Genomic DNA, 57,671 nt, shown 5'->3' with positions numbered 1-57,671 from the left:
GTTGCACGGTGATTCCAGTGGGGTTCGCGGTGCGGCCTGGCTGTGGCCGCAGGGGTAATTTTGCTATGCCGGATGGCGCTTATCCGGCATACAATTTATGCCCGTAGGGCGGTTCAGACGTCCATACAGCAGCAGCGATGACATGGCGGAAAACGACAGCAGGGCCGCTGGGAGGGTTACGTAGTTGTAGGCAAAACCCAGCGTCAGCATCATGCCGCCGCAGTATGCGCCAACCGCGCTACCGAGGTTAAAGGCCATTTGCCCACCGGCGGCACCCAGCAGTTCGCCGCCTTTCGCATTTTGCAGCAGCAAAATTTGTAGCGGGGCCGACAGCGCAAACAGACCCGCGCAGCAAATAAACGCGAAGGTCAGCGACGCGGCTTTCATATCGCCGACGAAAAACAGCATCACCAGGGCCAGCACAATCACGAAGTCGGTCACCACCGCAATGCGCAGCGGCGTATAGCGGCCCGAAATCCGCCCACTCAGCAGATTGCCCAGCACCATGCCTAATCCAGCCAGCATCATGATGAAGGTCATCAGCGCTTCAGAAAAACCGGAGATATACATCATGTATGGCTTCACATAGCTAAACCAGGCGAACACGCCGGCGTTGCCAAACATCGTAGCGGAGAAAATAAGCCACGGTGCCGGGCTTTTCAGAAAGTGAAATTGCTCTCGCAGTTTGCCTTTTGCTTCGTCACTGATGTTGGGCACCCAGAAGGCAATCGACGCAATGACTGCAATGTTAAACACGGCGATCACCAAAAAGGTGTAGCGCCAGCTAAATGCCTGACTCAGCCAGGTACCGACGGGAATGCCAATCAGGTTGGCGACGGTCATCCCACTGACCATGCCAGCGACAGCGGCGGTGACTTTCCCCGGGCGTGCGAGTTTAGTCAGAATAATGGCCCCGACGCCAAAGAATGCGCCGTGCGGAAAACCGGAAACCAGCCTGCCGACCGCCAGCATAAAATAGGATGAGGAGAGGGTGAAGATGGCGTTACCTATTACACACAACGTGACCAGAAACAGCAGAATATGTTTCAGCGAAAAGCGGTTGGAAAAGATCGCAATAATCGGCGCACCCAGCACCACGCCGAAGGCGTAAAACGAAATCATGTGGCCCGCCGCAGGAATGGAAATTCCTACATCTCGCGCCAGCTCGGTTAACACACCCATGATGCCAAACTCGGCCATGCCCAGCCCAAACGTCCCGAGGGCTAAAGAGAAAATCACTTTTTTCATACGACCTGCCAGCAATATCAGCGCAGATGTGCGCCACAGCGGCGAACGTTCGCCGCCAATAAGAGCATAGCTTGCGGATAAGTGAAATGAAATGCCATTTCATATCCGTCTCTGAGTATGCAATATTATGCTACATATTGTGCCGGATGGCGCTAACGCTTATCCGGCCTGTGAAGCCGCACCCGTCTGTCGACTACTCCACCGCAAACATCTTGTCGAGTTTGCTATAACCCAGCCCGTTGATTTTCTTCACCTTGATTTGCACCGGAATGCGTTCTTTCATGGCCTCGACGTGGCTTATAACGCCAATGGTTTTGCCGGTGGCATTTAGCGCATCCAGCGCGTCCAACGCGGTATCCAGCGTTTCGCTGTCCAGCGTGCCAAAACCTTCATCAAGGAACAGGGAGTCAATGCGCGTTTTGTGGCTGACCAGATCGGACAGTGCCAGGGCCAGGGCCAGACTTACCAGGAAGCTTTCACCGCCGGACAGCGTGCGGGTATCGCGAACGGCGTCGGCTTGCCAGGTATCAACCACTTCCAGCTCCAGCGCTTCGCTGGCTTTTCGCTGTAGCAGATAGCGACCGTGCAGGCGGGTCAGTTGATTGTTAGCCAACCACACCAGGTTATCCAGCGTCAGACCTTGGGCAAATTTGCGGAATTTATCCCCTTCTTTCGAGCCAATTAGCGCATTCAGATAGCCCCAGTCTTCGACCTGGCTGGCCGCCTCTTTAATCTGCTGCATTAATGCCTGCTGACGCTGGCGGTTATCGCTGTCCTGCTTAAGCTGCTGGCGTAACTCCCCCTGTTGGGTGGTGTTCTCTCGAAGTTGTTGCGCCAGTTGTTGCAGCCGGGCTTGTAGGGTTTGTGCGTCGGCGTCCAGCCCCTCCGGGCGCAGCGCCTGATGCGTCTGCAGTTGTTGGCTGGCTTGCCCGGACAGCGCCGTTGCCTGCTGCGATTGATTTTCCAGCGTCTGTTTTAACTGCTCAAGGCGGCGGACGGTGTCGTCGTCCAGCAGCGCGGCAAGGAACGCCTCTTGATCGGCAAAGCAACTGGCCGCCAGGGCGGCGGTAAATTGCGCCTGCGACTGTTGCAAGCGTTCGCTTTCCAGCGTTTCCTGCTGTTGCTGTGCAGCAAGCTGGCTTTGCAGCGACACGCAGTCGTCGTGAATTTCGCGCCAGTTTTCAGGGATAACCGTTTCGGCTTCTGCGGTGTCCGTTGCCGGAAGCGTGTCGAGCAGCGGCTTCAGGGCGTGAATGCGTTCCTGAATCACGCCATGCTGCGTCTGTTTCTCCTGCCACTGCGCGAATTCGGTTTCGCGGGCGCTTAACCAGGCGGCCTCTGTGCCGTCTTCCGGTGCAGTCAGTAACAGCGCGGACAAGGCGCTTTCCAGCCCCTGATGCGTCGTCGCCAGTTGTTGTTGATACTGGCGTTCCTGTTGTTGCTGATCGTGTAACTGGTTTTCCAGCGTCAGGCGCTGGCTGAGCAGATAAAGCTGGCGCTCGTAGTGCTCCTGTTCGCCCATCCAGCCGGTAATATCCTCCTGAATATTCAGCGTAATATTCAGAGCGGTACAAACGTCCTGCCACTCTTTAGTGAGTGCTTGCTCTTCCTGAGAGAGCGTCTGTATCTCTTCTGTCTCACGCTGGATTTGCTGTGTCAGGGCATTGACCTGCCCCAGAACCAGCAGACCTTCCTCTTTCAGTGCTGCGACTTCTTTGGCTAACTGGTCGCGACGTTGCTGGTTTGCACTCAGTTCCAGCGCCTGATACTCCGAGACCGCAGGATGTGCAGTAGAGCCGCATAACGGGCAGGGCTGTCCGGCCTGCAAAAGCGCGCGCTCTGCCTCCAGACCTTTGATTTTTTCTTCCTGTTTGCAGAGCGTTTCAACGTCCAGGTAGTGCTGATTTTTTTCTTTATATTGCTGTCGGCGTAGCGTGAGCGTTTCATTGAGCGCGGCCTGCTGCGCCTGCGCTTTTTGCACGCTTTCACCGTTCTGACGCAGACGTTTTTGCAACGGCTGATAGCGAGCATGAAGTGAGGTCAGACGCTGACGGAAAGCCCGTGATTGCGCTTGCTGTTCCATCGCGACCGCAACCTCATCCGCGGTGAGCGTCAGGGCATTTTCCGGCAACGCCGCCAGTTTCTGGCGTAACTCAGCGATACGGGCAGCGAGCGCCGTAAGCTGATGCTTATCGCGACTACGCTGAGAAAAAAGTGCGCGCCAGCCCGCAATCTCCTGGCCCCATAAGCGGAATCGATCATGCTCCGCCAACCACTGCGCCAGTGCGGTAAGTTCGGTCTGAAGTTGCTCGTGGCTGCGCAGTGCACCGTTGCGGATGCGCGCGCGCAGCGAGGTTTTAGCGTGTAAGCGAGTATTTACTTCAATGATCCGCTGCTTTGTTTGCGCCAGGCGTGCAGTCTGCTCCTGCTGGCGATCCCACAGTGGACGAAGCTGGTTGGCAGGCTGAGCGAGCTGGAGTCTTGCCAGCTCAGGCGCGGCGTCCGCTAGCGCCTGTTGGGCCTGCTGCGCTAAGCTAGCCACGCGCTGCTGTTCACGAACCAGTTCGTCGCTGCGCGTAACCCATTGAAAATCTTTCTGCTGATGTTGCTGCTGCGCCAGCAAAATTTTTTCTTCGTCAGTAAGTACCTGCAAACTTTGCTGCAACTGCTGTTGCTGCTCTTCGCTTAACAGAACGACACCCGCCGCCTGCGCTTCGCATATTTCGAGCGTATTGCGTGCCGCTTTGTGTTTTTCAAACACCATTGCCGAAATTTGTCCGTAGATTTCGGTGCCGGTCAGCTCTTCCAGCAGCTCGGCGCGCTCCTTGGGTTTGGCGTTAAGGAAGGCGGCAAATTGCCCCTGCGACAGCAGCATCGAACGCGTAAACCGTCCGTAATCCAGGCCGGTGAGCGTGGCGGTCATGTCCAGTTTATCTTTGATTTTATCGGCGAGGATTTTTCCGTCGGCGCAGCGGGCAAGTTCCACGCGCGGGACCTGCAGATTGCCGTCAGGCTGATTGCGCGCCCGATTCTGGCTCCAGAACGCGCGGTAGGCTTCGCCTTTAACTTCGAACTCGACCTCTGCCAGACACTCGGCGGTGTCGCGGGTCATCAGGTCGTTTTGCGACTGTGATACGGTATTCAGGCGCGGTGTCTCGTGGTACAGCGCGAGACAAATCGCATCGAGCAAGGTGGTTTTTCCGGCCCCTGTAGGCCCGGTGATGGCAAACAGACCGTTGCTGGCAAAAGGCTCTGCCGTGAAGTCGACTTTCCATTCCCCTTTCAGGGAGTTGAGGTTTTTCAGGCGCAGGCTAAGAATTTTCATGCGTCAGCCTCCCCGGCAAGCGTCTGTAACGTGTCATTAAACAGCTGATTAAGACGTTCCCGCCTCGGCGCTTCCAGTTCCTCCAGCGCCAGACGGCGGTCAAAGACTTCCGTCACGCTCAGTTCGCTCAGCGTTTCACGCCGCTCATTGGCCATAATACGCTCGCGCTGCTCCCGACTGCGGCGAACCAGCAGAACCTCTACCGGCAGGTCTTCCGTCAACGCCTGAATTTTGCGCTGCATGTCGTGCAGGTAATCGTCGGTGGTGATTTCAATATCTAACCAGACGGGCGTTTGCAGCTCTACATCGCGCCATTGCTCAAGCTGGGCGGTAATGGCGGCTAAATCGCCTTTCAATACTGCCAGCGGCTGCGTGACCGGTACGGTGAGATTGTCGACGGTATGTAGCTTGCCGTCTTCGAAGCTCACCAGATGCACGCCTTTGCTTTTGCCACATTCGTCAAAACTGAGGGCAATCGGCGAGCCACAGTAGCGAATATGTTCTGTTCCGCCGATGACCTGCGCCCGGTGAATATGTCCCAACGCGATGTAATCTGCTGGCGGGAAATTCTGCGCCGGAAAGGCATCCAGTGTGCCAATATAAATGTCACGTACCGCGTCACTTTTGCTGGCACCGACGGTCGTCAGGTGCCCGGTTGCAATGATCGGCAGGTTGCGTTCACCGCGCAGTTCACAGGCGTCCAGGTACTGCTGCTGGTAATAGTCGGTAATTGCCCCCAGCAAATGCTGTTGTTTTTCGCTGCCGGTGAGTCCCGCCTGGCTGGTGATGATGTCGCGTGGGCGTAAAAAGGGAATCGGGCACAGCACGGCGCCTGGCGTGCCGTCGCGGCGTTTCAGTATTTGCGGTCCATGGCCTGCGCTGGCGACCACCGTGGTGTTCAGAAACGCCAAAATATCGCGTGATTCATTAAGCGTGGCGACCGAGTCATGGTTGCCTGCCAGCACCACCAGGTGGCAGCCTGTTTGCTGCAAATTGACGACAAAGCGGTTGTAAATCTCGCGGGCATAGCTCGGCGGTGAGCCGGTATCAAAAATATCGCCTGCCACAATAATGGCATCCACCTGATGGGATTGTGCGGTCTCCAGCAGCCAGTCAAGAAAGGCCTGATGCTCGGCGGCGCGGCTCTTGCTGTAGAAGTTTTGGCCCAGATGCCAGTCTGAGGTATGAAGGATGCGCATACGAGTTCCATGACGAAAAAGCAATGAGGGGGATTATACCCTTGCAATGGCGTGAATATCTTGTTTCCGGGCTGTCATAATTCAACAACATTGGTTAAGCCTGGACTATCTTTTTCATAAATCTGTCATAAATCTGACGCATAATGGCGGCGTATAGAGGGTATGAACGATTAAATTAAAACAGGGCAAATCATGGCGAGACGTATTCTGGTCGTAGAAGATGAAGCTCCAATTCGTGAAATGGTCTGCTTCGTGCTCGAGCAAAACGGGTTCCAACCTGTAGAAGCCGAAGACTATGACAGTGCGGTGAATCAACTCAATGAACCCTGGCCGGATCTTATCCTGCTTGACTGGATGCTTCCCGGCGGCTCGGGGTTACAGTTCATTAAACACCTCAAACGTGAAGCGATGACGCGGGACATCCCGGTGATGATGCTGACGGCAAGAGGTGATGAAGAAGATCGCGTACGTGGGCTGGAAACCGGTGCGGATGACTATATCACCAAGCCGTTTTCGCCGAAGGAGCTGGTGGCGCGCATTAAAGCCGTACTGCGTCGTATTTCACCAATGGCGGTTGAAGAAGTTATTGAGATGCAGGGGCTGAGCCTTGATCCCACCTCGCATCGTGTAATGACCGGCGAAGAACCGCTGGATATGGGGCCAACTGAGTTCAAACTGCTGCATTTCTTTATGACTCATCCTGAGCGCGTCTACAGCCGCGAACAACTACTTAATCATGTCTGGGGCACCAACGTGTACGTAGAAGACCGGACGGTTGACGTGCATATCCGCCGCTTGCGTAAGGCGCTGGAGCACAGCGGCCACGATCGCATGGTGCAGACGGTACGCGGAACGGGATACCGTTTTTCAACCCGCTTCTGACCGGCACGGAAAATAGCCCATTAGATCAAGTTGTATAGGGAGTGCGACGTTTGCTGGAACGATTGTCATGGAAAAGGCTGGTACTGGAGCTGATACTTTGCTGCATTCCGGCTTTTATCCTTAGTGCTTTTTTCGGTTATCTGCCGTGGTTTTTACTGGCATCGGTAACGGGTCTGCTTATCTGGCATTTCTGGAATTTACTGCGTTTGTCCTGGTGGCTGTGGGTCGACAGGAGTATGACGCCTCCGCCGGGGCGGGGCAGTTGGGAACCGCTGCTTTACGGCCTGCATCAAATGCAACTGCGTAACAAAAAACGCCGCCGCGAACTGGGTAATCTGATTAAACGTTTTCGCAGCGGGGCTGAATCGCTGCCTGATGCGGTGGTACTGACCACCGAAGAGGGTGGGATTTTCTGGTGTAACGGCCTGGCACAGCAGGTTCTGGGACTGCGTTGGCCGGACGATAGTGGGCAAAATATTCTTAACCTGCTTCGCTACCCGGAATTTACCTCATACCTGAAAACGCGCGACTTTAGTCGGCCAATTAATTTGGTACTTAATACCGGGCGGCATCTGGAAATTAGGGTGATGCCGTATACCGACAAGCAGTTGCTGATGGTAGCGCGCGATGTCACGCAGATGCACCAACTGGAAGGCGCGCGGCGTAATTTCTTTGCCAACGCCAGTCACGAGTTGCGTACGCCGCTGACGGTGCTGCAAGGTTATCTGGAGATGATGCAGGAGCATCCCCTGGAAGGGGCAACGCGAGAGAAAGCGCTGGATACCATGCGTGAGCAAACGCAGCGTATGGAAGGGCTGGTGAAGCAGCTGCTGACGCTATCGAAAATAGAAGCCGCACCGACACTGCCGCAGAATGAAAAAGTGGATGTGCCGATGATACTGCGCGTGGCTGAGCACGAAGCACAAACGCTGAGCCAGAATAAACACACGTTTACCTTCGACGTGGATAATCGCCTGAGCGTGATGGGTAACGAGGAGCAACTGCGTAGCGCAATCTCGAATCTTATCTATAACGCGGTGAACCACACGCCGGCGGGAACGCACATCACCGTGCGCTGGCAGCGGGCGACGGCGGGAGCCGAGTTCAGCGTCGAAGATAATGGGCCAGGAATTGCGCCTGAGCACATTCCTCGTTTGACCGAGCGTTTCTACCGCGTGGATAAAGCGCGATCGCGGCAAACGGGCGGTAGCGGGCTGGGGCTGGCTATTGTGAAGCATGCTTTAAATCATCACGACAGCCGATTGAATATCGAGAGTACGCCGGGCAAAGGGACGCGGTTTAGCTTTGTGCTGGCGGAACGTTTACTTGCCAAAAGTAACGATTGAGGCGTATCCGTAAGATTATCTTTCCAAAAGCCAGCGAAAGCTGGCTTTTTTACGCGGGTCAATACAGTCATCCTGAATTTTACGACGTCTGATTGTTTTTTGTTCGCATTATTACCCATACCTTTTTCCAGGAAATGGTGTTTTGTTCTAACTGGATTTTTCATATCGCTATATTGTTCTGGTTTTTAGATCCCACCTTGCTTTAAAACGTTATAAGCGTTTAAATTGCGCACCATGTGCTGTCATACCGACTGCATTTACGCGGTAAATCGAAAAACTATTCTTCGCCGCGCCCGGCTGGGAGAATTTCCCGCTGGAATTGATTAAAAATGCCGCTGTATCGTCCCAAAAGGGAAGGGCAAAAATTTAACCTTTACAACACCACATTCACATCCACAGGCTGTAAGACTTTATGACCCATCAGTTAAAATCGCGCGATATCATCGCACTGGGATTTATGACATTTGCACTGTTTGTAGGTGCAGGTAACATTATTTTCCCCCCAATGGTTGGTTTGCAGGCCGGCGAACACGTCTGGACTGCGGCTTTTGGCTTTCTGATTACCGCTGTTGGCCTGCCGGTGCTCACCGTTGTGGCGCTGGCAAAAGTCGGCGGTGGTGTAGACAGCCTCAGCACTCCGATCGGCAAAGTGGCCGGTTTAGTACTGGCTACCGTCTGTTATCTGGCCGTTGGGCCGTTATTTGCAACGCCGCGTACCGCAACGGTCTCCTTTGAAGTGGGGATTGCCCCGCTGACCGGTGACTCCGCGCTGCCGCTGTTTATCTACAGCGTGGTCTATTTCGCGATTGTCATCCTGGTGTCGCTCTATCCGGGCAAACTGCTGGATACCGTGGGGAATTTCCTCGCGCCGCTGAAAATTCTGGCGCTGGTTGTGCTGTCTGTTGCTGCGATTATCTGGCCTGCCGGTCCGATCAGCAATGCCATGGAAGCCTATCAAACTGCGGCGTTTTCCAACGGCTTCGTGAACGGCTATCTGACGATGGATACGCTGGGGGCGATGGTCTTTGGTATTGTTATCGTGAACGCCGCGCGTTCGCGTGGCGTTACTGAAGCACGTCTGCTGACACGTTATACCGTCTGGGCAGGATTGATGGCCGGTGTCGGCTTAACGCTGCTGTACCTCGCCTTGTTCCGTCTGGGTTCAGACAGCGCGATTCTGGTCGATCAGTCTGCTAACGGCGCGGCAATTCTGCATGCGTATGTTCAGCACACCTTCGGCGGTGCAGGTAGCCTGCTGCTGGCCGCGTTGATTTTCATCGCTTGCCTGGTGACGGCGGTTGGCCTGACTTGTGCGTGTGCTGAGTTCTTTGCGCAGTACATTCCACTGTCTTACCGTACGCTGGTGTTTATCCTTGGCGGCTTCTCGATGGTGGTGTCAAACCTCGGCTTGAGCCACCTGATTCAGATCTCGATTCCGGTCCTGACGGCTATCTATCCGCCCTGTATCGCACTGGTTGTATTAAGCTTTACCCGCTCATGGTGGCATAATTCTTCCCGCGTCATTGCACCTGCGATGTTTATCAGCCTGATTTTTGGTATCCTTGATGGCATTAAAGCTTCTGCAATTGGCGACGTGTTACCAGCCTGGACCCAGCGTTTACCGCTGGCAGAGCAAGGTCTGGCGTGGTTGATGCCAACAGTCGTGATGGTGGTCCTGGCCGTAATTTGGGACCGCGCAGCAGGTCGACAAGTGACCTCCAGCGCACACTAATATCACTGACAATAAGTTTTAACCACGGGGCTATTAATATGGCCCCGTGGTTTTTTTATTGTGTTAACAGGTTAGGAATCGATGGAAAGTAATAACAAGCTAAAGCGTGGGCTGAGCACCCGGCACATCCGCTTTATGGCATTAGGTTCGGCAATTGGTACCGGGCTGTTCTATGGCTCAGCCGATGCCATCAAAATGGCAGGGCCGAGCGTGTTGTTGGCCTATATTATCGGCGGCGCGGCGGCGTACATTATCATGCGCGCGCTGGGCGAAATGTCCGTTCATAACCCAGCAGCCAGCTCGTTTTCGCGCTATGCGCAGGAAAACCTCGGACCGTTGGCAGGCTACATTACCGGCTGGACCTACTGTTTTGAAATCCTGATTGTCGCTATTGCCGACGTGACCGCCTTCGGTATTTATATGGGCGTCTGGTTCCCGGCGGTGCCGCACTGGATTTGGGTTCTGAGCGTAGTGCTGATTATCTGCGCCATCAACCTGATGAGTGTGAAGGTGTTTGGCGAACTGGAGTTCTGGTTCTCATTCTTTAAGGTCGCCACCATCATCATTATGATTGTCGCCGGTTTTGGCATCATCATTTGGGGGATCGGCAACGGTGGGCAACCAACCGGCATCCATAACCTGTGGAGCAACGGTGGGTTCTTCAGTAACGGCTGGCTGGGCATGATTATGTCGCTGCAAATGGTGATGTTTGCCTATGGTGGCATTGAAATCATCGGCATTACTGCCGGTGAAGCGAAGAACCCGCAGGAGTCGATCCCGCGTGCAATTAACTCCGTGCCGATGCGAATCCTCGTGTTTTACGTGGGCACGCTGTTCGTCATTATGTCTATTTACCCATGGAATCAGGTGGGCACCGACGGGAGTCCTTTTGTTCTGACGTTCCAGCATATGGGCATTACCTTTGCGGCAGGTATCCTTAACTTTGTGGTGCTGACCGCCTCGCTGTCGGCGATCAACTCTGATGTCTTTGGCGTGGGCCGTATGCTGCACGGTATGGCGGAGCAGGGAAGTGCACCGAAAATGTTCGCCAAAACCTCGCGTCGCGGCGTGCCGTGGGTGACGGTGATGGTGATGACCATTGCCCTGCTGTTTGCGGTGTATCTCAACTACATCATGCCGGAGAACATCTTCCTGGTGATCGCCTCGTTGGCGACGTTTGCCACGGTGTGGGTATGGATCATGATCCTGCTGTCGCAGATTGCCTTCCGCCGTCGTCTGCCGCCGGAAGAGGTCAAAGCACTGACGTTTAAAGTACCGGGCGGTGTGGTTACGACGGTGATTGGCCTGATTTTCCTGGTCTTTATTATCGGGCTTATTGGCTACCATCCGGATACCCGTATTTCACTGTACGTTGGTTTTGCGTGGATTGCCCTGCTGCTGGTGGGGTGGGTGTTCAAACGCCGCCGTGAGCGTCAACCGGCTGAAGCACAGTAATTTTTTTGCCGGGTAAGGCTTGCGCCTCCCGGCATTTTCTCCTCCCCCGAACTCCTCCCCCAATAAACGTTAAGATGATGAGTGATCCTTAACTTTCCTATGGCAAGGTGACTTCATTTTCATCAAAGGGGATACGTGATGTTGAACGCCTGGCACCTTCCGGTTGCCCCATTTGTTAAGCAAAACAACGATAAACTGACGATTACGCTCTGGCTGGCAGGGGACAATCAACCCCAGCGGGTCACGTTACGCGCAGAAAATGATAACGAAGAGATCTCGCTCGGCATGCATAAGCAGCGCAGCCAGCCGCAGCCTGGCGTGACCGCGTGGCGCGCGGCAATCGATCTCTCCTGCGGCCAGCCTCGTCGACGCTATAGCTTTAAGCTGCTGTGGCTCGATCGCCAGCTGTGGTTTACCCCGCAAGGGTTCAGCCGATTTCCGCCCGCGCGGCTGGAACAGTTTGCTGTGGATGTGCCAGACAATGGTCCGCAATGGGTGGCCGACCAGGTTTTCTATCAGATTTTCCCGGACCGCTTTGCCCGCAGTCAGTCGCGCGATACAGAACAGGATAACGTCTATTACCACCACGCGGCCGGGCACGATATTGTGCAGCGCGACTGGGATGAACCGCTGAACGCACAGGCCGGAGGCTCGACGTTCTATGGTGGTGATTTGGACGGGATCAGCGAGAAGCTGCCGTACCTGAAAAGCTTAGGGGTAACAGCACTGTATCTGAACCCGGTGTTTACCGCACCGAGCGTGCATAAATACGATACCGAAGATTATCGCCATGTTGACCCCCGCTTTGGTGGCGACAGGGCGCTATTACGCCTGCGGCATAACACGCAGCAACAGGGAATGCGCCTGGTGTTGGACGGCGTATTCAATCACAGTGGCGATTCGCACGCCTGGTTCGACAGGCATCATCAGGGAACAGACGGGGCGTGCCATAACCCGGACTCGCCCTGGCGCGACTGGTACCATTTCTCTGACGACGGCGTCGCATTGGACTGGCTGGGTTACGCCAGCCTGCCGAAGCTGGATTTTGCCTCGGAAAGCCTGGTGAACGAAATTTATCGCGGCGAGGACAGCATTGTCCGTCACTGGTTAAAAGCGCCGTGGAGCATGGACGGCTGGCGGCTTGATGTTGTGCACATGTTGGGAGAAGCCGGTGGATCGCGCAACAATCTGCAGCATGTGGCCGGGATCACCCAGGCGGCGAAAGAAACGCAGCCAGAAGCCTATGTGGTCGGTGAACACTTTGGCGATGCGCGCCAGTGGTTACAGGCCGATGCCGAAGATGCCGCCATGAACTACCGTGGTTTTACCTTCCCGCTCTGGGGATTTCTCGCCAACACCGACATCTCTTACGATCCGCAATCTATTGATGCTCAAACGTGCATGGCGTGGATGGATAACTACCGTGCGGGATTGTCGCATGAGCAGCAGTTGCGTATGTTCAACCAGTTCGACAGCCACGATACCGCTCGTTTTAAATCTTTACTGGGCAAAGATGTTGCGCGCCTGCCACTGGCGGTGGTGTGGCTGTTTACGTGGCCTGGCGTGCCGTGTATTTACTACGGTGATGAAGTGGGGCTGGATGGAAATAACGATCCGTTCTGTCGTAAACCGTTCCCGTGGCAGAAGGATCAACAGGACGGCGAACTGTTGGCGCTGTACCAGCGGTTGGCGAAATTACGTCATCGTAGCAAGGCGCTACGCCACGGCGGCTGTCAGGTAATTTACGCCGAAGATAACGTGGTGGTATTTGTCCGGGTACTTAACCAGCAGCGCGTACTGGTGGCGATTAACCGGGGACACGCCTGTGAAGTGGTCCTGCCGTCGTCGCCGTTGCTCAATGTCGCGCAGTGGCGACATGAAGAGGGCAAAGGCCAGGTCATGGGTGATGTACTGACGTTGCCTGCAATCTCAGCGTCGGTGTGGTCGGGTCATTGAGATAAAAAAAGGCCCGCATTTGCGGGCCTTGTTCAATTCATGCCAATTACAGGCTGGAGACGTTTTCGGTCAGGTATTTTGCCACGCCGTCCGGAGACGCGTTCATACCTTCTTTACCTTTTTCCCACTGTGCAGGGCAAACGTCACCGTGCTCTTCGTGGAACTGCAGCGCGTCAACCATACGCAGCATTTCGTCGATGTTACGACCCAGCGGCAGATCGTTAACCACCTGGTGGCGAACAACGCCGTTCGCGTCGATCAGGAAAGAACCGCGCAGAGCAACGCCCGCTTCCGGGTGCTCGATGCCGTAAGCTTTCTGGATTTCGCGCTTGATGTCAGCAACCATTGCGTATTTCACTGCACCGATGCCGCCTTTGTCGACAGGGGTGTTACGCCATGCGTTATGGACAAATTCAGAGTCAAAAGAAACGCCAACCACTTCAACGCCGCGCTTCTGGAATTCTTCGTAACGTTTGTCGAACGCGATCAGTTCAGACGGGCAAACGAAGGTGAAGTCCATCGGCCAGAAGAACAGAACGGTGGTTTTACCGTTGGTATGCTGTTTGAAGTTGAAGTTATCAACAATCTCACCGCTACCCAGTACCGCAGCTGCTGTGAAATCCGGAGCCTGACGAGTTACCAGTACCATATAATTCTCCTGCAAAGTTAAGGGTTTTTTGGAACGCAACGCGGGCCAGTATAGAGAGTGTTCGGGAATAAGACAAAGAGGCGCTGACAATCAATGAGACAGGTTTTGGCTATCAATGTTTTTCCGGATGGTGGCGTCACCTTATTCGGCCCAGTGCTGTCGGGCGATCAAAGTGCTTTACGGCGGGCCTGTTCCATCATCTGCGGATAAAAACGCCAGAAGCGTTCTTCCAGCGCGTCGTAATGTCTGTCCAGGTCATACCACGAGTCGCGCAGGGCATCGAGACGCGGGCGGCGGCTGGCCATGCCATTGAGCACATCCTGGATAAAATCCATATCCTGATAGCGCTCCAGCCATTTCTCTGACCACATGTAATTGTTCAGATTGACAAAGCGCGGCGGCGATTCAGGCAAGATTGTGGCAACCTGAGTATGGGCGTAGCGGACAAAGGCTGCTAATGGGAAGTCGGGCGAGATTTCTGCCCAGTGGCGCGATAAAAAGTGATCCCACATCACGTCGAGCGTAATCGGCGCGACGCGGCGCGTTTCGCTGCGAAACCACTCTTTAGCTTCACGGACTTCCGGCAGGTTGTCGGTCATGACGTCGATTCGACGATGCATGAAAATGCCGTCCACCACCTCAGGCGCAAAACTGGATGCCGGGTTTCCGCGAACAAAATCCGCCAGCAGGTTGCCGGAGAGTGAACTGTCGGCTAAATGCGCCAGATGTAAATGTGCAAGAAAATTCATTATCGATTATCTGTCCAAAAGCGGGGTAAAGGTTGCAGGGAAAGCGCCCCGGCACTAGACTACCCGCCTCTTATTTTAGTCTGAGTCAGTGTCATGCGCGTTACCGATTTCACCTTTGAACTTCCTGAATCCCTGATTGCCCACTATCCGCAAGCAGAGCGCAGTAGCTGCCGTTTGCTGTCGCTGGATGGGCCAACGGGCGCGCTGACGCACGGTACTTTCACCGATTTGCTCGACAAGCTCAACCCCGGAGATCTTCTGGTCTTTAACAATACCCGCGTGATCCCGGCTCGCCTGTTTGGGCGTAAAGCCAGCGGCGGCAAGATTGAAGTGCTGGTTGAGCGCATGCTCGATGACAAACGTATTCTGGCTCATATTCGCGCATCCAAAGCGCCGAAGCCGGGTGCTGAGCTGTTGCTGGGCGATGATGAAAGCATTAAAGCGACGATGGTTGCGCGCCATGATGCGCTGTTTGAAGTGGCGTTTGACGACAAACGCAGCGTACTGGATATCCTCAACGCCATCGGCCATATGCCGCTGCCGCCGTATATCGACCGCCCGGATGAAGACGCCGACCGTGAACTGTACCAGACCGTATACAGCGAAAAACCTGGCGCCGTGGCGGCACCGACAGCGGGTCTGCACTTTGACGATCCGTTACTGGCAAAACTGCGTGAAAAGGGCATTGAGATGGCGTTTGTGACGCTGCACGTTGGGGCGGGGACGTTCCAGCCGGTGCGCGTAGACACCATTGAAGATCACATCATGCATTCCGAATATGCGGAAGTTCCGCAGGACGTGGTCGACGCGGTACTGGCGGCGAAAGCGCGCGGTAATCGCGTGATCGCGGTAGGGACGACCTCAGTTCGTTCGCTGGAAAGCGCGGCTCAGGCGGCGAAAAATGATCTGATCGAACCGTTCTTCGGGGATACGCAAATCTTTATCTACCCGGGCTATCAGTACAACGTCATCGATGCGCTGGTAACCAACTTCCATCTCCCTGAATCGACATTGATTATGTTGGTTTCGGCGTTTGCAGGTTATAAAAACACCATGAACGCCTATCATGAAGCGGTTATAGCGGAATATCGCTTTTTTAGTTACGGTGATGCGATGTTTATCACGTACAATCCGCAGGCTATTTCTGAGCGTGTCGGGGAGTAAGTTCCCGGCATGAGTATTTTACGTCGGACTGTTTTTCTGACGCAGGAGTTAAGATGAAATTTGAACTGGATACCACAGACGGTCGTGCTCGCCGCGGACGCCTTGTTTTTGATCGTGGCGTAGTGGAAACGCCTGCTTTTATGCCTGTCGGTACCTACGGTACGGTGAAAGGTATGACGCCGGAAGAAGTTGAAGCGACCGGCGCACAAATTATTCTCGGCAACACGTTCCACCTGTGGCTGCGCCCAGGGCAGGAAATCATGAAGCTGCATGGCGATTTGCATGACTTCATGCAGTGGAAAGGACCGATCCTCACCGATTCCGGCGGTTTCCAGGTATTCAGCCTGGGCGATATCCGTAAGATTACCGAGCAGGGTGTACATTTCCGCAACCCGATCAACGGCGATCCGATTTTCCTCGATCCTGAGAAATCGATGGAGATTCAATACGATCTCGGTTCCGATATCGTGATGATTTTCGACGAATGTACACCGTACCCGGCTGACTGGGACTATGCTAAACGCTCGATGGAGATGTCATTGCGTTGGGCACAGCGTAGCCGTGACCGTTTTGATAGCCTCGGCAACAAAAATGCGCTTTTTGGCATCATTCAGGGCAGCGTTTACGAAGATTTACGTGATATCTCTGTTAAAGGTCTGGTAGATATAGGCTTTGATGGCTACGCTGTCGGCGGTTTGGCTGTGGGTGAACCGAAAGAAGACATGCACCGTATTCTGGAACATGTTTGCCCACAAATTCCGGCAGATAAACCTCGTTACCTGATGGGCGTCGGCAAACCAGAAGATCTGGTTGAAGGCGTGCGTCGTGGTATCGATATGTTTGACTGTGTGATGCCAACGCGAAATGCCCGTAATGGCCATTTGTTTGTGACTGACGGCGTGGTAAAAATTCGTAACGCGAAACATAAAAGCGACACCAGTCCACTCGACGCTGAGTGCGATTGTTACACCTGTCGCAATTATTCACGCGCTTACTTGCATCATCTTGACCGTTGCAACGAAATATTGGGCGCGCGACTCAATACCATTCATAACCTTCGCTACTACCAGCGCTTGATGGCGGGTTTACGCAAGGCTATTGAAGAGGGTAAATTAGAGAGCTTCGTAACCGATTTTTACCAACGTCAGGGTCGACCTGTTCCACCTGTGAACGTTGATTAATTTTAATAATGAGGGAATTTGAATGAGCTTTTTTATTTCTGATGCGGTAGCGGCAACAGGTGCTCCGGCGCAGGGCAGCCCGATGTCTCTGATTCTGATGCTGGTGGTGTTTGGTCTGATTTTCTACTTCATGATCCTGCGTCCACAGCAAAAGCGTACCAAAGAGCATAAAAATCTGATGAGCTCCATTGCCAAAGGTGATGAAGTCCTGACGAACGGTGGCCTGGTCGGTCGTGTGACCAAAGTAGCGGAAACTGGCTACATCTCTATCGCACTGAACGACACCACTGAAGTGGTTATCAAACGTGACTTCGTAGCTGCCGTTCTGCCGAAAGGCACCATGAAGGCGCTGTAATATTCCGTTTTCCCAAAGGGAACTGCCGTGTTAAACCGTTATCCTTTGTGGAAGTACATCATGCTGGTCGTCGTGATTATCGTCGGCCTGCTTTACGCACTTCCCAACCTGTATGGTGAGGATCCGGCTGTTCAAATCACTGGCGTGCGCGGTGCCGCCGCCAGTGAGCAAACGCTGATCCAGGTCCAGAAAACGTTACAAGAAGAAAAAATCACACCTAAGTCTGTGGCTCTGGAAGAGGGCGCTATTCTTGCGCGCTTCGACTCCACCGATACCCAATTGCGCGCACGTGAAGTGCTGCTGGGCGTGCTGGGTGATCAATACGTCGTGGCGCTTAACCTTGCTCCGGCAACCCCTCGCTGGCTGGCTGCTATTCACGCGGAACCGATGAAACTCGGTCTTGATCTGCGTGGTGGCGTTCACTTCCTGATGGAAGTGGATATGGACACCGCGCTGGGTAAACTGCAGGAACAAAATATCGATAGCCTGCGCAGCGATCTGCGTGAAAAAGGCATTCCTTATACTACCGTTCGTAAAGAAGATAACTACGGTCTGAGCATCACCTTCCGTGATGGCAAGGCGCGTGACGACGCGATCTCTTATCTGAGCAAGCGTCATCAGGATCTGGTTATTTCCAGCCAGGGCAGCAATGCGCTGCGTGCAGTGATGACCGATGCACGTCTGAGTGAAGCCCGTGAGTACGCGGTACAGCAGAACATCAATATTCTGCGTAATCGTGTTAACCAGCTGGGTGTCGCTGAGCCGGTTGTTCAACGCCAGGGCGCCGACCGCATCGTGGTCGAACTGCCGGGTATTCAGGACACCGCGCGTGCGAAAGAGATTCTGGGCGCAACGGCGACGCTGGAGTTCCGTCTGGTAAACACCAACGTGGACCAGTCTGCGGCGGCATCCGGGCGCGTACCGGGTGACTCGGAAGTGAAACAGTCTCGTGAAGGACAGCCGGTTGTGCTGTATAAACGCGTGATCCTGACCGGTGACCATATCACCGATTCCACTTCCAGCCAGGACGAATACAATCAGCCGCAGGTTAACATCTCGCTGGATAGCGCGGGTGGTAACATCATGTCTAACTTCACCAAGGATAACATCGGTAAGCCGATGGCGACCCTGTTCGTGGAGTACAAAGACAGCGGTAAAAAAGATGCGAATGGCCGTTCAGTGCTGGTGAAACAGGAAGAGGTGATTAACATCGCCAACATCCAGTCTCGCTTGGGCAACAGCTTCCGTATCACCGGTATCAACAACCCGAATGAAGCGCGTCAGCTTTCACTGCTGTTACGTGCCGGTGCGTTGATTGCGCCGATTCAGATTGTTGAAGAACGCACCATCGGCCCGACTCTGGGTATGCAGAACATCAAGCAGGGTCTGGAAGCGTGTCTGGCTGGTCTGGCTGTTTCTATTCTGTTTATGATCTTCTTCTACAAGAAGTTTGGTCTGATTGCGACCAGCGCGCTGATTGCGAACCTGGTACTGATTGTCGGTATCATGTCGCTGCTGCCGGGCGCTACGCTAAGTATGCCGGGTATCGCGGGGATCGTCTTAACCCTTGCCGTAGCGGTCGATGCGAACGTACTGATCAACGAACGTATCAAAGAAGAGTTGAGTAACGGACGTTCGATTCAGCAGGCGATCAACGAAGGTTATGCGGGCGCATTCAGTTCCATCTTCGATGCGAACATCACGACGCTGATTAAAGTTCTGATCCTGTATGCAGTCGGTACCGGGGCAATTAAAGGGTTCGCGATTACTACCGGTATTGGTGTGGCGACGTCGATGTTTACCGCGATCGTCGGGACACGTGCCATCGTAAACCTGTTGTATGGCGGCAAGCGCGTCAAAAAGCTGTCAATCTGAGGAGTGCGAAGTGGCACAGGAATATACTGTTGAACAATTGAACCACGGCCGTAAAGTCATCGACTTTATGCGCTGGGACTACTGGGCTTTCGGCATCTCTGGTTTCCTGCTGATTGCGGCCATCGTGGTGATGGGCGTACGTGGGTTTAACTGGGGGCTCGATTTCACCGGTGGTACGGTAATTGAAATCACGCTGGAAAAACCGGCGGAAATGGACGTGATGCGCGATGCGCTGGAGAAAGCGGGCTTCGTTGAGCCGCTGCTGCAGAACTTCGGTAGCAGCCACGACATTATGGTACGTATGCCGCCAACCGAAGGTGAAAACGGTGGGCAAGTGCTGGGTAGCAAGGTGCTGAGCGTCATTAACGAAGCCACCAACCAGCATGCAGCGGTGAAGCGTATCGAATTCGTCGGGCCTAGCGTCGGTGCCGATCTGGCACAAAACGGTGCGATGGCGCTGATCGTGGCGCTGATCTCCATCCTCGTGTACGTCGGTTTCCGCTTTGAGTGGCGACTGGCGGCGGGCGTGGTTATCTCGCTGGCGCACGACGTGATCATCACGCTTGGGATCCTGTCGTTGTTCCATATCGAGATTGACCTGACTATCGTCGCATCGTTGATGTCGGTTATCGGTTACTCGCTGAACGACAGCATCGTGGTTTCTGACCGTATTCGTGAGAACTTCCGCAAAATCCGTCGCGGGACGCCTTATGAAATCTTTAACGTGTCGTTGACCCAAACGCTGCACCGTACGTTGATTACCTCCGGTACAACGTTAGTGGTTATTCTGATGCTGTACCTCTTTGGTGGTCCGGTACTGGAAGGCTTCTCGCTGACTATGCTTATCGGTGTGTCCATCGGTACCGCGTCGTCTATCTACGTGGCATCGGCACTGGCGCTGAAGCTGGGTATGAAGCGTGAGCACATGCTGCAGCAGAAAGTTGAGAAAGAAGGGGCGGATCAGCCGTCTATTCTGCCTTAACCGACGCAGGGCGTTACACTGGAATCCCGATCGCAAGGTCGGGATTTTTTTGCCTGTTGTACGCTGGCTTCACGTGGACCGGGCATAAAAAAGCCAGCAATTAAGCTGGCTTGTGTAGGACGAATGTTCAGGGCAGTGGCGCAACCTACATACTTACATATAGGTATGCCGGATAAGCATAGCGCCATCCGGCGACAACCAACCTCAATTTAGAAGTTGTAACCTACAACAAAGTAACCACCCCAACCGGTAGATTTCGCACTGAAGTCGCCTTCGCCCCAGTTCAGAGTATCTCCACCTTTCCACTGGCCGCCGTTATGGAAGTAACGAGCCACTACGGAGTAGTGCCAGTGATCGTAGTTCAGCGCCAGAACGTGGCTGGAGGCGATAGAGTTGCTGGTGCGGTTCGGATCATCGCCCAGATCTGAGCCCCAGTCGAAGTTGGTGAAGCCGATGTAGGTCAACTGACCGCCCCAAACCTGGGTGATCGGCACAAAATATTTCACTTTAAAACGGTAGCCATCCCATTCGTTTTCGTTGGATGCGCCATAGTTCTGCCACTGGTATTTGGCATAGACGTTCAGAGACAGGCCCATCGGCAGACCGGTGTCGATATCGGTACCCAGACCCATGTACCAGGTGCTCTGGCGACTGGCTTTGTTATCACCCATGTCGTAGATGTAGTTGTTGGCGAAGTACCACTCTTTGAACGGACCAAAGCTCAGGTCAGCACCGGTCAGTTTGTCGATGGAGAAACGCGGTTCGATTTCCATAAACAGCGGGGAACCGTCAGACCAGATACCTTTATCGTTGCCGTTACCCCAATCAAAGGTCTTAGGAATATCGATGTAGCCATAGAAATCAAACCAGTCTTTTTTGGCAAACGCTTCGTATTCCAGGTAAACGTCGTTGTTCAGTTTCGGAGAGAAACGGGTGTGGTAGCTGCCGACAACGTTAACGCTCTGGTGCCACCAGTCGGACAGGTATTCCGGTTTGTTGTTTTCTGCTGCATTAGCAGTGAAAGACGAGGAGAGCGCCAGCACTGCACCGGCTGCAAGTAATGTTTTTTTCATATGTATGCCACTGTTTGAAATCCCTTTCGGGAGTGAAAAAGGCGCAATTTGCGTTTCTAAATATTTCGTAATTCTTCGGAGCCTATTATAAAAATCATTGTTCACAAAAATATGTCTTGTTTCACAGTTCTATCATTTACGTAATCGATTGCGTTCACGTTTGCGTACTTTAGGCGGCGAATTGTACTGACTCCCATGAATGTTGCCAAGTTTTACTAAAAATATCGGTGATGTCAGCGGAGTAACAAAATGACGGGGATGGGTGTTGCGGAACGCACAAAACGCTCCGCAAAAAAGTTTATTGGGTCACAGGCTGGATGTCATGGATGCGTACAAAGCCGAGTTGATCAAGCGACAGGCCATTGAGCTGTAGCGGAATGTCTACGTCACTGGGGGCAAGAAGGCTTGCCGGAGCGTTGATCAATTCATTCTTAACGTTCATTTCCTGATAGTTGTCCGTGGTGCCCTGGATTTGCCCGTACTCTACGGTGGCGCTAAATGCCGGTAACGGTGTGTTGGATTCTCCCTGAATGCGCAGCGTCAGGCGCGTACCGTCCGCATTCGGTGCAATATTGACCAGTGACATGCGGAGCGTACCAATCTGGCTGTTCAGGCGGGCGGGGGTTTTCGAACCCGGTAATAAATAGACGCCGCGGGTGGATTTCGCATTCAACATATTTTGTTGCGTTATTTTTACCGTTTCCTGATTGAGCTGGGTCATCTCTTTGCTCAAGGTACTTACGCTTTGATGCATCTGTCGTACTTCAGCTTGCTGTGCGCAGGCATTAAGACTAAAGAGGCTTCCCACCAGGAGAATTCTTAGGTAACGTCTTGTCATTATGATTACTTCCTACATTGTCGCGATAGCATAATGGTAGTGTGCTCAGAGCACGAAGGCATCGATCCTTTGTCTCAAAAGCGCTCTGCCTTTGTTGTCGCGCCAGTTCAGGGTAAAATAGATCTCTATGAACCACTGAGGTACAGGACGCCGTATGCATTGCCCATTCTGTTTCGCCGTAGACACAAAGGTAATTGACTCTCGTCTTGTCGGCGAGGGCTCTTCAGTACGCCGCCGTCGGCAGTGTCTGGTCTGTAACGAACGTTTTACCACTTTTGAAGTGGCAGAACTGGTTATGCCACGCGTTGTAAAAAGCAACGACGTGCGCGAGCCTTTTAATGAAGAGAAGCTGCGCAGCGGCATGCTGAGAGCGCTTGAGAAACGGCCGGTCAGCGCAGATGACGTCGAAATGGCGTTAAACCATATAAAATCACAGCTGCGTGGGACGGGCGAGCGCGAGGTGCCGAGTAAAATGATCGGTAATCTGGTGATGGAGCAACTGAAAAAGCTCGATAAAGTGGCCTACATCCGTTTTGCTTCGGTTTACCGGAGCTTTGAAGATATCAAAGAATTTGGCGAAGAGATTGCTCGCCTACAGGATTAAGCCATGCAGGATGAGTTGTACATGGCGCGAGCGCTGAAGCTGGCCGCGCGTGGACGTTTCACGACCCACCCTAATCCCAACGTGGGCTGTGTCATTGTTAAAGACGGGGAAATCGTCGGTGAAGGATACCATCACCGCGCGGGCGAACCCCATGCCGAGGTCCATGCGCTGCGTATGGCCGGTGTTAAAGCGCAGGGGGCAACCGCCTACGTCACGCTCGAACCGTGCAGTCATCACGGGCGTACGCCGCCGTGCTGCGATGCGCTGATTGCTGCGGGCGTGACGCGTGTTGTTGCTGCGATGCAGGATCCTAACCCGCAGGTGGCGGGGCGTGGACTTTACCGCTTGCAGCAGGCCGGTATTGATGTCAGCCACGGCATGATGATGAACGACGTCGAACAGCTGAATAAAGGTTTTCTCAAGCGGATGCGCACCGGATTTCCGTATGTTCAGCTTAAGCTCGGCGCATCGCTTGACGGCCGTACGGCGATGGCCAGCGGCGAAAGCCAGTGGATAACCTCACCACAGGCACGTCGCGACGTGCAGCGCCTGCGTGCGCAAAGCCATGCTATTTTAACCAGCAGCGCCACGGTGCTGGCTGACGACCCCCAGCTTACCGTCCGTTGGTCGGAGCTTGATGAATCGACCCAGGCGCTGTATCCGCAGGAAAACCTGCGTCAGCCAATCCGCATTGTTCTCGATCGTCAAAACCAGGTCACACCTGAACATCGTATTGTGCAGCAGCCGGGAGAAACCTGGATTGCGCGCAGCAGCGACGATTCGCGTATCTGGCCGGAGAGTGTTCGCACGCTGAATGTGCCGGAGCATAACGGCAATCTGGATCTGGTGGTGTTGATGATGCAACTGGGCAAGCAGCAAATTAACAGCATTTGGGTTGAGGCTGGCCCAACGCTTGCAGGCGCATTATTGCAGGCCGGGGTGGTGGATGAGCTAATCGTCTATGTTGCGCCTAAACTGTTAGGCAGTGACGCGCGAGGATTATGTGTGCTGCCAGGCCTTGAGAAACTGGCCGATGCCCCCCATTTCAAATTCAACGAGATACGCCATGTAGGTCCGGACGTTTGCCTGCATTTAGTGAGCGCATGATCTCCCGGTTCGAAAGGGAAGCAGCGCACAGATTATTATGATAAAATCCGCCCCCCTGCGGGGTCTAGTGAATCCGAAGGAAGAATATGAACATTATTGAAGCTAACGTTGCTACTCCGGACGCTCGCGTCGCCATCACCATTGCGCGTTTCAACAACTTTATCAATGACAGCCTGCTGGAAGGTGCTATCGACGCCCTGAAGCGTATTGGCCAGGTTAAAGATGAAAACATTACCGTCGTTTGGGTTCCAGGCGCGTATGAGCTGCCGCTGGCAGCTGATGCACTGGCGAAAACCGGTAAATATGACGCGGTGATTGCGCTGGGTACAGTTATCCGTGGCGGTACCGCACACTTCGAATATGTGGCTGGCGGTGCAAGCAATGGCCTGGCGCACGTCGCTCAGGACAGCGGTATTCCGGTAGCCTTCGGTGTTCTGACCACCGAAAGTATTGAACAAGCCATCGAACGTGCTGGCACGAAAGCCGGTAATAAAGGCGCAGAAGCTGCACTGACCGCGCTTGAAATGATTAATGTATTGAAAGCCATTAAGGCCTGATTTTTGTAAGGGGAAATCCGTGAAACCTGCTGCTCGTCGCCGCGCCCGTGAGTGTGCCGTCCAGGCGCTCTACTCCTGGCAGTTGTCCCAGAACGACATCTCTGATGTTGAATACCAGTTCCTGGCGGAACAGGACGTGAAAGATGTCGACGTCCTGTATTTTCGTGAACTGCTGTCCGGGGTGGCGACTAACAGCGCGTACCTGGATGGCCTGATGAAGCCTTACCTGTCTCGTCTGCTGGAAGAGCTGGGTCAGGTAGAGAAAGCCGTACTGCGTATTGCACTGTTTGAACTGTCTAAACGTAGTGATGTGCCGTATAAAGTGGCCATCAACGAAGCGATTGAACTGGCGAAAACCTTCGGTGCCGAAGATAGCCACAAGTTCGTCAACGGCGTACTGGATAAAGCAGCACCTGCGATTCGCCCCAACAAAAAGTGATCGCCAGGCCGGCAGGATGGTGGAATCTATTTCCGCTGTCGCCGGCCTTTTCTTTTTTCCTGCTGAGGCATAACGTATGGCATGTGGCGAATTCTCCCTGATTGCCCGTTATTTTGACCGTGTTAGAAGCTCTCGTCTTGACGTCGAAACCGGCATTGGTGACGATTGTGCACTCCTGAACATCCCTGAAAAACAAACGCTGGCGATCAGCACCGACACGCTGGTGGCAGGCAATCACTTCCTTCCCGATATTGATCCAACGGACCTGGCCTGGAAAGCGCTGGCGGTTAATTTAAGCGATCTGGCGGCGATGGGAGCTGACCCGGCATGGCTGACGCTGGCGCTCACGTTACCTGACGTTGATGAATCCTGGCTCGAAGCCTTCAGTGACAGCCTGTTTGAACTCCTTAATTACTATGATATGCAGCTGATTGGCGGTGATACCACGCGTGGGCCACTGTCGATGACGTTGGGTATCCATGGCTACGTCCCGGTCGGGCGAGCCTTAAAACGCTCGGGTGCGAAGCCAGGTGACTGGATTTACGTTACCGGTACGCCGGGCGACAGCGCTGCCGGTTTGGCTATTCTGCAAAACCGATTGCAGGTAACAGATGCCAAAGACGCGGAGTACCTGCTTAAACGTCACCTGCGCCCCACGCCGAGAATTTTACAGGGGCAGGCCCTGCGCGATCTGGCCAGTGCGGCTATCGATCTTTCCGACGGTCTGATTTCCGATCTCGGGCATATCGTTAATGCCAGCGGCTGCGGCGCGCGCGTTAATGTCGATACGTTACCGTATTCCACGGCATTATCTCAGCACGTTGAGCCGGAGCAGGCGCTGCGCTGGGCGCTCTCAGGTGGTGAAGATTATGAGTTATGCTTTACCGTACCGGAAATAAACCGTGGTGCACTGGACGTCGCGCTGGGGCATCTTGGCGTATCATTTACCTGCATTGGGCAGATGAGTGCGGACGTGGAAGGGATGCACTTTACGCGTGACGGTAAGCCTGTCACGTTTGACTGGAAAGGATATGACCATTTTGCTGCGCCTTAAAAAAGATGTCGCAAAAAGCCGTTTGAGTATGCGTAATCCGTGGCACCTGTTGGCCACCGGATTCGGCAGCGGATTAAGTCCAATTATACCCGGTACCATGGGATCGCTGGCGGCGATCCCATTTTGGTATTTGATGACGTTTCTGCCGTGGCAGCTGTATTCACTGGTCGTCATGCTGGCTATTTGTATCGGTGTCTATCTGTGCCATCAAACGGCGAAAGATATGGGTGTACACGATCACGGCAGTATCGTCTGGGATGAGTTTGTCGGGATGTGGATAACCCTGATGGCTCTGCCGACACTCGACTGGCAGTGGGTCGCCGCCGGATTTGTGATTTTCCGCATTCTGGATATGTGGAAGCCCTGGCCGATCCGCTGGTTCGATCGTAACGTGCATGGCGGTACGGGGATTATGATCGACGATATTGTGGCGGGGATACTTTCCGCAGGGATCCTCTATTTTATCGGGCATCACTGGCCGCTTGGCATTATTTAACCCTTCCCAGGGTTATGTTGTAGGCCCGATAAGCACAGCGCCATCGGGCAATACCAGATTATTTAAATCCCACCACCGGATGTTGTTTGTACGGCATTTCCAGTTCGGCAATCTGTTCCGGTTTTAGCGTTAAATCGACCGCGTTGAGCAACTCATCCAGCTGTTCTTCGCGCGAGGCGCCAATTATGGGCGCAGCGACGCCCGGTTTGCTCAGCAGCCACGCCAGCGCTACCTGCGCGCGCGAAGCGCCGATTTCCTCACTCACCCCGGTTAACCGTTCCGCTATTCTCGCGTCGTTTTCATCACTCTCGCGGTACAGATTTTTTCCGACTTCATCCGACACGACACGCGCGGTCGTTTCTCCCCAGGGGCGCGTCAGACGTCCCCGTGCCAGTGGGCTCCACGGGATCACCGCCACACCTTCCTGGTAGCACAGCGGCAGCATGTCGCGTTCTTCTTCACGGTAGATAAGGTTGTAGTGATCCTGCATGCTGACAAACTGTGCCCAGCCGTGTTGTTTCTGCAAGGCCAGCGCCTGCGCAAACTGGGAGGCGTGCATCGAAGAGGCGCCGATATAGCGTGCTTTGCCGGACTTCACCACGTCGTTGAGCGCTTCCAGGGTTTCTTCGATAGGCGTGTTGTAATCCCAGCGGTGAATTTGCAGGATATCGACATAGTCCATGCCAAGGCGAGTCAGGCTGTCGTCGATAGAACGCAGGATTTGCGCCCGGGATAACCCTTCCGCTAAATCATCTACCTGGTGAAATACTTTTGTGGCGACCACCACCTCGTCGCGGCGGGCGAAGTCACGCAGGGCACGACCGACAATTTCTTCACTGCTGCCAGCGGAGTAGCTATTGGCAGTATCAAAAAAGTTAATACCGCCTTCAAGAGCATGTTTGATAATTGGGCGACTGCTTTCTTCCGGCAGCGTCCAGGCGTGGTTGCCGCGATTGGGCTCGCCAAACGTCATGCAGCCCAGACAAAGGCGAGAAACCCGAAGGTCAGTTTTTCCTAAGAGGTTGTATTGCATATTCCGCTCCTGCTTAGCGTGTTAATCATTAAGCATAGCAGGAGCGGGGAGGGGATTATGCCAGCCAGGCCTTGATTTTGGCCTCAATGCCGGCGGCATCAAGACCGAGATCGGCGCGCGCTTCGTCCTGTGTCCCCTGTGGGATGAAGAAGTCAGGCAGACCAATGTTAAGCACCGGAACCGGCTTACGATGCGCCATCAGCACTTCGTTTACGCCGCTGCCCGCGCCGCCCATAATGGCGTTTTCTTCCAGCGTAACCAGCACCTCGTGGCGGGCTGCCATCTCCAGAATCAACGTTTCGTCCAGCGGTTTGACAAAGCGCATATCGACCAACGTGGCGTTCAGCGATTCCGCAACCTGAGCGGCTTCTGGCATCAGGGTGCCGAAGTTAAGGATTGCCACTTTTGTCCCGTGACGCTTCACGATGCCTTTACCAATAGGTAATTTTTCCAGCGGGGTCAGCTCAACACCAACCGCATTACCGCGCGGGTAGCGCACCACGGCCGGGCCGTTAGTGTAGTGATAACCGGTAAACAGCATCTGGCGGCATTCGTTTTCATCGCTCGGGGTCATAATGACCATCTCCGGGATGCAGCGCAGGAAAGAAAGATCGAACGCGCCCTGGTGGGTTTGTCCATCTGCGCCCACGATCCCCGCGCGATCCACGGCGAACAGGACCGGCAGTTTCTGAATGGCGACATCATGCAGCACCTGATCGTAGGCGCGTTGCAGGAAGGTGGAATAAATCGCGACCACCGGCTTATAGCCGCCAATTGCCAGTCCGGCAGCAAAGGTGACCGCGTGCTGCTCGGCAATCGCCACGTCGAAGTAGCGGTCCGGGAATTTACGTGAAAACTCCACCATACCGGAGCCTTCGCGCATGGCCGGGGTAATCGCCATCAGCTTGTTGTCTTTGGCCGCCGTTTCACATAACCAGTCGCCGAAGATTTTGGAGTAGCTCGGCAGGCCGCCGCTGCTTTTCGGCAGACATCCGCTGGACGGATCGAATTTGGGTACCGCATGGAACGTGATTGGGTCTTTTTCCGCAGGCTCATAGCCACGACCTTTTTTGGTCATGATGTGCAGGAACTGCGGGCCTTTCAGGTCGCGCATGTTCTTCAGCGTGGTGATCAGTCCCAGCACGTCGTGACCGTCTACCGGGCCGATGTAGTTAAAGCCCAATTCTTCAAACAGCGTACCCGGCACTACCATGCCTTTAATGTGTTCTTCGGTACGTTTAAGCAGCTCTTTTATCGGCGGCACGCCGGAGAAGACTTTCTTCCCGCCTTCACGCAATGAGGAATACAGTTTGCCGGAGAGCAGTTGTGCCAGGTGGTTGTTCAGCGCGCCGACGTTTTCTGAAATCGACATTTCGTTGTCGTTCAGGATAACCAGCATGTCGGGCTTAATATCGCCCGCGTGGTTCATGGCTTCAAACGCCATGCCGGCAGTAATGGCACCGTCGCCAATCACGCAAACGGTACGGCGCTCTTTGCCTTCTTTCTCGGCGGCAACCGCAATGCCAATACCGGCGCTGATGGAGGTGGAGGAGTGTCCGACGCTTAAAACGTCATACTCGCTCTCGCCACGCCAGGGGAACGGATGCAGGCCACCTTTTTGGCGGATGGTGCCGATTTTATCGCGGCGCCCCGTCAGAATTTTGTGCGGGTACGCCTGATGTCCCACATCCCAGATTAACTGGTCAAACGGGGTGTTGTAGACGTAGTGCAGCGCGACGGTCAGCTCCACCGTGCCCAGACCGGAGGCAAAATGCCCGCTGGAACGGCTCACGCTGTCGAGCAAATAGCGGCGCAGTTCGTCGCAAAGCTTGGGCAGGCTCTCTTTTGGCAGCAGGCGTAACTCCTGGGTGGAGTCGACCAGCGCCAGGGTCGGGTATTTGGCTATATCAAAACTCATCGCAAGCTCATCGGATATGTTGGTTTATTTATCACGCTGGATTATGTAGTCCGCTAGCGCTTCCAGTGCCGAGGTATCGAGTGACTGTGCGGCCAGCAGACTGAGCGACTGGCGGGCATCCTCGATTAAATCCCGGGCTTTATTCCGGGCTTGCTCAAGACCCAGAAGTGCAGGATAGGTACTTTTGCCAAGCTGCTGGTCGGCACCCTGACGTTTACCCAATGTTGCAGTATCGCCTACCACATCCAGTATGTCATCCTGAACCTGGAACGCCAGACCGATGCTTTCGGCGTACTTGTCGAGTATCGGCAGGACGTTTCGGCCTTGGTCTCCGGCACTTAATGCCCCCAGACGCACGGCGGCGCGAATCAAGGCCCCGGTTTTATGGCGATGGATTTTCTCCAGCGCCTCCAGCTCAACCTGGAGGCCTTCAGCCGCCAGATCCAGCGCCTGACCGCCGCACATGCCGGCAATACCGCTGGCCTGAGCCAGTTCAGAGATCATGGCGATGCGGTCACGGTCGGCGACCTCCGGCATGGGGGCGTCACTGATAATGGAAAACGCCAGCGTTTGCAGCGCATCACCCGCTAAAATCGCATTCGCCTCGCCAAACTTAACGTGGCAGGTCGGCAGGCCGCGTCGCAGATCGTCGTCGTCCATCGCGGGTAAATCATCGTGCATCAGCGAATAAGCATGGATGCACTCAACCGCCGCGGCGGGAGCGTCGAGCGTACTCAGGCTGACGCCAAACATCTGACCGGTTGCGTATACCAGGAACGGGCGCAGACGTTTACCGCCTAATAATGCGCCATACTGCATGGTCTCTACCACGGGAGTGTTCTGAAAGGGCAATGGCGCGATAAAACGGCTCAGTGCCTGGTTGGCCTGCTCAACGCAAGCCTGTAGCTGCTGCGTAAAATCCATTTACTCATTATCCGGTGTAAAAGGCGTGAGGGCGGCATCTTCCGTCTCAGACAGCAGGATTTGCACGCGCTGTTCAGCCTGTTGCAACTTAACCTGTCCCTGACGCGCCAGCTGTACGCCACGTTCGAATTCGTTCAGCGCCTCTTCCAGCGGCAGGTCGCCGCTTTCCAGACGGGTAACAATCTGTTCCAGCTCGCTCAGCGCTGTTTCAAAGCTGGCGGGCGCTTCATTTTTCTTCGGCATAATGAATGTCTGACTCTCAATATTTTCAGCCCAAGCCATGGTAACGGACTTCGGGCAATTATCAAATAATGCGCAATGTGCACAGGAAGCTCGCGTAGTGGTATACTTCCGCGCCTGGATGCAGCCGCAGGTATGGGCTGCTGTATTATTCCCCAATACAAGCCTTTGATGCTTGCCAAAGAACCATTGCCGCCATGAAGTTTATCATTAAATTGTTCCCAGAAATCACCATCAAAAGCCAATCTGTGCGTTTGCGCTTTATAAAAATTCTGACAGGGAACATCCGTAACGTTTTAAAACACTATGATGAAGACCTTGCTGTCGTCCGCCACTGGGACCATGTTGAGGTTCGCGCCAAAGATGAAACCCAGCGTCTGGATATTCGTGACGCGCTGACCCGCATTCCGGGTATCCACCATATTCTCGAAGTGGAAGACGTGCCGTTTACCGATATGCACGATATCTTCGAGAAAGCGCTGGTGCAGTACCGCGATCAACTGGAAGGCAAAACCTTCTGCGTGCGCGTGAAGCGCCGTGGTAAGCATGAGTTTAGCTCCATTGAAGTGGAACGTTATGTTGGCGGTGGGCTGAATCAACATATTGAATCCGCGCGCGTGAAGCTGACCAAACCTGATGTGACCGTCAATCTTGAAATCGAAAACGACCGACTGCTGCTGGTGAAAGGTCGCTACGAAGGTATTGGCGGCTATCCGATTGGCACCCAGGAAGACGTGCTGTCGCTGATTTCCGGCGGTTTTGACTCTGGCGTTTCCAGCTATATGTTGATGCGTCGCGGCTGTCGCGTGCACTACTGCTTCTTTAACCTCGGTGGTGCGGCGCACGAAATCGGCGTTCGTCAGGTGGCGCATTACCTGTGGAACCGCTTCGGGAGTTCGCATCGCGTACGTTTTGTCGCCATCAACTTTGAACCGGTGGTGGGTGAGATCCTCGAGAAAGTTGACGATGGCCAGATGGGCGTGGTCCTCAAGCGCATGATGGTTCGCGCGGCGTCTAAAGTGGCCGAGCGCTACGGCGTCCAGGCGCTGGTGACCGGTGAAGCGCTTGGGCAGGTATCCAGCCAGACGCTGACTAACCTGCGTTTGATCGACAACGTCTCCGACACGCTGATCCTGCGTCCGCTGATCTCGCACGATAAAGAACACATCATTAATCTGGCGCGTGAAATTGGTACCGAAGACTTTGCTCGAACCATGCCGGAGTACTGCGGTGTGATCTCAAAAAGCCCGACGGTAAAAGCCATTAAAGCGAAGATTGAAGCCGAAGAACAAAACTTCGATTTTGCCATCCTCGATAAAGTGGTGGAAGAAGCCAATAATATCGATATCCGCGATATCGCTCAGCAGACCGAGCAGGCCGTGGTGGAAGTTGAAACCGTGAGCGGTTTTGGCCCCAACGACGTGATTCTGGACATCCGCTCTGTGGATGAACAGGATGATAAGCCGCTGAAAGTGGAAGGCGTGGACGTGGTTTCGCTGCCGTTCTACAAGCTGAGCACCCACTTTGGCGATTTGGACCAGAATAAAACCTGGCTGCTGTGGTGTGAACGCGGTGTGATGAGCCGCCTGCAGGCGCTGTATCTGCGCGAGCAGGGTTTTGCAAACGTGAAGGTGTATCGCCCGTAGTGACTTCTGCCTGATGGCGCTGCGCTTATCAGGCCTACAAACTGTACGTCTTTGTAGGCCTGATAAGGTGTTTACACCGCCATCCGGCAATATCACGATATTATTCAAAACGCACGGGAAGCGTCTTCCCGTTCGACTCCCAGACGCCTTGATAGACACCGTCTTTCAATTCCAGCGTCATCTTCTCTTGCGCCTGTTCTGCGTCAGAGGTCTTCAGTTCATAATGTTGATTGTTGGCGGTGTCGCACTTGCCGGTTAATTCAATCGGCGCGCCAAATTTCTGGTAGAAGTAAGCCCCTTCAAAATAATCACCGTATTTGCAGTCCACCTTCAACACAATACGCAGGCTTTTTCCCAGCGTGCCGTACATCACCTTGCCGTCGATGCCGGGCGCGGGCTCAACCGGTGTTGTACCCTTTGCGCCAGTCAGATACTGGCCGTATGGCGTGAACTGATTATGCAGATCTGCGGTCGGGATTTTTGTTGTGAAATCGCCCAGTTCATCACCCGCGCGGTTGGCGTGGTTGCTACAGCGTCCGTTCAGGAAAGCCAGATGATCTTTTTGCAGGGAGAATTTGTCGATGTAGTACAACCCGTCGGTGTAGGTGGCGCATGATGCGTAGAAGTCGTCATAGCCCAAATCTTCACCGTCTTCCTCTTTTATTGGCTCCGACTTTTGTGATTTCTGTGCGGCAACAAAGGTATCAATTTGGCTGCGGATATCTTTTCTGATGCGGGTGTTTAATTCAGCCATCGTGGCGCGGGAAAAGAGATCGTTAAGGGTAATTGCTGCGCCATTGGCTAAATCGAAGCTCATCGGCACATTATACGACTCGCAATAGGCTCCGCAGCCTTCGGCAAACATATTCAGGGTCAGCACGTTGGCGTCGCGATATTCGACCGTGTAGTCAAGGTTGGCGGTGGAATTCATCTCTGATTTCGCAAACTGATTCACTGTCGCCTGTGGGTTATTCCCTGGTAACCGATTGATGAAGCTTGCGAAAATATAATCGTTAATGCGTTTTGCAACCTGCGGGTTATCCGTTGAGGAAAACCATGGCACGCGATACTGCATTTCAGTGCTATTGGGATAACGGTACTCAAGGCTCTTAATTTCAAGCTGGGTTGCGGCGGTGGTGCTGGAAAGGAGCAGTAAAACCACTCCGCTCAGATATCCTTTCATAACGGTTCCTTTTAGAGGGAGTGGCCTAAGTGTTACTCGTAGTAGTTATAAATGCCTGCGGGCATCACCAGTTGTGACGCCACTTCATGAGCCTTTTCGCGACTGACCAGCAGATCAATGATTTTTAAGCCAAAATCAATCGATGTTCCTGGCCCCTGGCTGGTCAGCAGGTTGACGCGCGGATCCCAGACGACGCGTTTGTCCTGCCATTGTTCAGCGGGGATTTTGTCTTTCAGCGCCGGGAAGCCGGTCATATTGCCGATGGGGAAAATGTCATGCGGAACCAGCACGGTGGCGGCTGCGGCACATATAGCTGCCACAATACGCCCGGAGCGATGAAACTGTTTAACGGTTTCAATCAGCAGCGGGCTGTCGCGAAAACATTCTGCGCCTTTAATACCGCCGGGCAGCACGATAATGTCGTAATCGCCGTCGGCGACTTCAACCAGCGGTGCATCCGCCAGCAACTTGACGCCGCGCGAGCAGACAATCGTCAGGTCGCCATCGCTGGCTACGCTGGCGGTTGTCACCTGGATCCCGCCTCGAACCAGCAGGTCGATAGTGGTGACCGCTTCGGTCTCTTCACTACCAGGGGCGAGACATACCAGTGCTTGAGCGCTCATATTCACTTTCCTTTCGCTTTACCATTTCAAACAGGTGGGCATTTTCCGGGACGGCGATGCCGTGCGCACGCGCGCGTTTCAACAAATAACCGGTAATGTAGTCAATCTCCGTATGGCGCAGAGCACGAATGTCCTGCAGCATGGATGAGATATTTTCTGCCGTACTGTCAATTACTTGCTCAACATAATAGCGTAAATCATCCACGGATGTATGGTGGCCTTCGCGTTCGATAACCGCCGCCACTTCCTCGCATATCTGCGCTATTTTTTCAGGATGCTGGCGTAACTCGCCGTTTTGGCAGTTCCACAGCGCGGTGAGTGGGTTAATGACGCAATTGACTGCCAGCTTGCGCCACAGTTCCGCGCGGATGTTGTCGTGCCAGGCAACGTCAGGCAGCACCTCTTGCAGGATCTCAGCCAGATAACTGAAATCGCCATCCTGTTCACGCGCCGGGCCGATGCGCGTTGTTCCTTTCGCCACATGGATTATGACGTTGCCATCACGGCGAGCGGCCTGCGTGGTGGTGCCTATCAACAGTGGTTGCGTAATGCTTTGCAGCTCATCAATGGTGCCCATTCCGTTGTGAATCAACAGAATTGGGGTGGTCTTTGGCAGAATAGTTGCCAGGCTTTTTACCGCATCAGAAACCTGCCAGGCTTTCAGCGTCACCAGTAACAGATCGCTTTTCGCCAAAAAGTCGGGATCGTTTGCCGTCAGGGATTCATTAAAAACTGACCCATCCGTGTCAATCAAATTCACGCTGCAATAAGGTTGTGGCACGCGTAGCCACCCTTGAACCTCATGTCCATGTTTGCATAGCGCGGTAAGCCAAAGCTGCCCTAAGGCTCCGCATCCCAGTACGGTAATTCTCATTCATCCTCCTCACCTGCAACAGCACCAGGTGCTAATCCATATCGTCTGCATCCCATTATTGTTCGCCGCTACCATTGGCACGTACAATTAGGGGATACAGCCTAGTATAGCGCTGTCTGTTGAGTAACTTTGCAGGTATTATGCTTCGCATCAAAAACGAAGGGAGAGGAAAAGATGCCATCTTTCGATATTGTCTCTGAAGTTGATCTTCAGGAAGCGCGTAACGCGGTCGATAACGCGAGCCGCGAAGTGGAGTCACGCTTCGATTTTCGTGGCGTTGAAGCCACTTTTGAGCTGAACGAAGCCAATAAGACCATTAAGGTGCTGAGCGAGTCTGATTTCCAGGTTAATCAGTTGCTGGATATTTTGCGCGCCAAGCTGCTGAAGCGCGGGATTGAAGGGACGTCACTGGACGTACCGGAAACCTTTACCCACAGCGGAAAAACCTGGTTTGTGGAAGCGAAGCTGAAGCAGGGCATTGAAAGCGCGGTACAGAAGAAAATCGTCAAGCTGATTAAAGACAGCAAACTGAAGGTGCAGGCGCAGATTCAGGGCGAAGAAATTCGTGTGACCGGCAAAGCGCGTGACGATCTGCAATCCGTCATGGCGTTGGTGCGTGGCGGCGATCTCGGCCAGCCGTTCCAGTTCAAGAACTTCCGCGACTAAGCCGTTCTGCCTGATGGCGCTACGCTTATCAGGCCTACCGATCGCACACGCTATTTGTAGGCCGGATAAGGCGATAGTCGCCATCCGGCAATCCTCACGCCTGGCTTATCGCCTGCTCAATTTCAAATCGATTGGTCACTTTGCTGTCGATTTTCACATAGGCAGAATGCTCTTTTGCCACAATTAACACCTCACTCACGCCTTCTTTTGCCTGCAGTCGCTGTTTTAGTGTGTCATCTGCGGCGATCTCAGGGGGGATCTCCACGCGCAGGCTGCTGACATACGGCGGCTCTTTCATCGTGCTGGCCACCAGTAGCCAGATTGCAGCCAGTAATGCGCCTGCCAAAAATACCGCCTGACCATCAAACATTTCGACCACCCAACCGCCCAGCGAACCCCCGATGGCGACGCCGAGGAACTGGCTGGTGGAGTAAACGCCCATCGCCGTTCCTTTATACCCCGCCGGTGATTCTTTGCTGATGAGCGAGGGGAGAAGTGCTTCCATCAGGTTAAAGGCGAGGAAGAAGAGCTGAACACCTGCAATCAGCCCCCAGAAACGAATGTTAGCGCTCCACAGGACAATCTCAGCAGCCAGGATCAGCACCACACACGACAGAAATACCCGCTTCATCCGGCGTTTTACTTCGGCATAGATGATGAACGGCACCACGGAAACAAAGGACAGCAGCATCGTCACCAGATAAATCTTCCAGTGTTCGGCGGCGGGAAAGCCCGCTTTTGCCAGCTGGCCTGGCAGGGCGACGAAAGTGGACATCAGTAAAATATGCAGGCACATGATGCCAAAATTGAGCTTCAGCAGTTTAGGCTCCGCCAGGACTTTACTGAAGCTGCCTTTGACCATGCCTGATTCGCGGTTCAGCACGTGGATGGTGCTATTGGGAACCACCCAAATGGTCAGTACGATGCCGGTGGTTGCCAGTGCGGCGATCATCCAGAACAGCGCATGTAATCCCAGCGCGTGGGTAACGATCGGCCCAAGCACCATGGCAATGGCGAAGGTGATACCAAAGCTGACGCCAATAAACGCCATCGCTTTTGTGCGGTTTTGTTCGCGGGTTAAGTCAGACAGCAGCGCCATCACCGCGGCGGCAATCGCCCCGGAACCCTGCAGCGCACGTCCGAGTATAATTCCCCAGATAGAGTCCGAGAGCGCGGCGATCACGCTACCGAAAACGAATATCGCCAGCCCACCGACGATAAGCGGTTTACGACCGATGCGGTCGGAAAGCAAGCCGAAGGGGATCTGGAAGACCGCTTGTGCCAGACCATAAATGCCGATGGCAAGCCCGATCAGCGCTTCGCTGGCGCCCTGCAGCGCCATGCCATAGGTGGTCAGAACCGGCAGGACCATAAACATGCCAAGCATGCGCAACGAGAATACGGTCCCTAAACCCCAGGTGGCGCGCAACTCACCGGGCGTCATTTTATAATCGTTCATTCCCACCTCTGTTTTAATTTCGCGCCTAGTGTAAAGCGGTATGCGGGCGGGGTAAATATGCGCTTCATTAACAAATGTTGTGGTTGTGAGGGGAGGGCGTGGCAAAACGACAAATAAAAAAGGGTGCCGAAGCACCCTTTATAGTATAAGCAGATTTTACCAGACGTAAGTCAGCAGGTTCTGCGAGTTTGGCACCATAAAGTCGACGGACATCATCACGGAAAGCGCGGTGATGGCAATGATGGAGAAACCGAACAGCTTGCGCGCCCAGACTCTGTCATCTTCCACTTTGTACCCACGCAGCGCCATGCCTAACCACCAGACGCTGACCGCAGCCGCCACAACCAGATATTTGTAGCCGGCGTAACCGCCCAGAGACAGCATCAGCGTGGCGATAGCAAAGGCGATGATATACAGCGTGATATGGTTCTTCGCCACCGAAATGCCTTTCACCACCGGCAGTACCGGAATGTTGGCAGCCTGATAATCCTTAAAGCGGAAAATCGCGATGGCGTAAGAGTGCGGCATCTGCCACAGGCTGAAAATCGCCAGCAGAATCAGCGCACCGCTGTCAAAGCTCCCCGTCACGGCGCAGTAGCCAATCACCGGCGGCGCAGCGCCGGAGAGTGAGCCAATCAGCGTACCGTAGACCGAGTGGCGTTTCATGTACAGGCTGTACACGCCAACATAGACCACGAAGCCCATCACCCCCAGCCAGCAGGCCAGAGGGTTCGCGCCAAACCACAGCAGCATAAAGCCAGCAATACCCAGCAAGGTGGCGTATACCAGCGAGACCGCAGGAGAAATCAGACCTTTAACCAGCACACGGTTTTTGGTCCTCTCCATCTTCCTGTCGATATCCCTGTCGATGTAGTTGTTAAATACACAACCCGACGCCACAACCAGTGACACCCCAACCAACGTGTAGATAAACAGGGGATAATCAATGCTACCTTTAGAGGCTAGCAGGAATCCACCAATCACCGAGATCAGGTTGCCAAAGATGATGCCTGGTTTCGTTACTTGCAGGTATTGCTTAAACATCATAATCGCCGCTCTTAGTGCATCATCATGTTGTAGTTCAGGTTCCACATAATCCAGATGGAGCCCACAACCAGAATGGCGATGATTAGCACAGTAAAGACAAAGGCCGTCATGTTCCAACCTTCATCAGATTTGCTATTCATGTGCAGGAAGCACACCAGGTGAACCAGTATCTGTACCACTGCCATAATGAGGATAGTCCCCAGAATAACGGCAGGAGAGGCAGAACCTGTCATCACCATCCAGAACGGAATGACCGTCAGGATGATAGACAGGATAAAACCTGTCATGTAGGTTTTTACGCTGCCATGGGATGCGCCGCCGCTCACGTTTGAATGACTCATTACATCGCCCCCATCAGATAAACAACAGTGAACACGCAGATCCACACCACATCCAGGAAGTGCCAGAACAGGCTCAGGCACATGATGCGGGTACGGTTAGTGCTGGTCAGGCCGCGACGGGCAACTTGCACCATCAGCACCGCCATCCAGATAAGACCGGAAGTGACGTGCAGACCGTGCGTACCAACCAGCGCGAAGAACGCCGACAGGAAACCGCTACGATCCGGGCCCATATCGTTAACAATCAGGTGGTGGAATTCATAGATTTCCATCCCGATGAATCCGGCACCGAACAAGAAGGTCAACGCCAGCCAGGAAATCACCTGGCTCTTGTTGTTCTTGTACATGGCGATCGCCGCCATGCCGTAAGTAATGGAGCTGAATAACAGCAGGAAGGTCTCTACCAGTACGAACGGCAGCTCAAAAATGTCCTTACCTGTTGGGCCACCTGCGGTGCCGTTCACCAGAACGGCATAGGTTGCAAACAGAATAGAGAACAGAATGCAGTCGCTCATCAGGTAGACCCAAAATCCGAAGATTTTGTTCTGACCTGCATCGTGGTGCCCGTGTTCGTGCGCGTGGGCATTCGCGTGCGCTAAAGTATCAGTTGCCATTTTTCAGCCCTGCCTTAGTAATCTCATCGAAATGCTGATTTTCCAGTTTTTCGACTTCCGGGACCGGCACGTAGTAATCCACGTCTTCATCAAAGCTTTTCACGATCCAGCTGATAATCATGCCTGCGAAGCTTGCAATTGCCAGCCACCAGATATGCCAGATCATGGCGAAACCAAACAGTGTTGCGAAGGCGGTAATGACGATACCGGCGCCGCTGTTCTTCGGCATATGAATCTCTTCATAGTGCGTAGGTTGCTTATACGCTTCGCCTTTTTCTTTCATTTCCCAGAAGGCATCACGCTCGTGAACGTGTGGCACAACGGCAAAGTTGTAGAACGGAGGCGGGGAAGAGGTTGCCCACTCCAGCGTACGACCACCCCACGGGTCACCGGTCAGGTCACGGTTCTGCTCGCGGTCGCGAATAGACACGTAGATCTGAATCAGCTGGCACAGGATACCCAGTGCAATCAGCGCGGCACCGCAGGCGGCAACGACCAGCATCGGATGGAACTGCGGGTCAATCTGCTGGCTGAGACGACGGGTCATACCCATAAAGCCCAGCACATACAGCGGCATAAATGCCACGAAGAAGCCGATGATCCACAACCAGAATGCGCGTTTGCCCCAGGTTTCGTTCAGCGTGTAGCCAAACGCTTTTGGCCACCAGTAGGTCATACCGGCGAAGCAACCAAATACCACGCCGCCGATGATAACGTTGTGGAAGTGCGCAATCAGGAACAGGCTGTTGTGCAGTACGAAGTCCGCACCCGGAACCGCCAGCAGTACGCCGGTCATACCGCCGACTGAGAAGGTCACGATGAAGCCGATCGTCCACAGCATCGCTGAGTGGAATACGATACGGCCCTGATACATGGTGAACAGCCAGTTGAAGATCTTCACCCCGGTAGGGATGGCGATAATCATGGTGGTAATACCGAAGAAGGCGTTAACGTTAGCGCCTGCACCCATGGTGAAGAAGTGGTGCAGCCAAACAACGAACGACAGAACGGTGATACACACGGTTGCCCACACCAGCGAGGTGTAGCCAAACAGGCGTTTACGCGAGAAGGTCGCTGCGATTTCGGAGAACACCCCGAAGACCGGCAGAATCAGAATGTACACTTCCGGATGGCCCCAGGCCCAAATCAGGTTGATGTACATCATCATGTTGCCGCCCATATCGTTGGTAAAGAAATGGGTGCCCAGATAGCGATCCAGGGTTAGCAACGCGACGGTGACCGTCAAGATTGGGAAGGAGGCGATAATCAGGATGTTGGCGCACAGAGATGCCCAGGTAAATACCGGCATCTTGAACATCGTCATACCCGGTGCACGCATCTTGATGATGGTCACAAAGAAGTTGATACCGGTTAAGGTTGTACCGATACCGGACAACTGCACCGCCCATATCCAATAATCAACCCCGACGCTTGGACTGTACTCTATTCCCGAGAGCGGCGGATAGGCCAGCCAGCCGGTCTGTGCGAATTCACCTACGCCCAGAGACAGGTTAACCAGGATAACGCCGACAACGGTGAACCAGAAGCTCAGGTTGTTCAGGAAGGGGAAGGCAACGTCACGTGCGCCGATCTGCAGCGGAACCACCAGGTTCATCAGACCGATAACAAATGGCATGGCGACGAAGAAGATCATGATCACGCCGTGAGCCGTGAAGATCTGGTCGTAGTGGTGAGGTGGCAGGAAGCCCGCTTCACCTGCAGACGCCAGCGCCTGCTGACTACGCATCATGATGGCGTCAGCAAAGCCACGAATCAACATGACGATGGCGACGATGACATACATGATGCCAAGACGTTTGTGGTCAACCGAAGTCAGCCACTCTTTCCACAGGTAGGTCCACTTACCGAAGTAAGTAATGAGGCCCAGTAAGGCCGCCCCACCGATGATAATGGCAGCGATCGTAACCATGACGATTGGTTCATGGAACGGGACTGCATCCAGTGTCAATTTTCCGAACATCGTATTCTTCCTCGGCCCCTTAGTGAGCGGATTCCGCGTGGCTCATGTCCATGCCTTCCATTCCTTCGTGTGCGCTGTGCTCACCTTCTGGTTTGGCCATGTCCATGCTCTTACCGTGAGCCATAAATTTGTTAATAACGTCTTTAAACAAATCCGGTTTCACGTTGGAGAAATATTCCACCTGGTTGTATTCGCTTGGTACAGCCACTTTCTCGAACGCTGCCATGTCACTCATGGTGTTCGTGGACTGTTTAGCTTTAGCAACCCATTGGTCGAATTCGGCGCGGTCCTTTGTTGCGATAGCCTTGAACTTCATACCGGAGAAGCCTGGTCCGCTGTAGCTTGCGGAGATACCATCATAAGTACCGGCTTCGTTGGCGATCAGATGCAGTCGAGTCTGCATACCGGCCATGGCATAAATCTGGCTACCCAGACGCGGGATAAAGAAGGAGTTCATCACGGAGTTGGATGTCACTTTGAATTCAACCGGAGTGTTCGCCGGGAAGGCGATTTCATTCACGGTAGCGATACCCTGTTCCGGATAGATGAAGAACCATTTCCAGTCCATGGAAACCACTTCGATGGTAATGGGCTTCTCGTCATGCGCCAGCGGTTTGCTTGGCTCAAGCGCGTGCGTGGTTTTCCAGGTCAGTACGGCAAGGAAAATGATGATTAAGATAGGCACCGTCCAGACCACAGCTTCCACTTTATTGGAGTGTGACCAGTTCGGGCTGTACTTCGCATCTTTATTGCTTGCACGGTACTTCCAGGCAAAACCAACAGCCATCAAGATGGCAGGAATAACGACGATCAACATCAGGCCAAATGCCGTCAGTATCAATGAACGTTGTTCCAGACCAATCTGTCCTTTAGGGTCAAGCAGCGCAGAATTACAGCCACTGAGTAATGCAGTGCCTGCAATTAATGACAACCATCCCAAACTTTTATTGTATTTCCTGAGTCTCATTTAACGACCTCAATTCCACGGGACCGGGTGGCGTTTAAAGTGTGAGGGCATTTTACGGGAAGGTTACATTACTGTAAACATCATTGGATCTGTGTTACCGGGTTCTGCCGTGCATGTCACATATGTTGCAATATATACCGCGTTGACTTTAAGAACCTGTTGCAACATCACGTTATAACGAAAGCAGGCACGCGGGGGCAGTGCGAAGGGCAATTGGTATAACCAATGCTAAAATAAAACAATTAATTAACAATTGATTATCATTAAAAGGACAATTAGAGAACAAAAAATAGAATGGCGTTGGCTGAATCGAGTAAGGAAAATAGAATTTATAAAAGGCGTCAATAATTTCCAAAATCTATGGCGCACAAAACAACAAATAATATTTTTATTAAGTGTTGTTTATTTAGCCGTTATAATTACGCAGAGTTATTACAACGGCCAAATATGCTCGTCATACTTCAAGCTACGGGTGTGTTGGCAATAACTCGGCCCATCCTGGGCCTCACCCTTACGGGCGCTGTGAACAGCGTTCAAATTCGTTCCCGACGAATTTGTCCTTGCTCACCCCAGTCACTTACTTATGTAAGCTCCTGGGGATTTGCTGCGTCGCCGCGTGATTCGGCCTTTCGGCCTCTCCCCTACGGGGGCAGCGCAAGCGCTGTTCAAAACGCTCACGCCTTTTGTCCCGTAACTCGAATTATTTAGAGCATAAATGTGCAACATCACGCCAGACGCGTTTTGCGCAGCGCCAGATAATCCAGCAATCCACCGAATACCACACCGCAGACTGCGACCACGACCGCAACTTCAAGCAGTTCCGGCAGGAAGGAGAAGTTAGTGTAGTCCAGGGCGTTCATTGTCAGCAGTAACAGCCAGACCACCAGCAAACAACAGCCCGCCACCAGCGTCATCAATGCCAGGTTGTACGCGCTACGAAACTCCGTGCGCGGGATAAAACTTTCGTTTTTCCAGCTATGTTCCAGCGTCTGGCGACAGACCAGCAACAGAATAAGGCCTGGGATCGCGGCAAAGACGGAGAACAGATAAAACGTGGGCCAACCGTGTGCTTCGACAAACCAGCCCGCGACCGGGCCGACATAAACGCGCCCCACAGCGGAAAGCGCGGAGAGCAGGGCAAACTGCGTTGCGGAGAAGGATTTATTGCACAGCGTCATCAGCAGAGCGACAAATGCTGCTGTCCCCATCCCACCGCACAGGTTTTCGAAGAATACTGCCGCACCCATGCTAAACATATGTTTGTCGGTAATGGAGAGCAACCAGTAACCCGCGTTCGATGCGCCCTGCAAAATGCCAAAAATCAGCAATGCGCGAAATAGCGACAGGCGTTGCATCAGGATCCCGCCGTACAGAGCGCCAACAATTGTCGCCAGCAGCCCCAGCGTTTTATTGACCACCCCAACTTCACCGGCGTCAAATCCGACGCCGCGGATTAAAAAGGTGGTGGTCAGGCTCATGGCGAAGGCATCGCCAAGCTTGTACAGCACAATCAGCAGCAGGATTAACCAGGCGTTGTTACGGCCAAAGAAATCGCGCAGCGGCGCGGCAACAGCTTGTTCCAGTGTTTTAGGGACCGGAATCGCATCTGTGGGTTCGGGGGCTAACAGGGTGGCGATAATACACGGTACCAGCAGAGCCGCCATCAGCCAGTACATGCCTTGCCAGCCAAGCCAGCGATCGGCCATCCACAGTGCCAGGCCACCGGAAACCAGCATCCCTAAGCGGTAGCCGAGCACGCTGATGGCAGCGCCGGTGCCGCGTTCTTCGGCGGGTAAAACATCCGTTTTCCAGGCATCAAAGACGATATCCTGCGACGCTGAGCAAAAGGCGATTACTACCGCCAGTGCTGCCATCCATCGCAACTGCGTGCCTGGCTCCAGAAAACCCATTGCAGCAATAGAAACCAGCAGCAAAATCTGTGTGGTCAGCAGCCAGCCTCGACGTCGACCCAAAAACGGCGGTGTGTAGCGGTCCATCACAGGGGACCAGAGGAACTTAAAGACGTAGGCCTGACCGACCAGAGAAAAGAAGCCGATAGTTTTAAGATCGATGTTCTCGACCGTCATCCACGCCTGAAGCGTACCGGAGGTCAGCGCGAGCGGTAAACCGGAAGCAAAACCCAGCATCAGCAGAATTGCTGACTTAGGTTGCTGAAAAATACGTAAGTAGTGACTGGACATGGCGTCTTTAGGCCCGACGTGCGCCGGGCCATAAGGGCAGAAATTAACGTGCGTTCTGCTTGATGAAATCGTGAACGCTGGTGTCCTGAGACATATCAGCGATGGTATCGGTCAGGACGCTGTTAACGGCATCAGCAATATTTTTGTTAGAGGCCTGCAGCGCGCCTTCAACAGAATAGCTTGCGCGGTAGTTTTTGGTCATCTTGTTGCCGTTGGCTGCGGTAGCAATAATGGCGATGTCTGCCTTGGTGGCGATGTTGTAACGCACGCTACCCTGAGACACGTCGGCGTACAGCTGGCTCACGATGATTTGCAGGTTAACAGCACCGTTTGGACCAATCATATAACCGCGTGCGGTCATCTGTTTTTCCAGCACTTCTTGCAGCAGGAAACGCAGATCGCGGGATGCAGTCAGCGTTACCAGTTGATTGTCGCGGGTGACTTTGGCCAGAGCCTGATCCTGACGCTGATCGGCCCCATTAATGCTGAGGGTCACACCCATCAGGCTAGGGTCCTGCTGCGGCAGGGTAATTTTTGGCGAAACGTCAATGGTGGTCGGTGGCGTTGCGCATCCAGCTAACATAAACAGCGCGACTAACGGAAAGAGGATTTTTTTAAACATGCCAGGGGTTCTCAGTGGATCTACATTTTATGGTTAGAGAAAATTCCCGCCATCATAACATTGCCAGAGACGAGGGGAAGTGGGTAACGCATGTAAATTCATTGCGTTGTCCGTTTATCTACTTTGATGAGACCATAAATGGACTTTTTGCAATAAACCGGACAGTTGAATCAGTGAACTTCATTCGTTTGGCTGAGAAAATCAGATAAACGCTAATTTTTTGTTGCTAAGGTGTAATGGAAACGGTAAAAGCGGCTAGTATTTAAAGGGATGGGTGACATCTCAGCGTTGTCGGAGGAAAAATTTCATGATGATTCGTGAGCAAATAGAAGAAAAATTAAGGGCAGCGTTCCAACCCGTGTTCCTCGAAGTTGTGGATGAAAGCTATCGTCACAATGTTCCGGCAGGTTCTGAAAGCCACTTTAAGGTTGTGCTGGTCAGCGATCGCTTTACAGGTGAACGTTTTCTTAATCGTCATCGGATGATTTACAGTACGTTAACGGCGGAACTCTCCACAACCGTACATGCGTTAGCCCTGCATACCTACACCACCAAGGAGTGGGAAGCGTTGCAGGACACGATTTTTGCATCGCCTCCCTGTCGTGGAGCGGGAAGCATCGCGTAGAAAAACGGATTTGCAACAACCGGCGCTTTTCCAGTATGTTGCTACAGATTATGTGAAAACGGCCTACGGGCCGTTTTATTTTGTCTGAATTCTGAGTCAGTCGTACAGTATTCAGACAAAAATTAGCCGGGAATTGTGAAAAAAGCCGCAGCAACGCGCGATAACCGTTCTCGACTCATAAAAGTGATGCCGCTATAATGCGCGTCTTATTTTTCGGAATGTCTTCGGGATGATTCTGACGACAGGGAATGTGATTGATTTTGAGAACATCCCGGTTCCGCGAAGCCAACAACCTGTGCTTGCGGAGAAGAGTTGACCGAGCACTGTGATTTTTTGAGGTAACAAGATGCAAGTTTCAGTTGAAACCACTCAAGGCCTTGGCCGCCGTGTAACGATTACTATCGCTGCTGACAGCATCGAAAACGCTGTGAAAAGCGAGCTGGTCAACGTAGCGAAGAAAGTGCGTATTGACGGCTTTCGCAAGGGAAAAGTACCGATGAATGTTGTTGCTCAGCGTTATGGCGCTTCTGTTCGCCAGGACGTTCTGGGCGACCTGATGAGCCGTCACTTCGTTGATGCAATCATCAAAGAAAAAATTAATCCGGCTGGCTCTCCGAACTACGTTCCGGGCGAATACAAACTGGGTGAAGATTTTACTTACGCGGTAGAGTTTGAAGTTTACCCGGAAGTTGAGCTGAAGGGTCTGGACGCAATCGAAGTTGAAAAACCGGTTGTTGAAGTCACCGACGCTGACGTTGACGTCATGCTGGACACCCTGCGTAAGCAGCAGGCGACCTGGAAAGACAAAGACGGCGCTGCTGATGCAGAAGACCGTGTCACCATCGACTTCACCGGTTCTGTAGACGGCGAAGAGTTCGAAGGCGGCAAAGCGTCTGACTTCGTACTGGCAATGGGTCAGGGTCGTATGATCCCAGGCTTCGAAGAAGGCGTTAAAGGTCACAAAGCTGGCGAAGAGTTCACTATCGAAGTGACCTTCCCGGAAGACTACCACGCTGAAAACCTGAAAGGTAAAGCGGCTAAATTCGTTATCAACCTGAAGAAAGTTGAAGAACGTGAACTGCCGGAACTGACTGAAGAATTCATCAAGCGTTTCGGCGTGGAAGATGGTTCTGTTGCCGGTCTGCGTGCTGAAGTGCGTAAAAACATGGAACGCGAGCTGAAAGGCGCCGTGCGTAACCGCGTTAAGTCTCAGGCGATCGAAGGTCTGGTAAAAGCGAATGACATCGACGTTCCTGTTGCCATGATTGACAACGAAATCGACGTTCTGCGTCGTCAGGCTGCACAGCGTTTCGGTGGCAACGAGAAACAAGCTCTGGAACTGCCGCGTGAACTGTTCGAAGAACAGGCTAAGCGTCGCGTTGTTGTTGGCCTGCTGCTGGGCGAAGTTATTCGTACCAACGAGCTGAAAGCTGACGAAGAACGCGTAAAAGGCCTGATCGAAGAGATGGCTTCTGCTTACGAAGATCCGAAAGAAGTGGTTGAATTCTACAGCAAGAACAAAGAGCTGATGGAAAACATGCGTAACGTCGCTCTGGAAGAGCAGGCTGTTGAAGCGGTTCTGGCGAAGGCAAAAGTGACTGAAAAAGCCACTACCTTCAACGAACTGATGAACCAGCAGGCGTAATTCGTCGCGTTTTTAGCACGAAATTCGCACATAAGCCCGTCACCTTCCGGTGGCGGGTTTTTTTTTGTCACGCATTTTGCATGGGAAGGGTGCGAAAACAGCGTTTCAGTGTTAGCGTTACAACAAAAGATTGTTATGCTTGAATTATGGCGATGTCGTACCCATTACTGAGGGACTAGCTGATAATCCGTCCATAAGGTTACAATCAGCACAGCAGGTTTTTTCAAATTTTATCCAGGAGACGGAAATGTCATACAGCGGCGAACGAGATAACTTTGCACCCCATATGGCGCTGGTGCCGATGGTCATTGAACAGACCTCACGTGGCGAGCGCTCTTTTGATATCTATTCTCGTCTACTTAAGGAACGCGTCATTTTTCTGACCGGCCAGGTCGAAGACCATATGGCTAACCTGATCGTGGCGCAGATGCTGTTCCTGGAAGCGGAAAACCCAGAAAAAGATATCTACCTGTACATCAACTCCCCGGGTGGGGTAATTACCGCAGGGATGTCTATCTATGACACCATGCAGTTTATTAAGCCGGACGTTAGCACCATTTGTATGGGCCAGGCGTGCTCAATGGGCGCGTTCCTGTTGACTGCAGGGGCAAAAGATAAACGCTTCTGCCTGCCTAACTCTCGCGTCATGATCCACCAGCCTCTGGGCGGTTACCAGGGCCAGGCAACGGATATTGAAATTCATGCCCGTGAAATCCTTAAAGTGAAAGGGCGCATGAATGAACTTATGGCGCATCATACGGGTCAATCGCTTGAGCAGATTGAACGTGACACCGAGCGCGATCGCTTCCTCTCTGCTTCTGAAGCAGTAGAGTACGGTCTGGTCGACTCGATTTTGACCCATCGTAATTGATGCCCAGGACGCAAGTGTGTCGCTATACACTTCATCCTTCACGCTACCTCTTTGTTGGCTGCCAGCGCTCCCCCCAGTTACTTACTTATGTAAGCGCCTGGGGAGTCGCTTAGTTGCCGCCTCGATGTAGCTCGAATGATTTTGTGTATATACTAATGAAGGGCGGCACAACGCTGACAAGCGGCTTGCGCCTGAGAATGGCATTTGCGTCGTCGTGTGCGGCACAAAGAACAAAGAAGAGGTTTTGACCCATGACAGATAAACGCAAAGATGGCTCGGGCAAATTGTTGTACTGCTCTTTTTGCGGCAAAAGCCAGCATGAAGTGCGCAAGCTGATTGCCGGACCATCCGTGTATATCTGCGACGAATGTGTTGATTTATGTAATGACATCATTCGCGAAGAGATTAAGGAAGTCGCACCGCATCGTGAACGCAGTGCGCTGCCGACACCGCATGAAATTCGCAACCACCTGGACGATTACGTTATCGGTCAGGAGCAGGCGAAGAAAGTGCTGGCGGTCGCGGTATACAACCATTACAAACGTCTGCGCAACGGCGACACCAGCAATGGCGTCGAGTTGGGCAAAAGTAACATCCTGCTGATCGGCCCGACGGGTTCCGGTAAAACGCTGCTGGCTGAAACGCTGGCGCGCCTGCTGGACGTTCCGTTCACTATGGCCGACGCCACCACCCTGACCGAAGCAGGTTATGTGGGTGAGGACGTTGAAAATATCATTCAGAAATTGTTGCAGAAGTGCGATTACGACGTACAGAAAGCGCAGCGCGGCATTGTCTATATTGATGAGATCGACAAGATCTCGCGTAAATCAGACAACCCGTCCATCACGCGTGATGTTTCCGGCGAAGGCGTACAGCAAGCGCTGTTGAAACTGATCGAAGGTACGGTTGCTGCTGTGCCTCCGCAGGGCGGACGTAAACATCCGCAGCAGGAGTTCTTGCAGGTTGATACCTCTAAGATCCTGTTTATCTGTGGCGGTGCATTTGCCGGTCTGGATAAGGTGATTGCTAACCGAGTTGAAACCGGCTCCGGCATTGGTTTTGGCGCGACGGTAAAAGCCCAGTCTGATAAAGCCAGCGAAGGTGAACTGCTGTCGCAGGTTGAGCCGGAAGATCTGATCAAATTTGGTCTGATCCCTGAGTTCATCGGACGTCTGCCGGTGGTGGCAACGTTGACCGAGCTGAGCGAAGATGCGCTGATCCAAATCCTGAAAGAGCCGAAAAATGCCCTGACCAAGCAGTATCAGGCGTTGTTCAATCTTGAAGGCGTGGATCTGGAATTCCGTGACGAAGCGCTAGATGCTATCGCCAAGAAAGCGATGGCGCGTAAAACCGGTGCTCGTGGTCTGCGTTCTATCGTTGAAGCTGCACTGCTCGACACCATGTACGATCTGCCTTCTATGGAAGACGTCGAAAAAGTGGTTATCGACGAGTCCGTTATCGGTGGTCAGAGCAAGCCATTACTGATTTACGGTAAGCCGGAAGCGCAGCAGGCATCTGGCGAATAATTAACCATTTTATACAATCGGTTAATCAAAAAGGGGGGATTTTATCTCCCCTTTTATTTTTCCGTAAACATGGCGTTGAATGTGTGGGAAACATCCCCATATACTGACATACATGTTAAAGGTGGTAATAAGAAGCACAGCAATGCCACCTGATTACCTGGCGGACACTAAACTAAGAGAGAGCTCTATGAATCCTGAGCGTTCTGAACGCATTGAAATCCCCGTATTGCCGTTGCGCGATGTGGTGGTTTATCCGCACATGGTCATACCCTTATTTGTAGGGCGGGAAAAATCTATCCGTTGTCTGGAAGCGGCCATGGACCATGATAAAAAAATCATGCTGGTCGCACAGAAAGAAGCATCAACGGATGAGCCGGGTGTAAACGATCTTTTCACCGTCGGGACCGTGGCCTCTATTTTGCAGATGCTGAAACTGCCTGACGGCACCGTAAAGGTGCTGGTCGAGGGGTTACAGCGCGCGCGTATTTCTGCGCTGTCTGATAACGGTGAGCATTTCTCTGCGAAAGCGGAGTACCTTGATTCGCCGGCCATTGATGAGCGCGAACAGGAAGTGCTGGTGCGTACCGCAATCAGCCAGTTCGAAGGCTATATCAAGCTGAACAAGAAAATCCCACCAGAAGTGCTGACGTCGCTTAATAGCATTGACGATCCTGCACGCCTGGCGGACACCATCGCTGCGCACATGCCACTAAAACTGGCGGATAAGCAGTCCGTGCTGGAGATGTCAGACGTTAACGAACGTCTGGAATATCTGATGGCAATGATGGAATCTGAAATCGATCTGCTGCAGGTTGAGAAGCGTATTCGCAATCGCGTGAAAAAGCAGATGGAGAAGTCCCAGCGTGAGTACTATCTGAACGAGCAAATGAAAGCCATTCAGAAAGAACTCGGCGAGATGGACGACGCGCCGGATGAAAACGAAGCGCTGAAACGTAAAATCGACGCGGCGAAAATGCCGAAAGAGGCAAAAGAGAAAGCGGAAGCAGAACTGCAGAAGCTGAAAATGATGTCTCCGATGTCGGCAGAAGCGACCGTGGTTCGCGGCTACATCGACTGGATGGTACAGGTACCGTGGAACGCGCGTAGCAAGGTCAAAAAAGACCTGCGTCAGGCGCAGGAGATCCTCGATACCGATCATTATGGTCTGGAGCGCGTGAAAGACCGCATCCTTGAGTATCTTGCGGTTCAAAGCCGAGTCAACAAAATCAAGGGGCCGATCCTGTGCCTGGTAGGGCCGCCGGGGGTGGGTAAAACCTCTCTGGGGCAGTCCATTGCTAAAGCGACCGGGCGTAAATACATCCGTATGGCGCTGGGTGGCGTGCGTGACGAAGCGGAAATCCGCGGTCACCGCCGGACCTATATCGGTTCAATGCCGGGCAAACTGATCCAGAAAATGGCCAAGGTGGGCGTTAAAAACCCGCTGTTCCTGCTCGATGAGATCGACAAAATGTCTTCCGACATGCGTGGCGATCCGGCGTCCGCACTGCTTGAAGTGCTGGATCCCGAACAGAACGTGGCGTTCAGCGATCACTACCTGGAAGTGGACTACGATCTCAGCGACGTGATGTTTGTTGCGACCTCTAACTCCATGAACATTCCGGCACCGCTGCTGGATCGTATGGAAGTGATCCGTCTGTCCGGTTATACCGAAGACGAGAAGCTGAATATTGCTAAACGCCACCTGCTGCCGAAGCAGATTGAGCGTAACGCGCTGAAAAAAGGTGAACTGACGGTCGACGATAGCGCCATTGTGGGCATTATTCGTTACTACACCCGTGAAGCGGGCGTGCGTAGTCTGGAGCGTGAAATCTCCAAACTGTGCCGCAAAGCGGTGAAACAACTATTGCTTGATAAGTCACTGAAACATATCGAGATCAATGGCGATAACCTGCACGACTATCTGGGTGTGCAGCGCTTTGACTACGGCCGTGCGGACAACGAAAACCGCGTAGGTCAGGTCACTGGTCTGGCGTGGACTGAAGTGGGTGGCGATCTGCTGACCATCGAAACCGCCTGTGTGCCGGGTAAAGGTAAGCTGACCTACACCGGTTCTCTGGGCGAAGTGATGCAGGAATCCATTCAGGCAGCGCTGACCGTGGTACGCGCACGTGCGGAGAAACTGGGTATTAACCCGGACTTCTACGAAAAACGTGATATTCACGTTCACGTCCCTGAAGGGGCAACGCCGAAAGATGGTCCAAGCGCAGGTATTGCTATGTGTACCGCACTGGTATCGTGCCTGACCGGTAACCCGGTTCGTGCGGATGTTGCCATGACCGGCGAGATCACCCTGCGTGGTCAGGTTTTGCCGATCGGTGGTTTGAAAGAAAAACTGCTGGCAGCACACCGTGGTGGTATCAAAACGGTCTTAATTCCTGATGAAAACAAACGTGACCTGGAAGAGATTCCGGACAACGTTCTCGCCGATCTGGACATCCATCCGGTGAAGCGCATTGAGGAAGTTCTGACTCTGGCACTGCAAAACGAACCTTCAGGTATGCAGGTTGTGACGGCAAAATAGTGACCTCGCGCAAAGAGCGTCAATAAAAACAGGGCTGGCAGGCCATTTCGGGCTTGCCAGCCTTTTTTTGTATAGCTAATTTAGATGACGGATTAGGCTTGCCATCATTAACGGGTGTTGTAAGGGCATGGCAGGCCTGATATAACTGCTGCGCGTTCGCACTTTGAAGGATTCAGGTGCGATATAAATTATAAAGAGGAAGAGAAGAGTGAATAAATCTCAACTGATCGACAAAATTGCTGCAGGGGCTGATATCTCTAAAGCTGCGGCTGGACGTGCGTTAGATGCAATTATTGCTTCTGTTACCGAATCCCTGAAAGAAGGTGATGACGTAGCGCTGGTAGGTTTTGGTACTTTTGCCGTTAAAGAGCGTGCTGCCCGTACTGGTCGCAACCCGCAAACTGGTAAAGAGATCACTATCGCCGCGGCTAAAGTACCGGGTTTCCGTGCAGGTAAAGCACTGAAAGACGCGGTAAACTAAGTGATTCCCCCTTTGGGGATGTGACTAAGTACAAGGGCGCATCAACAGATGTGCCTTTTTTATTTGTGATTCCGGGACTTTCTACGTGTTGTGGGCTGACAATCGCCCCTGTTTCTTGTCACAATAGACCTTTCCACGCAGCGTTCAGAAAACGCTATGCTGCGTGAGGTATACAGTCACCTACAGCGGAGTGTGGTTACACCATGATGGACAGCTTACGCACGGCTGCTAACAGTCTCGTGCTCAAGATTATTTTCGGTATCATTATCGTGTCGTTCATTTTGACCGGCGTGAGTGGTTACCTGATTGGCGGAAGCAACAACTACGCCGCAAAAGTGAATGGCCAGGAAATTAGCCGCGGGCAGTTTGAGAATGCGTTTAACAGTGAACGTAATCGCATGCAGCAGCAGCTGGGCGATCAGTTCTCTGAGCTGGCGGCGAATGAAGGCTACATGAAAACGCTGCGTCAGCAGGTGCTGAATCGTCTGGTAGACGAAGCGCTGCTGGACCAATACTCTCGCGAACTGAAGCTCAGCATCAGCGATGAGCAGGTTAAACAGGCTATCCTCTCAACGCCTGCTTTCCAGGTTGACGGTAAATTTGATAACAACCGCTATAACGCAATTGTAAATCAGATGGGGATGACCGCAGACCAGTATGCTCAGGCGCTGCGTAACCAGCTCACCACCCAGCAGTTGATCAACGGCGTAGCCGGGACAGAGTTCATGCTGAAGGGTGAAACGGACGAACTGGCGGCGCTGGTTGCACAGCAGCGTATCGTGCGTGAAGCGACTATTGACGTCAACGCACTTGCAGCGAAACAGTCGGTGACTGAGCAGGAAGTTGCCAGCTACTACGAGCAGAATAAAAACCACTTTATGATGCCGGAGCAGTTCCGTGTGAGCTACATCAAGCTGGATGCTGCAGCTATGCAGGAAACAGCCAGCGATGCGGATATTCAGTCTTATTATGACCAGCATCAGGATCAGTTCACTCAACCGCAGCGTAATCGCTACAGCATCATCCAGACCAAAACGGAAGATGAAGCCAAAGCGGTACTGGATGCGCTGAACAAAGGTGGTGATTTTGCCGCCCTGGCGAAGGAAAAATCCGCCGACATTATCTCTGCCCGTAACGGCGGTGATATGGGATGGCTGGAAGAATCCACCACGCCAGAAGAGCTGAAGAATGCGGGTCTGAAAGAAAAAGGCCAACTGTCAGGCGTGATCAAGTCTTCTGTGGGTTTCCTGGTTGCTCGTCTTGATGATGTCCAGCCAGCGCAGGTTAAACCGCTGAGCGAAGCACGTGACGAGATTGCGGCGAAAGTGAAGCAGGAAAAAGCGCTGGATGCCTACTATGCGCTGCAGCAGAAAGTCAGCGATGCGGCAAGCAACGATAACGAATCCCTCGCGGGGGCTGAGCAGGCAGCGGGTATGAAAGCCGTTGAAACAGGCTGGTTTAGCCGTGACAGCCTGCCTGAAGAGCTGAATTTCAAACCGGTTTCAGACATCATTTTCAATGGTGGCCTGGTTGGTGAGAATGGCACTCCGGGCAGCAACTCTGACATCATCACCGTGGATGGCGATCGCGCGTTTGTGCTGCGTATTGCTGAGCACAAAGCGGAAGCTGTTAAGCCGCTGGCTGAAGTGAAAGATCAGGTAACCGCGCTTGTTAAGCATAACAAAGCAGAGCAACAAGCGAAGCTGGATGCCGACAAACTGCTGGCTGCGCTGAAAGCCGGTAAAGGCGATGAAGCAATGAAAGCGGCAGGTCTGAGTTTTGGTGAAGCGAAAACCCTGAGCCGTACAGGTCAGGATCCGCTGAGCCAGGCGGCGTTTGGTCTGGCGCTGCCGGCGAATGACAAGCCGAGCTACGGCGTAGCGAACGATATGCAGGGCAACGTTGTTCTGCTGGCGCTCGACGCGGTGAAAGCGGGTTCGATGCCAGAAGAGCAGAAGAAAGCAATGGTTCAGGGGATTACTCAGAACAACGCGCAGATCGTCTTCGAAGCGCTGATGAGTAACCTGCGTAAAGCGGCAAAAATTAAAGTCGGTGACGCGCTGGAACAGCAGCAATAATCGAGACGCTTCGCAAAAAATTGCAAAAAGTTGTATACACCAAAGGCCGCTTTCGCGGCCTTTTCCATTTCTGAATTTTGCCATTTGTCTGCTGTTCTCCACCTCGCTATCGTGATTCCACTGTTAACAAACAAGGAGAAAACAGTATGAAACATGGAATCAAAGCACTGCTTATCACCCTTTCATTAACCTGTGCTGGCGTGAGCCAAAGTACCCTAGCCGCGGAACCGGTCGCTAAAAGCCAGGCGGTCCAGACCAAAGCAGAGGGGGCGGGTGCGGCGCATAGCAAAGCGACGGTACCGACGAAAGCCAGCGATGATGAAGGCACCAGGGTAAGCATCAATACCGCGTCGGCGGAGGATTTAGCGCGGGTCATGAATGGTGTCGGGCTAAAGAAAGCGCAGGCGATTGTCAGCTATCGGGAGGAGTACGGGCCGTTTAAAACGGTTGATGACTTAAAACAGGTGCCGGGAATGGGCAGTTCACTGGTGGAGCGTAACTTGGCTGTTTTAACACTTTAATAACTTGCAGAGCGCTGAAAATTTGCCAGACTGTAGAGGTCATACCAGTTATGGCCTCCTTATCCTCAAGTCTATTCCTATAAAAACAAATTAGGGTTCCTGCGCTATGCAAACACAAATCAAAGTTCGTGGTTTTCATCTCGATGTCTATCAACATGTTAACAATGCCCGCTACCTTGAGTTTCTGGAAGAAGCCCGCTGGGACGGTCTGGAAAACAGTGATAGCTTCCAGTGGATGACCGCGCACAACATCGCTTTTGTGGTGGTTAACATTAATATCAACTACCGGCGCCCCGCCGTGCTGAGTGATCTGCTGACCGTCACCAGTCAGGTACAACAGTTAAATGGCAAAAGCGGTGTGTTAAACCAGACCATCACGTTAGAGCCGGAAGGGCAGGTAGTGGCCGATGCGTTGATTACCTTCGTCTGTATCGATTTAAAAACGCAGAAAGCGCTGCCGCTGGAAGGGGAGTTGCGCGAAAAGCTGGAGCAGATGGTGAAGTAAGGGAAGATTGCCGGGCCTGCAAACATCAGGCCTGCAAATGATACCGATTTGTAGGCCGGATAAGACGCATTAGCGTCGCCATCCGGCATTATCATCGCAATAAATTACTTTAACCCGGTTTTCTGCTTCATGGCCGCCATCACTGCCGGTTTATCCGCCAGATAATGTTTCAGGCCGTTGGCACGCAGGTTACAGGCGGCACACTGGCCGCAACCGTCGCCCTTAACGCCGTTATAGCAAGTCAGCGTCTCTTCACGCACCAGATCCAGCTTGCCCCAGTAGTCGGCCAGTGCCCAGGTTTCGGCTTTATCAAGCCACATCAACGGGGTTTCAAAGCGGATATCTTTTGCCATGCCCAGACTTACGGCATGATTCAGCGCTTTGACAAACTCATCGCGACAATCAGGATAGCCGGAGAAATCGGTCTCGCAAACGCCAGTAATGACCGCTTCCGCTTGCACCTGATATGCATAAATCGCCGTCAGCGTTAAGAACAAAATATTACGTCCGGGCACAAAGGTGTTGGGAATACCGTTGGCTTCCGGTTCGTAATCCGGTACCGGAATGTTATCGCGGGTCAAGCTACTGACCGCCAGTTCGCTAAGCAGCGTGACGTCGAGAACTTTGTGTGCGCGTGCGCCGAGTTTTAAGGCCAGGTCACGTGCGACATCAATCTCAGCGCGATGGCGCTGACCATAATCAAAGGTCACACAGTGCACTTCATCATATTGATGCAGCGCCTGCGCCAGACAGGTGGTGGAGTCCTGACCTCCACTAAATACGACAACGGCACGTTTCATGGTTTTTCCTGACAAATAACGAAAACCCTATGGTAGCGCCTGGGCGCGGCGTCGACCAGCTTCTTCACGATGAAGGCGACGGCAGCCAGGCCTCGGTGAATTCAAACCAGCCTCTGGGGTTGAGCCGCACGCCGTTGACGCCCGGTGGGGCGCTAATGCGGTAATGGTAATTAAACAGCGGCGTTAGCGTGGCGTCATTCATCAGGTTAGTGAAAACCTGCTGTAACGCCGCGTGACGATGATCCTCATTAGCCTGGGTTTGCAGCGCATCCAGCGTGGCCTGTAGATGAGAGAATGCCGGGGCATCCAGAACATGCGGCCAGAGCTGATCGCAGCGTAGCCACTGTTCAAGTGTATATTCTGGTGCTTCGCCAATCAGACGGTCGCCCATCATCAGGTCGGCCTGGGCCAGAGGATGGTCACCGTCCCAGTTCTTGGCATTGTGAAAAATCAGCGTTAACTCGCAGCCCAGCGTTGCCAGTACCTGGCGAAGCTGTTCGGCCATGGCGTGCAACTCTACTGGCAGGTGATATACCAGCGTCAGTTTTTCCGGCAGGGCCACTTCATCCAACTGATCCCATTGCGGAATGGTCCACCCTGGCAGCAGCGCATTGCTTGGGGTAATCAGATTCTCTTCCACCTCAAGCGTCTGCAACAGGGAAGAGCGGTGGATGATATTGACCAGCCGACGCGCCTGAAGCACGTTCAGTCGTGCGCTTTTCCTGAGGGTTAAATAACAAAATCCGAGGCTGATCCCGCTACTGACCTGGCTAAGCATCGGCAGTTCCTCAGGCTTGCCAATGGCAATTTGCACCGGATGGCGGCAGCTGGTACCCAGATCCTGGTCGAAAAGCTGCGGTGTTATCCAAAATTCAATGGCTTTCAGCAACGGGTGGCTGAGGTGATAGTGGTCATGGCTCTCGATACGGACCAGTTCCGGTGTAAACAGCGTCAGCCTAAACGGACCGGTGCCGACGAGCGGCTGTTCCGGGTGCGCCAGATGACTGCTGTAGCTGGCCAGACGGTGTGCCAGCCAGAAGTCGGGGCGATGTAAAATAAACGTCAGGCATTGAGGGTGAGTCACCTCAATACGCTTCACGCTGATAAATAATTTATTGAGCGCGGGCAGCTCCAGCAGCTGTTGCAGGCGTTGATGTAGCTGCGAGGTGCTAAGCGCGTCACCGTTATGCCAGTGCAGCGTGGAGCGAATATAGAAATCCCAGCGCAGGCCGTCGGCGGAGATATCCCAGTGGTGGGCCAAATCACCGCAGGGGCGCTGGGTCGTACTGTCAAAACGGGTCAGTCCGGAGAAGACTTGCCCGGCAAGATGTTGTTCGGCACGACCGGGGAGAAAGCCGGGGCGGAGGGGATCAAGTGGGCGATAGTAGGGAATACGCAGGGTTGGCGTATCGTTATGCCACTGGCCGCCCATAAACGGCTGCAGCAGCGTTCTTAATTCTCCGGGAGCCAGC

The 57,671-nt window shown here is 53.3% G+C and carries 52 protein-coding genes (2 of these 52 only partly in view); 28 read left to right on the top strand and 24 right to left on the bottom strand.

Going from position 1 to position 57,671, the window contains the following annotated elements; translation table 11 throughout:
* On the top strand, window positions 1-58 hold the 3' portion of the coding sequence (gene mak, locus FDX22_RS11935) for a fructokinase (RefSeq protein WP_135912475.1). It extends 851 nt beyond the left edge of the window; 58 of the gene's 909 nt are visible here — the last part of the coding sequence; its start codon lies off the left edge, out of view; it ends in the stop codon at window positions 56-58.
* 5 nt (window positions 59-63) lie between these two features.
* On the opposite strand, the gene araJ is transcribed toward mak, so the two are convergent.
* The 3 genes from araJ to sbcD form a co-directional block, all read right to left on the bottom strand.
* Window positions 64-1,248 (bottom strand): MFS transporter AraJ, encoded by a 1,185-nt coding sequence (araJ, locus tag FDX22_RS11930; RefSeq protein ID WP_146717236.1) that lies wholly within the window; start codon window positions 1,246-1,248, stop codon window positions 64-66.
* Between the two features lie 193 nt (window positions 1,249-1,441).
* Window positions 1,442-4,573: an exonuclease subunit SbcC gene (gene sbcC / locus FDX22_RS11925; RefSeq protein WP_146717235.1), complete on the bottom strand. Its 3,132-nt coding sequence runs from the start codon at window positions 4,571-4,573 to the stop codon at window positions 1,442-1,444.
* Window positions 4,570-5,772 (bottom strand): exonuclease subunit SbcD, encoded by a 1,203-nt coding sequence (gene sbcD, locus FDX22_RS11920; RefSeq protein WP_115259250.1) that lies wholly within the window; start codon window positions 5,770-5,772, stop codon window positions 4,570-4,572. The genes sbcC and sbcD overlap by 4 nt, the downstream gene beginning before the upstream one ends.
* A gap of 192 nt (window positions 5,773-5,964) precedes the next feature.
* On the opposite strand from sbcD, the gene phoB reads away from it, so the two are divergent.
* The 5 genes from phoB to malZ all read left to right on the top strand — a co-directional run bounded on the left by phoB (window position 5,965) and on the right by malZ (window position 13,143).
* The gene (gene phoB / locus FDX22_RS11915) at window positions 5,965-6,654 is read left to right on the top strand and encodes a phosphate response regulator transcription factor PhoB (protein ID WP_096758099.1); all 690 of its coding nucleotides are present in this window, start codon (window positions 5,965-5,967) and stop codon (window positions 6,652-6,654) included.
* A gap of 50 nt (window positions 6,655-6,704) precedes the next feature.
* On the top strand, window positions 6,705-8,000 hold the full coding sequence (phoR, locus tag FDX22_RS11910) for a phosphate regulon sensor histidine kinase PhoR (RefSeq protein WP_096759459.1): 1,296 nt from the start codon (window positions 6,705-6,707) through the stop codon (window positions 7,998-8,000).
* A gap of 412 nt (window positions 8,001-8,412) precedes the next feature.
* The gene (gene brnQ, locus FDX22_RS11905) at window positions 8,413-9,732 is read left to right on the top strand and encodes a branched-chain amino acid transporter carrier protein BrnQ (RefSeq protein WP_115259249.1); all 1,320 of its coding nucleotides are present in this window, start codon (window positions 8,413-8,415) and stop codon (window positions 9,730-9,732) included.
* 81 nt (window positions 9,733-9,813) lie between these two features.
* Window positions 9,814-11,187 (top strand): proline-specific permease ProY, encoded by a 1,374-nt coding sequence (proY, locus tag FDX22_RS11900; RefSeq protein ID WP_115259248.1) that lies wholly within the window; start codon window positions 9,814-9,816, stop codon window positions 11,185-11,187.
* Between the two features lie 138 nt (window positions 11,188-11,325).
* Window positions 11,326-13,143 (top strand): maltodextrin glucosidase, encoded by a 1,818-nt coding sequence (gene malZ / locus FDX22_RS11895; protein ID WP_146717234.1) that lies wholly within the window; start codon window positions 11,326-11,328, stop codon window positions 13,141-13,143.
* Between the two features lie 46 nt (window positions 13,144-13,189).
* Here the strand turns inward: malZ and FDX22_RS11890 are convergent, their stop codons facing one another.
* Together FDX22_RS11890 and acpH are read right to left on the bottom strand one after the other, a co-directional pair.
* A complete protein-coding gene (locus FDX22_RS11890; RefSeq protein WP_048212444.1) occupies window positions 13,190-13,792 on the bottom strand; it encodes a peroxiredoxin in 603 nt (200 codons plus the stop codon).
* Window positions 13,793-13,959: 167 nt separating this feature from the next.
* Window positions 13,960-14,541, bottom strand: a complete 582-nt coding sequence (acpH, locus tag FDX22_RS11885; protein ID WP_096758095.1) for an ACP phosphodiesterase — start codon at window positions 14,539-14,541, stop codon at window positions 13,960-13,962.
* Between the two features lie 93 nt (window positions 14,542-14,634).
* On the opposite strand from acpH, the gene queA reads away from it, so the two are divergent.
* From queA to secF, 5 genes are read left to right on the top strand one after another with little or no spacing between them, the layout of a single operon-like run.
* Complete coding sequence (queA, locus tag FDX22_RS11880; RefSeq protein WP_146717233.1) at window positions 14,635-15,705, top strand: tRNA preQ1(34) S-adenosylmethionine ribosyltransferase-isomerase QueA; 1,071 nt, start codon at window positions 14,635-14,637, stop codon at window positions 15,703-15,705.
* Window positions 15,706-15,758: 53 nt separating this feature from the next.
* Window positions 15,759-16,886: a tRNA guanosine(34) transglycosylase Tgt gene (gene tgt, locus FDX22_RS11875; protein ID WP_096758093.1), complete on the top strand. Its 1,128-nt coding sequence runs from the start codon at window positions 15,759-15,761 to the stop codon at window positions 16,884-16,886.
* 22 nt (window positions 16,887-16,908) lie between these two features.
* On the top strand, window positions 16,909-17,241 hold the full coding sequence (gene yajC / locus FDX22_RS11870; protein WP_052283894.1) for a preprotein translocase subunit YajC: 333 nt from the start codon (window positions 16,909-16,911) through the stop codon (window positions 17,239-17,241).
* A 27-nt stretch (window positions 17,242-17,268) separates the two neighbouring features.
* Window positions 17,269-19,116, top strand: a complete 1,848-nt coding sequence (gene secD, locus FDX22_RS11865; protein WP_096758092.1) for a protein translocase subunit SecD — start codon at window positions 17,269-17,271, stop codon at window positions 19,114-19,116.
* 10 nt (window positions 19,117-19,126) lie between these two features.
* A complete protein-coding gene (gene secF / locus FDX22_RS11860) occupies window positions 19,127-20,098 on the top strand; it encodes a protein translocase subunit SecF (protein WP_096758091.1) in 972 nt (323 codons plus the stop codon).
* Window positions 20,099-20,307: 209 nt separating this feature from the next.
* On the opposite strand, the gene FDX22_RS11855 is transcribed toward secF, so the two are convergent.
* Together FDX22_RS11855 and FDX22_RS11850 are read right to left on the bottom strand one after the other, a co-directional pair.
* Entirely contained in the window at window positions 20,308-21,171 is an 864-nt protein-coding gene (locus FDX22_RS11855; protein ID WP_096758090.1) for a nucleoside-specific channel-forming protein Tsx, read from the bottom strand.
* 298 nt (window positions 21,172-21,469) lie between these two features.
* Window positions 21,470-22,009 carry a DUF3251 domain-containing protein gene (locus FDX22_RS11850; RefSeq protein WP_146717232.1) on the bottom strand — a complete coding sequence of 180 codons (540 nt, stop codon included), beginning with the start codon at window positions 22,007-22,009 and terminating at the stop codon, window positions 21,470-21,472.
* A 154-nt stretch (window positions 22,010-22,163) separates the two neighbouring features.
* Here FDX22_RS11850 and nrdR point away from each other — a divergent pair, with 154 nt between their 5' ends.
* The 6 genes from nrdR (at window position 22,164) to pgpA (ending at window position 26,266) form a co-directional block, all read left to right on the top strand.
* Window positions 22,164-22,613, top strand: a complete 450-nt coding sequence (gene nrdR / locus FDX22_RS11845; RefSeq protein WP_096758088.1) for a transcriptional regulator NrdR — start codon at window positions 22,164-22,166, stop codon at window positions 22,611-22,613.
* 3 nt (window positions 22,614-22,616) lie between these two features.
* Complete coding sequence (gene ribD, locus FDX22_RS11840) at window positions 22,617-23,720, top strand: bifunctional diaminohydroxyphosphoribosylaminopyrimidine deaminase/5-amino-6-(5-phosphoribosylamino)uracil reductase RibD (RefSeq protein ID WP_096758087.1); 1,104 nt, start codon at window positions 22,617-22,619, stop codon at window positions 23,718-23,720.
* Window positions 23,721-23,806: 86 nt separating this feature from the next.
* The gene (gene ribE, locus FDX22_RS11835; RefSeq protein WP_003021575.1) at window positions 23,807-24,277 is read left to right on the top strand and encodes a 6,7-dimethyl-8-ribityllumazine synthase; all 471 of its coding nucleotides are present in this window, start codon (window positions 23,807-23,809) and stop codon (window positions 24,275-24,277) included.
* A 19-nt stretch (window positions 24,278-24,296) separates the two neighbouring features.
* A complete protein-coding gene (gene nusB / locus FDX22_RS11830) occupies window positions 24,297-24,716 on the top strand; it encodes a transcription antitermination factor NusB (protein ID WP_096758086.1) in 420 nt (139 codons plus the stop codon).
* Between the two features lie 76 nt (window positions 24,717-24,792).
* Complete coding sequence (gene thiL, locus FDX22_RS11825) at window positions 24,793-25,770, top strand: thiamine-phosphate kinase (RefSeq protein WP_146717231.1); 978 nt, start codon at window positions 24,793-24,795, stop codon at window positions 25,768-25,770.
* The gene (pgpA, locus tag FDX22_RS11820; protein WP_096758084.1) at window positions 25,748-26,266 is read left to right on the top strand and encodes a phosphatidylglycerophosphatase A; all 519 of its coding nucleotides are present in this window, start codon (window positions 25,748-25,750) and stop codon (window positions 26,264-26,266) included. Before thiL ends, pgpA begins: the two co-directional genes overlap by 23 nt.
* A 58-nt stretch (window positions 26,267-26,324) precedes the next feature.
* Here the strand turns inward: pgpA and FDX22_RS11815 are convergent, their stop codons facing one another.
* From FDX22_RS11815 to xseB, 4 genes are read right to left on the bottom strand one after another with little or no spacing between them, the layout of a single operon-like run.
* On the bottom strand, window positions 26,325-27,299 hold the full coding sequence (locus FDX22_RS11815; protein WP_137362731.1) for an aldo/keto reductase: 975 nt from the start codon (window positions 27,297-27,299) through the stop codon (window positions 26,325-26,327).
* A 55-nt stretch (window positions 27,300-27,354) separates the two neighbouring features.
* On the bottom strand, window positions 27,355-29,217 hold the full coding sequence (dxs, locus tag FDX22_RS11810) for a 1-deoxy-D-xylulose-5-phosphate synthase (protein ID WP_115259241.1): 1,863 nt from the start codon (window positions 29,215-29,217) through the stop codon (window positions 27,355-27,357).
* A gap of 24 nt (window positions 29,218-29,241) precedes the next feature.
* Window positions 29,242-30,141, bottom strand: a complete 900-nt coding sequence (gene ispA / locus FDX22_RS11805; RefSeq protein WP_115259240.1) for a (2E,6E)-farnesyl diphosphate synthase — start codon at window positions 30,139-30,141, stop codon at window positions 29,242-29,244.
* Window positions 30,142-30,384, bottom strand: a complete 243-nt coding sequence (gene xseB / locus FDX22_RS11800; RefSeq protein WP_096759458.1) for an exodeoxyribonuclease VII small subunit — start codon at window positions 30,382-30,384, stop codon at window positions 30,142-30,144.
* A 194-nt stretch (window positions 30,385-30,578) separates the two neighbouring features.
* On the opposite strand from xseB, the gene thiI reads away from it, so the two are divergent.
* Window positions 30,579-32,027 carry a tRNA uracil 4-sulfurtransferase ThiI gene (gene thiI, locus FDX22_RS11795; RefSeq protein WP_135912466.1) on the top strand — a complete coding sequence of 483 codons (1,449 nt, stop codon included), beginning with the start codon at window positions 30,579-30,581 and terminating at the stop codon, window positions 32,025-32,027.
* Window positions 32,028-32,127: 100 nt separating this feature from the next.
* On the opposite strand, the gene FDX22_RS11790 is transcribed toward thiI, so the two are convergent.
* From FDX22_RS11790 to panE, 3 genes are read right to left on the bottom strand one after another with little or no spacing between them, the layout of a single operon-like run.
* Complete coding sequence (locus tag FDX22_RS11790) at window positions 32,128-33,210, bottom strand: hypothetical protein (RefSeq protein ID WP_146717230.1); 1,083 nt, start codon at window positions 33,208-33,210, stop codon at window positions 32,128-32,130.
* A gap of 32 nt (window positions 33,211-33,242) precedes the next feature.
* Window positions 33,243-33,833, bottom strand: coding sequence for a protein deglycase YajL (yajL, locus tag FDX22_RS11785; RefSeq protein ID WP_096758078.1), 591 nt, complete (start codon window positions 33,831-33,833; stop codon window positions 33,243-33,245).
* Complete coding sequence (panE, locus tag FDX22_RS11780) at window positions 33,796-34,707, bottom strand: 2-dehydropantoate 2-reductase (RefSeq protein WP_096758077.1); 912 nt, start codon at window positions 34,705-34,707, stop codon at window positions 33,796-33,798. Before panE ends, yajL begins: the two co-directional genes overlap by 38 nt.
* A 174-nt stretch (window positions 34,708-34,881) precedes the next feature.
* On the opposite strand from panE, the gene FDX22_RS11775 reads away from it, so the two are divergent.
* Window positions 34,882-35,373: a YajQ family cyclic di-GMP-binding protein gene (locus FDX22_RS11775; RefSeq protein WP_096758076.1), complete on the top strand. Its 492-nt coding sequence runs from the start codon at window positions 34,882-34,884 to the stop codon at window positions 35,371-35,373.
* A gap of 94 nt (window positions 35,374-35,467) precedes the next feature.
* Here the strand turns inward: FDX22_RS11775 and FDX22_RS11770 are convergent, their stop codons facing one another.
* From FDX22_RS11770 to FDX22_RS11730, 8 genes are all read right to left on the bottom strand, one after another.
* Complete coding sequence (locus FDX22_RS11770; RefSeq protein WP_146717229.1) at window positions 35,468-36,832, bottom strand: MFS transporter; 1,365 nt, start codon at window positions 36,830-36,832, stop codon at window positions 35,468-35,470.
* A gap of 156 nt (window positions 36,833-36,988) precedes the next feature.
* Complete coding sequence (gene cyoE, locus FDX22_RS11765) at window positions 36,989-37,879, bottom strand: heme o synthase (RefSeq protein ID WP_096758073.1); 891 nt, start codon at window positions 37,877-37,879, stop codon at window positions 36,989-36,991.
* An 11-nt stretch (window positions 37,880-37,890) separates the two neighbouring features.
* Entirely contained in the window at window positions 37,891-38,220 is a 330-nt protein-coding gene (locus tag FDX22_RS11760; protein WP_096758072.1) for a cytochrome o ubiquinol oxidase subunit IV, read from the bottom strand.
* Window positions 38,220-38,834 (bottom strand): cytochrome o ubiquinol oxidase subunit III, encoded by a 615-nt coding sequence (locus tag FDX22_RS11755; RefSeq protein WP_096758071.1) that lies wholly within the window; start codon window positions 38,832-38,834, stop codon window positions 38,220-38,222. Before FDX22_RS11755 ends, FDX22_RS11760 begins: the two co-directional genes overlap by 1 nt.
* A complete protein-coding gene (gene cyoB / locus FDX22_RS11750; protein ID WP_096758070.1) occupies window positions 38,824-40,815 on the bottom strand; it encodes a cytochrome o ubiquinol oxidase subunit I in 1,992 nt (663 codons plus the stop codon). The genes FDX22_RS11755 and cyoB overlap by 11 nt, the downstream gene beginning before the upstream one ends.
* 19 nt (window positions 40,816-40,834) lie before the next feature.
* The gene (gene cyoA / locus FDX22_RS11745) at window positions 40,835-41,782 is read right to left on the bottom strand and encodes a cytochrome o ubiquinol oxidase subunit II (RefSeq protein WP_115259235.1); all 948 of its coding nucleotides are present in this window, start codon (window positions 41,780-41,782) and stop codon (window positions 40,835-40,837) included.
* 725 nt (window positions 41,783-42,507) lie between these two features.
* Window positions 42,508-43,983 carry a muropeptide MFS transporter AmpG gene (ampG, locus tag FDX22_RS11735; RefSeq protein WP_115259234.1) on the bottom strand — a complete coding sequence of 492 codons (1,476 nt, stop codon included), beginning with the start codon at window positions 43,981-43,983 and terminating at the stop codon, window positions 42,508-42,510.
* A 43-nt stretch (window positions 43,984-44,026) separates the two neighbouring features.
* Window positions 44,027-44,605, bottom strand: coding sequence for a lipoprotein (locus FDX22_RS11730; RefSeq protein WP_096758067.1), 579 nt, complete (start codon window positions 44,603-44,605; stop codon window positions 44,027-44,029).
* A 307-nt stretch (window positions 44,606-44,912) separates the two neighbouring features.
* Between FDX22_RS11730 and bolA the strand changes: the two genes are divergently transcribed.
* From bolA to fadM, 9 genes are all read left to right on the top strand, one after another.
* Window positions 44,913-45,230: a transcriptional regulator BolA gene (bolA, locus tag FDX22_RS11725; protein ID WP_096758066.1), complete on the top strand. Its 318-nt coding sequence runs from the start codon at window positions 44,913-44,915 to the stop codon at window positions 45,228-45,230.
* Between the two features lie 346 nt (window positions 45,231-45,576).
* On the top strand, window positions 45,577-46,875 hold the full coding sequence (gene tig / locus FDX22_RS11720; protein ID WP_096758065.1) for a trigger factor: 1,299 nt from the start codon (window positions 45,577-45,579) through the stop codon (window positions 46,873-46,875).
* Window positions 46,876-47,122: 247 nt separating this feature from the next.
* The gene (clpP, locus tag FDX22_RS11715; protein ID WP_096758064.1) at window positions 47,123-47,746 is read left to right on the top strand and encodes an ATP-dependent Clp endopeptidase proteolytic subunit ClpP; all 624 of its coding nucleotides are present in this window, start codon (window positions 47,123-47,125) and stop codon (window positions 47,744-47,746) included.
* Window positions 47,747-47,997: 251 nt separating this feature from the next.
* Window positions 47,998-49,272: an ATP-dependent protease ATP-binding subunit ClpX gene (gene clpX, locus FDX22_RS11710; protein WP_096758063.1), complete on the top strand. Its 1,275-nt coding sequence runs from the start codon at window positions 47,998-48,000 to the stop codon at window positions 49,270-49,272.
* Window positions 49,273-49,459: 187 nt separating this feature from the next.
* A complete protein-coding gene (gene lon / locus FDX22_RS11705; RefSeq protein WP_096758062.1) occupies window positions 49,460-51,814 on the top strand; it encodes an endopeptidase La in 2,355 nt (784 codons plus the stop codon).
* 190 nt (window positions 51,815-52,004) lie between these two features.
* A complete protein-coding gene (gene hupB, locus FDX22_RS11700; protein ID WP_219352570.1) occupies window positions 52,005-52,295 on the top strand; it encodes a nucleoid-associated protein HU-beta in 291 nt (96 codons plus the stop codon).
* 203 nt (window positions 52,296-52,498) lie between these two features.
* Complete coding sequence (gene ppiD, locus FDX22_RS11695; RefSeq protein WP_096758061.1) at window positions 52,499-54,373, top strand: peptidylprolyl isomerase; 1,875 nt, start codon at window positions 52,499-52,501, stop codon at window positions 54,371-54,373.
* A 146-nt stretch (window positions 54,374-54,519) separates the two neighbouring features.
* Entirely contained in the window at window positions 54,520-54,894 is a 375-nt protein-coding gene (locus tag FDX22_RS11685) for a helix-hairpin-helix domain-containing protein (RefSeq protein ID WP_096758060.1), read from the top strand.
* Between the two features lie 106 nt (window positions 54,895-55,000).
* Window positions 55,001-55,399, top strand: a complete 399-nt coding sequence (fadM, locus tag FDX22_RS11680) for a long-chain acyl-CoA thioesterase FadM (protein WP_096758059.1) — start codon at window positions 55,001-55,003, stop codon at window positions 55,397-55,399.
* A 104-nt stretch (window positions 55,400-55,503) separates the two neighbouring features.
* On the opposite strand, the gene queC is transcribed toward fadM, so the two are convergent.
* Window positions 55,504-56,199 carry a 7-cyano-7-deazaguanine synthase QueC gene (queC, locus tag FDX22_RS11675; RefSeq protein WP_117342123.1) on the bottom strand — a complete coding sequence of 232 codons (696 nt, stop codon included), beginning with the start codon at window positions 56,197-56,199 and terminating at the stop codon, window positions 55,504-55,506.
* A gap of 64 nt (window positions 56,200-56,263) precedes the next feature.
* A protein-coding gene (locus FDX22_RS11670) for an SgrR family transcriptional regulator (RefSeq protein WP_146717228.1) crosses the window boundary here: on the bottom strand, window positions 56,264-57,671 show its 3' portion. Its footprint extends 293 nt past the window's final position; the window shows 1,408 of its 1,701 coding nt (coding positions 294-1,701); its start codon lies off the right edge, out of view; its stop codon occupies window positions 56,264-56,266.

Source organism: Citrobacter sp. TBCS-14 (assembly GCF_005280805.1).
GTDB lineage: Bacteria > Pseudomonadota > Gammaproteobacteria > Enterobacterales > Enterobacteriaceae > Citrobacter > Citrobacter gillenii.
Note: the sequence above shows the minus strand (reverse complement) of the source record. Positions and strands in the feature narration are given on the sequence as shown.

Coding starts and splice junctions, on each gene's coding strand:
- araJ (WP_146717236.1), bottom strand. CDS start 1,248: ATGAAAAAAGTGATTTTCTCTTTAGCCCTCGGGACGTTTGGGCTGGGC.
- sbcC (WP_146717235.1), bottom strand. CDS start 4,573: ATGAAAATTCTTAGCCTGCGCCTGAAAAACCTCAACTCCCTGAAAGGG.
- sbcD (WP_115259250.1), bottom strand. CDS start 5,772: ATGCGCATCCTTCATACCTCAGACTGGCATCTGGGCCAAAACTTCTAC.
- phoB (WP_096758099.1), top strand. CDS start 5,965: ATGGCGAGACGTATTCTGGTCGTAGAAGATGAAGCTCCAATTCGTGAA.
- brnQ (WP_115259249.1), top strand. CDS start 8,413: ATGACCCATCAGTTAAAATCGCGCGATATCATCGCACTGGGATTTATG.
- proY (WP_115259248.1), top strand. CDS start 9,814: ATGGAAAGTAATAACAAGCTAAAGCGTGGGCTGAGCACCCGGCACATC.
- malZ (WP_146717234.1), top strand. CDS start 11,326: ATGTTGAACGCCTGGCACCTTCCGGTTGCCCCATTTGTTAAGCAAAAC.
- FDX22_RS11890 (WP_048212444.1), bottom strand. CDS start 13,792: ATGGTACTGGTAACTCGTCAGGCTCCGGATTTCACAGCAGCTGCGGTA.
- acpH (WP_096758095.1), bottom strand. CDS start 14,541: ATGAATTTTCTTGCACATTTACATCTGGCGCATTTAGCCGACAGTTCA.
- queA (WP_146717233.1), top strand. CDS start 14,635: ATGCGCGTTACCGATTTCACCTTTGAACTTCCTGAATCCCTGATTGCC.
- tgt (WP_096758093.1), top strand. CDS start 15,759: ATGAAATTTGAACTGGATACCACAGACGGTCGTGCTCGCCGCGGACGC.
- yajC (WP_052283894.1), top strand. CDS start 16,909: ATGAGCTTTTTTATTTCTGATGCGGTAGCGGCAACAGGTGCTCCGGCG.
- FDX22_RS11855 (WP_096758090.1), bottom strand. CDS start 21,171: ATGAAAAAAACATTACTTGCAGCCGGTGCAGTGCTGGCGCTCTCCTCG.
- FDX22_RS11850 (WP_146717232.1), bottom strand. CDS start 22,009: ATGACAAGACGTTACCTAAGAATTCTCCTGGTGGGAAGCCTCTTTAGT.
- nrdR (WP_096758088.1), top strand. CDS start 22,164: ATGCATTGCCCATTCTGTTTCGCCGTAGACACAAAGGTAATTGACTCT.
- ribD (WP_096758087.1), top strand. CDS start 22,617: ATGCAGGATGAGTTGTACATGGCGCGAGCGCTGAAGCTGGCCGCGCGT.
- ribE (WP_003021575.1), top strand. CDS start 23,807: ATGAACATTATTGAAGCTAACGTTGCTACTCCGGACGCTCGCGTCGCC.
- thiL (WP_146717231.1), top strand. CDS start 24,793: ATGGCATGTGGCGAATTCTCCCTGATTGCCCGTTATTTTGACCGTGTT.
- pgpA (WP_096758084.1), top strand. CDS start 25,748: ATGACCATTTTGCTGCGCCTTAAAAAAGATGTCGCAAAAAGCCGTTTG.
- FDX22_RS11815 (WP_137362731.1), bottom strand. CDS start 27,299: ATGCAATACAACCTCTTAGGAAAAACTGACCTTCGGGTTTCTCGCCTT.
- dxs (WP_115259241.1), bottom strand. CDS start 29,217: ATGAGTTTTGATATAGCCAAATACCCGACCCTGGCGCTGGTCGACTCC.
- ispA (WP_115259240.1), bottom strand. CDS start 30,141: ATGGATTTTACGCAGCAGCTACAGGCTTGCGTTGAGCAGGCCAACCAG.
- xseB (WP_096759458.1), bottom strand. CDS start 30,384: ATGCCGAAGAAAAATGAAGCGCCCGCCAGCTTTGAAACAGCGCTGAGC.
- thiI (WP_135912466.1), top strand. CDS start 30,579: ATGAAGTTTATCATTAAATTGTTCCCAGAAATCACCATCAAAAGCCAA.
- FDX22_RS11790 (WP_146717230.1), bottom strand. CDS start 33,210: ATGAAAGGATATCTGAGCGGAGTGGTTTTACTGCTCCTTTCCAGCACC.
- yajL (WP_096758078.1), bottom strand. CDS start 33,833: ATGAGCGCTCAAGCACTGGTATGTCTCGCCCCTGGTAGTGAAGAGACC.
- panE (WP_096758077.1), bottom strand. CDS start 34,707: ATGAGAATTACCGTACTGGGATGCGGAGCCTTAGGGCAGCTTTGGCTT.
- FDX22_RS11775 (WP_096758076.1), top strand. CDS start 34,882: ATGCCATCTTTCGATATTGTCTCTGAAGTTGATCTTCAGGAAGCGCGT.
- FDX22_RS11770 (WP_146717229.1), bottom strand. CDS start 36,832: ATGAACGATTATAAAATGACGCCCGGTGAGTTGCGCGCCACCTGGGGT.
- cyoE (WP_096758073.1), bottom strand. CDS start 37,879: ATGATGTTTAAGCAATACCTGCAAGTAACGAAACCAGGCATCATCTTT.
- FDX22_RS11760 (WP_096758072.1), bottom strand. CDS start 38,220: ATGAGTCATTCAAACGTGAGCGGCGGCGCATCCCATGGCAGCGTAAAA.
- FDX22_RS11755 (WP_096758071.1), bottom strand. CDS start 38,834: ATGGCAACTGATACTTTAGCGCACGCGAATGCCCACGCGCACGAACAC.
- cyoB (WP_096758070.1), bottom strand. CDS start 40,815: ATGTTCGGAAAATTGACACTGGATGCAGTCCCGTTCCATGAACCAATC.
- cyoA (WP_115259235.1), bottom strand. CDS start 41,782: ATGAGACTCAGGAAATACAATAAAAGTTTGGGATGGTTGTCATTAATT.
- ampG (WP_115259234.1), bottom strand. CDS start 43,983: ATGTCCAGTCACTACTTACGTATTTTTCAGCAACCTAAGTCAGCAATT.
- FDX22_RS11730 (WP_096758067.1), bottom strand. CDS start 44,605: ATGTTTAAAAAAATCCTCTTTCCGTTAGTCGCGCTGTTTATGTTAGCT.
- bolA (WP_096758066.1), top strand. CDS start 44,913: ATGATGATTCGTGAGCAAATAGAAGAAAAATTAAGGGCAGCGTTCCAA.
- tig (WP_096758065.1), top strand. CDS start 45,577: ATGCAAGTTTCAGTTGAAACCACTCAAGGCCTTGGCCGCCGTGTAACG.
- clpP (WP_096758064.1), top strand. CDS start 47,123: ATGTCATACAGCGGCGAACGAGATAACTTTGCACCCCATATGGCGCTG.
- clpX (WP_096758063.1), top strand. CDS start 47,998: ATGACAGATAAACGCAAAGATGGCTCGGGCAAATTGTTGTACTGCTCT.
- lon (WP_096758062.1), top strand. CDS start 49,460: ATGAATCCTGAGCGTTCTGAACGCATTGAAATCCCCGTATTGCCGTTG.
- ppiD (WP_096758061.1), top strand. CDS start 52,499: ATGATGGACAGCTTACGCACGGCTGCTAACAGTCTCGTGCTCAAGATT.
- FDX22_RS11685 (WP_096758060.1), top strand. CDS start 54,520: ATGAAACATGGAATCAAAGCACTGCTTATCACCCTTTCATTAACCTGT.
- fadM (WP_096758059.1), top strand. CDS start 55,001: ATGCAAACACAAATCAAAGTTCGTGGTTTTCATCTCGATGTCTATCAA.
- queC (WP_117342123.1), bottom strand. CDS start 56,199: ATGAAACGTGCCGTTGTCGTATTTAGTGGAGGTCAGGACTCCACCACC.